39 protein-coding genes, 1 tRNA gene and 3 pseudogenes (2 of these 43 running past the window's edge) are annotated in these 57671 nt (G+C 33.9%); 24 read left to right on the plus strand and 19 right to left on the minus strand.

Annotation, left to right across the window (positions count from 1 at the left end):
- Positions 1 to 279: the 5' portion of a hydroxyacylglutathione hydrolase gene (gene gloB / locus QE177_RS03205; protein ID WP_280551302.1), read on the minus strand. Its footprint begins 474 nt before the window's first position; 279 of the gene's 753 nt are visible here — the first part of the coding sequence; the start codon lies at positions 277 to 279; its stop codon lies off the left edge, out of view.
- Between the two features lie 44 nt (positions 280 to 323).
- On the opposite strand from gloB, the gene QE177_RS03210 reads away from it, so the two are divergent.
- On the plus strand, positions 324 to 1040 hold the full coding sequence (locus QE177_RS03210; protein WP_280551303.1) for a methyltransferase domain-containing protein: 717 nt from the start codon (positions 324 to 326) through the stop codon (positions 1038 to 1040).
- Here the strand turns inward: QE177_RS03210 and rnhA are convergent.
- A complete protein-coding gene (gene rnhA / locus QE177_RS03215; protein ID WP_280551304.1) occupies positions 1037 to 1507 on the minus strand; it encodes a ribonuclease HI in 471 nt (156 codons plus the stop codon). The genes QE177_RS03210 and rnhA overlap by 4 nt on opposite strands.
- A 59-nt stretch (positions 1508 to 1566) precedes the next feature.
- On the opposite strand from rnhA, the gene dnaQ reads away from it, so the two are divergent.
- From dnaQ to fbaA, 6 genes are all read left to right on the plus strand, one after another.
- Complete coding sequence (gene dnaQ / locus QE177_RS03220) at positions 1567 to 2331, plus strand: DNA polymerase III subunit epsilon (RefSeq protein WP_280551305.1); 765 nt, start codon at positions 1567 to 1569, stop codon at positions 2329 to 2331.
- Positions 2332 to 2448: 117 nt separating this feature from the next.
- Positions 2449 to 2525 (plus strand) — tRNA-Asp (locus QE177_RS03225).
- Between the two features lie 328 nt (positions 2526 to 2853).
- Positions 2854 to 4848, plus strand: coding sequence for a transketolase (gene tkt / locus QE177_RS03230; protein ID WP_280551306.1), 1995 nt, complete (start codon positions 2854 to 2856; stop codon positions 4846 to 4848).
- 271 nt (positions 4849 to 5119) lie between these two features.
- Positions 5120 to 6151 (plus strand): erythrose-4-phosphate dehydrogenase, encoded by a 1032-nt coding sequence (gene epd / locus QE177_RS03235; protein ID WP_280551307.1) that lies wholly within the window; start codon positions 5120 to 5122, stop codon positions 6149 to 6151.
- 75 nt (positions 6152 to 6226) lie between these two features.
- Positions 6227 to 7390, plus strand: coding sequence for a phosphoglycerate kinase (gene pgk, locus QE177_RS03240; RefSeq protein WP_280551308.1), 1164 nt, complete (start codon positions 6227 to 6229; stop codon positions 7388 to 7390).
- Between the two features lie 61 nt (positions 7391 to 7451).
- The gene (gene fbaA, locus QE177_RS03245; protein WP_280551309.1) at positions 7452 to 8531 is read left to right on the plus strand and encodes a class II fructose-bisphosphate aldolase; all 1080 of its coding nucleotides are present in this window, start codon (positions 7452 to 7454) and stop codon (positions 8529 to 8531) included.
- Positions 8532 to 8842: 311 nt separating this feature from the next.
- Here the strand turns inward: fbaA and QE177_RS03250 are convergent.
- Positions 8843 to 8979, minus strand: a pseudogene (locus tag QE177_RS03250) (recombinase family protein); the annotation flags it as partial.
- A gap of 247 nt (positions 8980 to 9226) precedes the next feature.
- Between QE177_RS03250 and QE177_RS03255 the strand changes: the two are divergent.
- Complete coding sequence (locus tag QE177_RS03255; protein WP_280551310.1) at positions 9227 to 11143, plus strand: collagenase; 1917 nt, start codon at positions 9227 to 9229, stop codon at positions 11141 to 11143.
- A gap of 180 nt (positions 11144 to 11323) precedes the next feature.
- Here QE177_RS03255 and QE177_RS03260 read toward each other — a convergent pair.
- Positions 11324 to 11930 (minus strand): annotated as a pseudogene (locus tag QE177_RS03260) (DDE-type integrase/transposase/recombinase).
- 175 nt (positions 11931 to 12105) lie between these two features.
- Here QE177_RS03260 and QE177_RS03265 point away from each other — a divergent pair.
- Positions 12106 to 13896, plus strand: a complete 1791-nt coding sequence (locus QE177_RS03265; RefSeq protein ID WP_280551311.1) for a M10 family metallopeptidase C-terminal domain-containing protein — start codon at positions 12106 to 12108, stop codon at positions 13894 to 13896.
- A gap of 42 nt (positions 13897 to 13938) precedes the next feature.
- Here QE177_RS03265 and QE177_RS03270 read toward each other — a convergent pair whose 3' ends face one another.
- Positions 13939 to 14313 carry a helix-turn-helix domain-containing protein gene (locus QE177_RS03270; RefSeq protein ID WP_280551312.1) on the minus strand — a complete coding sequence of 125 codons (375 nt, stop codon included), beginning with the start codon at positions 14311 to 14313 and terminating at the stop codon, positions 13939 to 13941.
- A gap of 99 nt (positions 14314 to 14412) precedes the next feature.
- Between QE177_RS03270 and QE177_RS03275 the strand changes: the two are divergent.
- Positions 14413 to 14505, plus strand: a pseudogene (locus tag QE177_RS03275) (IS6 family transposase); the annotation flags it as partial.
- Positions 14506 to 14618: 113 nt separating this feature from the next.
- Here the strand turns inward: QE177_RS03275 and QE177_RS03280 are convergent.
- Complete coding sequence (locus tag QE177_RS03280; RefSeq protein WP_280551313.1) at positions 14619 to 15329, minus strand: hypothetical protein; 711 nt, start codon at positions 15327 to 15329, stop codon at positions 14619 to 14621.
- On the minus strand, positions 15323 to 17452 hold the full coding sequence (locus QE177_RS03285) for a hypothetical protein (RefSeq protein WP_280551314.1): 2130 nt from the start codon (positions 17450 to 17452) through the stop codon (positions 15323 to 15325). The genes QE177_RS03280 and QE177_RS03285 overlap by 7 nt, the downstream gene beginning before the upstream one ends.
- Positions 17453 to 18036: 584 nt before the next feature.
- Between QE177_RS03285 and ansB the strand changes: the two genes are divergently transcribed.
- The gene (gene ansB / locus QE177_RS03290; protein WP_280552200.1) at positions 18037 to 19077 is read left to right on the plus strand and encodes an L-asparaginase 2; all 1041 of its coding nucleotides are present in this window, start codon (positions 18037 to 18039) and stop codon (positions 19075 to 19077) included.
- Positions 19078 to 19258: 181 nt separating this feature from the next.
- Here the strand turns inward: ansB and QE177_RS03295 are convergent, their stop codons facing one another.
- The 3 genes from QE177_RS03295 to QE177_RS03305 form a co-directional block, all read right to left on the minus strand.
- A complete protein-coding gene (locus tag QE177_RS03295; RefSeq protein ID WP_280551315.1) occupies positions 19259 to 19804 on the minus strand; it encodes a disulfide bond formation protein B in 546 nt (181 codons plus the stop codon).
- A 10-nt stretch (positions 19805 to 19814) separates the two neighbouring features.
- Complete coding sequence (locus tag QE177_RS03300; protein ID WP_246067335.1) at positions 19815 to 19967, minus strand: DUF5993 family protein; 153 nt, start codon at positions 19965 to 19967, stop codon at positions 19815 to 19817.
- A gap of 366 nt (positions 19968 to 20333) precedes the next feature.
- A complete protein-coding gene (locus QE177_RS03305) occupies positions 20334 to 21806 on the minus strand; it encodes an NAD-dependent succinate-semialdehyde dehydrogenase (protein WP_280551316.1) in 1473 nt (490 codons plus the stop codon).
- A 1039-nt stretch (positions 21807 to 22845) separates the two neighbouring features.
- Between QE177_RS03305 and QE177_RS03310 the strand changes: the two genes are divergently transcribed.
- Complete coding sequence (locus QE177_RS03310; protein ID WP_280551317.1) at positions 22846 to 24948, plus strand: hypothetical protein; 2103 nt, start codon at positions 22846 to 22848, stop codon at positions 24946 to 24948.
- 743 nt (positions 24949 to 25691) lie between these two features.
- Here QE177_RS03310 and QE177_RS03315 read toward each other — a convergent pair.
- Complete coding sequence (locus QE177_RS03315; protein ID WP_280551318.1) at positions 25692 to 26711, minus strand: hypothetical protein; 1020 nt, start codon at positions 26709 to 26711, stop codon at positions 25692 to 25694.
- A 665-nt stretch (positions 26712 to 27376) separates the two neighbouring features.
- On the opposite strand from QE177_RS03315, the gene QE177_RS03320 reads away from it, so the two are divergent.
- The 3 genes from QE177_RS03320 to QE177_RS03330 all read left to right on the plus strand — a co-directional run bounded on the left by QE177_RS03320 (position 27377) and on the right by QE177_RS03330 (position 34658).
- The gene (locus QE177_RS03320; protein WP_280551319.1) at positions 27377 to 28594 is read left to right on the plus strand and encodes a hypothetical protein; all 1218 of its coding nucleotides are present in this window, start codon (positions 27377 to 27379) and stop codon (positions 28592 to 28594) included.
- Between the two features lie 29 nt (positions 28595 to 28623).
- Positions 28624 to 32124: a hypothetical protein gene (locus tag QE177_RS03325; RefSeq protein WP_280551320.1), complete on the plus strand. Its 3501-nt coding sequence runs from the start codon at positions 28624 to 28626 to the stop codon at positions 32122 to 32124.
- A gap of 407 nt (positions 32125 to 32531) precedes the next feature.
- On the plus strand, positions 32532 to 34658 hold the full coding sequence (locus QE177_RS03330) for a M10 family metallopeptidase C-terminal domain-containing protein (RefSeq protein ID WP_280551321.1): 2127 nt from the start codon (positions 32532 to 32534) through the stop codon (positions 34656 to 34658).
- 652 nt (positions 34659 to 35310) lie between these two features.
- On the opposite strand, the gene QE177_RS03335 is transcribed toward QE177_RS03330, so the two are convergent.
- The 5 genes from QE177_RS03335 to hcp form a co-directional block, all read right to left on the minus strand.
- Positions 35311 to 35835, minus strand: a complete 525-nt coding sequence (locus QE177_RS03335; RefSeq protein ID WP_280551322.1) for a hypothetical protein — start codon at positions 35833 to 35835, stop codon at positions 35311 to 35313.
- Positions 35836 to 36197: 362 nt separating this feature from the next.
- A complete protein-coding gene (locus QE177_RS03340) occupies positions 36198 to 37493 on the minus strand; it encodes a dicarboxylate/amino acid:cation symporter (protein ID WP_280551323.1) in 1296 nt (431 codons plus the stop codon).
- A 648-nt stretch (positions 37494 to 38141) separates the two neighbouring features.
- Positions 38142 to 39854: a phosphoethanolamine transferase CptA gene (cptA, locus tag QE177_RS03345; protein WP_280551324.1), complete on the minus strand. Its 1713-nt coding sequence runs from the start codon at positions 39852 to 39854 to the stop codon at positions 38142 to 38144.
- 449 nt (positions 39855 to 40303) lie between these two features.
- A complete protein-coding gene (locus QE177_RS03350; protein WP_280551325.1) occupies positions 40304 to 41020 on the minus strand; it encodes a hypothetical protein in 717 nt (238 codons plus the stop codon).
- An 852-nt stretch (positions 41021 to 41872) separates the two neighbouring features.
- A complete protein-coding gene (gene hcp / locus QE177_RS03355) occupies positions 41873 to 43525 on the minus strand; it encodes a hydroxylamine reductase (RefSeq protein ID WP_280551326.1) in 1653 nt (550 codons plus the stop codon).
- A gap of 144 nt (positions 43526 to 43669) precedes the next feature.
- Between hcp and QE177_RS03360 the strand changes: the two genes are divergently transcribed.
- Both QE177_RS03360 and crcB read left to right on the plus strand, forming a co-directional pair.
- The gene (locus QE177_RS03360; RefSeq protein ID WP_280551327.1) at positions 43670 to 43879 is read left to right on the plus strand and encodes a hypothetical protein; all 210 of its coding nucleotides are present in this window, start codon (positions 43670 to 43672) and stop codon (positions 43877 to 43879) included.
- Positions 43880 to 44209: 330 nt separating this feature from the next.
- Positions 44210 to 44593 (plus strand): fluoride efflux transporter CrcB, encoded by a 384-nt coding sequence (crcB, locus tag QE177_RS03365; protein ID WP_280551328.1) that lies wholly within the window; start codon positions 44210 to 44212, stop codon positions 44591 to 44593.
- 30 nt (positions 44594 to 44623) lie between these two features.
- On the opposite strand, the gene hemB is transcribed toward crcB, so the two are convergent.
- The 3 genes from hemB to QE177_RS03380 form a co-directional block, all read right to left on the minus strand.
- Positions 44624 to 45601 carry a porphobilinogen synthase gene (gene hemB, locus QE177_RS03370; RefSeq protein WP_280551329.1) on the minus strand — a complete coding sequence of 326 codons (978 nt, stop codon included), beginning with the start codon at positions 45599 to 45601 and terminating at the stop codon, positions 44624 to 44626.
- A 133-nt stretch (positions 45602 to 45734) separates the two neighbouring features.
- Positions 45735 to 47153 (minus strand): Na+/H+ antiporter NhaC family protein, encoded by a 1419-nt coding sequence (locus QE177_RS03375; RefSeq protein WP_280551330.1) that lies wholly within the window; start codon positions 47151 to 47153, stop codon positions 45735 to 45737.
- Between the two features lie 26 nt (positions 47154 to 47179).
- Positions 47180 to 48316 carry an aminotransferase class I/II-fold pyridoxal phosphate-dependent enzyme gene (locus tag QE177_RS03380; protein WP_348519925.1) on the minus strand — a complete coding sequence of 379 codons (1137 nt, stop codon included), beginning with the start codon at positions 48314 to 48316 and terminating at the stop codon, positions 47180 to 47182.
- 1647 nt (positions 48317 to 49963) lie between these two features.
- Here QE177_RS03380 and QE177_RS03385 point away from each other — a divergent pair.
- From QE177_RS03385 to sctN, 7 genes are all read left to right on the plus strand, one after another.
- Complete coding sequence (locus QE177_RS03385; protein ID WP_051296971.1) at positions 49964 to 50449, plus strand: winged helix-turn-helix domain-containing protein; 486 nt, start codon at positions 49964 to 49966, stop codon at positions 50447 to 50449.
- 101 nt (positions 50450 to 50550) lie between these two features.
- Positions 50551 to 51339: a helix-turn-helix domain-containing protein gene (locus tag QE177_RS03390; RefSeq protein ID WP_280551331.1), complete on the plus strand. Its 789-nt coding sequence runs from the start codon at positions 50551 to 50553 to the stop codon at positions 51337 to 51339.
- Positions 51311 to 52930, plus strand: coding sequence for a type III secretion system outer membrane ring subunit SctC (gene sctC, locus QE177_RS03395; protein WP_280551332.1), 1620 nt, complete (start codon positions 51311 to 51313; stop codon positions 52928 to 52930). The genes QE177_RS03390 and sctC overlap by 29 nt, the downstream gene beginning before the upstream one ends.
- 13 nt (positions 52931 to 52943) lie before the next feature.
- Positions 52944 to 54044, plus strand: coding sequence for a type III secretion system gatekeeper subunit SctW (gene sctW / locus QE177_RS03400; RefSeq protein WP_280551333.1), 1101 nt, complete (start codon positions 52944 to 52946; stop codon positions 54042 to 54044).
- A gap of 28 nt (positions 54045 to 54072) precedes the next feature.
- Complete coding sequence (locus tag QE177_RS03405; RefSeq protein ID WP_280551334.1) at positions 54073 to 56097, plus strand: EscV/YscV/HrcV family type III secretion system export apparatus protein; 2025 nt, start codon at positions 54073 to 54075, stop codon at positions 56095 to 56097.
- A gap of 17 nt (positions 56098 to 56114) precedes the next feature.
- The gene (gene spaK / locus QE177_RS03410) at positions 56115 to 56516 is read left to right on the plus strand and encodes an SPI-1 type III secretion system chaperone SpaK (protein ID WP_280551335.1); all 402 of its coding nucleotides are present in this window, start codon (positions 56115 to 56117) and stop codon (positions 56514 to 56516) included.
- A protein-coding gene (gene sctN / locus QE177_RS03415) for a type III secretion system ATPase SctN (RefSeq protein WP_280551336.1) crosses the window boundary here: on the plus strand, positions 56516 to 57671 show its 5' portion. 137 nt of this gene lie beyond the right edge of the window; the window shows 1156 of its 1293 coding nt (coding positions 1-1156); the start codon lies at positions 56516 to 56518; its stop codon lies beyond the right edge, outside the window. Before spaK ends, sctN begins: the two co-directional genes overlap by 1 nt.

The raw sequence follows: 57671 nt of genomic DNA on the forward strand, positions 1-57671 counted from the left end.
CTGTTCTCCGCCTTTTATGACACATGTTGTTCCCTTGCTACTGGTTTCCATTGGGCCATAAACGACTAATTCTGGATAATATCTTTTTAATTCTTTGACTCCATCGACGTGATCATGGTGGTGATGAGTGAGTAAAATAGCGATTGGGTTTATGGCATTTTGTTGTAAAAATTGCTGTACTGGCTTAGCGGTACCAGGATCAACAATAATACAATTACCTTGATGGATTAATAGCCATATATAATTATCAACGAGGGAAGGAATTCTGATAAGCTCCATAATATAATAATGCCTCATAGCTAATGGGTTAGAAGGATATTACAATGAAGTCAGCTCGTATTGCTCAACTATCTAAAATGCCTGACTCCTGGGAAGATATCCCATGGGGCAAGTATTATCGTATTGCATTAAACCAGCAGCTACAACCATGGTGGCCAAAAATATTTGGTTTCCATTTGTTAAAGATTGGTCAATTGAGTTTACAAATTGACACTCAATCATCGCTGATTACTCATCAATTTAGCATGAATATAGCTGGAAGTAACTTTCAATTATTAGGTGATCCTAATGAAATGCCTTTCGAGGACAAATCGATTGATGCCTGTCTCTTGATACAGCAATTATCTTACAGTACTAATCCACATTGGTTATTGCGTGAAGCCGATAGGATTTTGGTTGATGATGGTTGGCTAATTTTATCTAATTTTAATCCATTTAGTTGGTTAGGTATAGGGAAATGCATTCCTTTTTTACGTAAGCGGCAACCCTTTCCTAGTCATATGTTTTCAACCTGGCGTCAACTTGATTGGTTGAGCTTATTGAATTACGAAGTACTGCATCAGCAAAGTTTTCAAATTATACCTTGGATAAGTCCTGAGCATTTTATCAATAGAAATTTGCAATTTGCCGGTTGTCTCAATCTTATCATTGCCCGTAAAAGAACGTTACCGTTGACGCCAACACCAATAAAACTTATGCGAACCCGCATGAAAATAGGTAATACAGTCGGGGTTGCTAAGTGTTGGCGTAAACGTCATTAATTTTGTGCCGTCTGGTAGCCGCTATCCTCTTCTGTTGGTGAATTTGCCGCATTTTTTGCTAATTCATCGCATCGCTCATTTTCTGGATGTCCTGCATGGCCTTTGACCCAGTGCCATTCTACTTGGTGCCGCGAAATTGCTGCGTCTAATCGTTGCCATAGATCAACATTTAAGACAGGCGATTTATCTGCCCGTCGCCATTGGCGACTTTTCCAATTATGTATCCATTGGGTGATCCCTTGACGTACATATTGACTATCTGTGGTTAAAATAACCTGGCAGGGTTGTTTGAGCGTTTCCAAACCAATAATGGCAGCCATTAACTCCATACGATTATTGGTAGTACGAAAATAGCCTTTGCTTAATGTTTTTTCATGTTTATTATAACGGAGTAAAATACCATAACCGCCTGGGCCTGGATTACCTAAGCAAGAACCATCGGTGAAAATTTCTACCTGTTTCGTCATTTCTGATAAACTCATTTTATTCGTGATTTATAACCCTAAGTCTGACATAAAAAGGCACTATGAGCACAGTGATTACACGACAAATTGTTCTTGATACAGAAACTACTGGTATGAATAAGCTAGGGATCCATTATGAAGGACACAATATTATTGAAATAGGCGCGGTAGAAGTAATTAATCGCCGTCTTACTGGCCGTCATTTTCATGTTTATATAAAACCAGCACGCTTAGTTGATCCTGAAGCTTTCGAAGTTCATGGCATTAGTGATGAGTTTTTACAAGATAAACCAACTTTTGCCCAAATCGCGGATGAATTTTTAGACTTTATTCGCGGTGCTGAGTTAGTCATCCATAATGCCCCTTTTGATATTGGATTTATGGACTATGAATTTTCTAAACTAAATAGAGATATTCCTCCAACAGCCAACTTTTGTCAGATCACGGATAGTTTAGTGCTGGCCAGAAAGTTGTTTCCGGGAAAACGAAATAACCTTGATGCTTTATGTGATCGTTATCATATTGATAACTCAAAGCGCACATTACACGGTGCATTGCTCGATGCTGAGATCCTGGCTGAAGTTTATATGGCAATGACTGGAGGCCAAACCTCTTTAGCTTTTTCAGTTGATTCAGAGCCGGGTAGTGAGGTCTATATAGGTGACATTAAACGGATAGAGAGAGAGGCGACAGGATTAAGTGTAATTTATGCTAATCAGGAAGAAATTGCTGCCCATGAAGCAAGACTGGATTTGATTGAAAAGAAAAGTGGCAAGATTTCGCTTTGGCGGTTGAGTAATAGCGAAACAGATCAGGTTAAACATTAACCATTATTGCATTTTTAGCTGAAAAAATGTGCAAACAGTGATTTTTTTTCTAAAAGATATTGACGTATAGAGAGCCGATTCGTAATATCATGGCCGTTCTTAACTCGATTATACCGTGGTGCGGTAGTTCAGTTGGTTAGAATACCGGCCTGTCACGCCGGGGGTCGCGGGTTCGAGTCCCGTCCGCACCGCCAATATTATGAAACCCTGAGCAATAAGTCTCGGGGTTTTTTGTTTTTTTAAGATAATTGGCACCCTTTTTCCAGTAAAATCATATTCAATCTCACAGCCTTTTTGCTTAGAAAAAATTAGGATGTCAGTGTTTTGGTTTTCGATGTAGCACAAACTGTGTTGTTATTATTTTTTCATTGACTTATTTTTGATTCCTTTGTGATTAATGAATATTTTGTTACCGTTGGTTATTTAGGCTAGGTACCTAGATTAAATTTTAACTGTTAAAATGACAAAGTAGCATTGAAAAATCAGTGTGAAATTTGCTATTTATTCGAGATGGAGTAAACAATGATCACTCGTAAAATCCTTGCTAATGCTATTCGTTTCCTCAGTATGGATGCGGTACAGAAAGCAAAGTCAGGGCATCCAGGAGCGCCAATGGGAATGGCGGATATCGCTGAAGTACTCTGGCGTGACTATCTGGATCACAATCCTGCTGATCCTAGCTGGGTAGATCGTGACCGTTTTGTATTATCTAATGGCCATGGCTCTATGTTACTTTATAGTTTGCTACATCTTACTGGTTATGATTTACCAATCGAAGAGTTAAAAAATTTTCGCCAACTTCATTCCAAAACACCGGGACATCCAGAATATGGTTATACTCCAGGTGTTGAAACCACGACAGGCCCGCTCGGGCAAGGGATCGCAAATGCTGTTGGGTTTGCTATTGCCGAGCGAACGTTAGCCGCGCAATTTAATCGTCCAGACCATAATATTGTTGATCATTTTACTTATGTATTTATGGGAGATGGCTGCATGATGGAAGGAATATCACATGAAGCTTGCTCACTGGCCGGAACACTGAAATTAGGTAAACTGATTGCCTTTTATGATGATAACGGTATTTCAATCGATGGTGAGGTACAAGGTTGGTTTACGGATAATACTGCTGAACGTTTTGCCGCTTATCACTGGCATGTTATCAAGGGTATTGATGGACATGATCCAGAACAAATCAAGTCAGCGATAGAACAAGCCCGTAAAGTTACCGATAAACCCTCTCTATTAATCTGCAAAACAATAATTGGTTATGGCTCGCCACATAAGGCTGGTTCTGAAGAAGCGCACGGTTCGCCTTTGGGTGAAACGGAGATTGCTGAAACTCGAACGGCACTAAATTGGCCTTATCCAGCTTTTGAAATACCAGCAGATATTTATAAAGCCTGGGATGCTCGCGAAATAGGCCAGAAAAAAGAGACCGCTTGGCGTGAAAAATTTGCCGCTTATCAACAGGCTTTTCCGCAACTTGCCGATGAATTTATACGTCGTACCCAAGGTGAATTACCGGTTAATTGGCAAGCTATGGCAAATGATTTTGTCAGCGAATTGCAACGAAACCCTGCCAACATTGCCAGCCGTAAAGCTTCACAAAATACATTGGAAGTTTTCGGTAAGCAATTACCTGAACTTTTAGGCGGCTCTGCTGATTTAGCACCCAGTAATTTGACTATGTGGTCGGCTTCTAAATCAATAAAAGACTCTCCAGCAGGCAATTATATTCACTATGGTGTACGTGAATTTGGTATGTCGGCGATTATGAATGGCATCGCATTGCATGGTGGTTTTATACCCTATGGTGCAACCTTTTTAATGTTTGTTGAGTATGCCCGTAATGCAGTGCGTATGGCTGCGTTAATGAAAATTCGTAGTATTTTTGTTTATACTCATGATTCTATCGGTCTGGGTGAAGATGGCCCAACCCATCAACCTGTTGAGCAATTAGCCAGTTTGCGTATGACGCCTAATATGAGTACTTGGCGTCCTTGTGATCAGGTTGAATCGGCTATTGCTTGGCAGTATGCGATTGAGCGTAAACAGGGGCCAAGTGCGTTGATTTTTTCCCGGCAAAATCTTGAGCAACAGCCACGTGATGCTAAACAGTTAGCCAACATTATTAAAGGGGCTTATGTGCTGAAAGATAGTGAAACCACACCAGCGCTTATTTTGATTGCAACAGGCTCTGAAGTTGGATTAGCTGTTAAGGCTTACGAAAAGTTGACTGTGGAAGGTTATAAAGTACGGGTGGTTTCTATGCCATCAACGGATACTTTTGATAAGCAGGACGCCGCTTATCGTGAGTCTGTATTACCCTCTTCAGTGACTGCACGACTTGCAGTTGAGGCGGGCATTGCAGATTATTGGTACAAATATGTTGGCACAACCGGTGCGGTTGTTGGTATGCATACTTTTGGTGAATCAGCACCGGCAGAGATTTTATTTAAAGAATTTGGTTTTAGCGTGGAAAATGTGATTGCAAAGGCTAAATCTTTATTGACGTAAGTGACGAAAATAATGTGAGCGTATTGGTCAGATTTATATGATTAGGTACGCTCTTTTTATTTCAACTGATGATCCGAACCTATTGCGAACCTCTTTTTTATTGTCGTAACCTGTTTTTATTAAGCTGAAACGTTTCAGTTTTTTGAAGTTAATAGATTTATTGATCAAAAGCACACTTTTTATGATTAACAACAAAAATCCTCAGTACAAAAGCTGTAATTATCAGTATTCTTAGCCGTTAATACATTAGTTGTTAAATTGAAGGAATAGTATGGTAGTTAGAGTAGCAATTAATGGTTTTGGGCGAATAGGGCGTAGCGTATTGAGAGCGCTTTATGAATCAGATCACCGCGCTCAAATTGCTGTTATTGCGATTAATGAAATTGCTACTGCACAAGGGATAGCGCATTTATTGAAGTATGACTCTAGTCATGGTCGATTTGCCTGGGATGTGCGCCTGGATAATGATTTGTTAGTGGTAGGTAATGACAATATTCATCTCTTTCATCAACCGGAGATTGAAAAACTGCCATGGCGGGCATTGGATATTGATATAGTACTCGACTGCACCGGTGTTTATGGTTCAAAGGCCGATGGTAATGCGCACTTATTCAGTGGTGCAAAAAAGGTTCTATTTTCCCATCCGGGAAGTCCTGATCTGGATGCAACTATTGTCTACGGTGTTAATGAAACCAGTTTGAAAAATGGTGATCAATTGGTATCAAACGCATCATGTACCACAAATTGTATTATTCCTGTGATAAAAATATTAGATGATGCTTTGGATATTGAGTCTGGTACAGTGACAACGATTCACGCTGCAATGAATGATCAGCCGGTTATTGATGCTTATCACCCAGACTTACGTCGAACACGTGCGGCTAGCCAATCTATTATTCCTGTTGATACCAAATTGGCTGCGGGGATCACACGAGTATTTCCTAAATTCAAAGATCATTTTGAAGCAATATCGGTTCGCGTACCAACTATCAATGTAACGGCAATTGATCTGAGTGTGACGGTAAGATCTAAAGTAACGGTGACGAAAGTCAATCAGCTATTGCAACAGGCAGCAAAGGGCTCATTTCGTGGTATAGTTGATTATACAGAATTGCCGTTAGTATCAACCGATTTTAATCATGATCCACATAGTGCTATTGTAGATGGTACGCAAACACGTGTTAGTGGGCAACACCTGATTAAGATTTTAGTTTGGTGTGATAATGAGTGGGGTTTTGCCAATCGTATGCTTGATACGACATTAGCAATGGCTGCTACTGGTTTCAACAAATCTATCTGTTGACAGACAGTATGGGCATATTGTTCCCCATACACAGCAGAAGATTAATAATTTAGAGAATCAACGAGAGGATTCACCATGTCTGTAATTAAGATGACCGATTTAGATCTGGCGGGTAAAAAAATATTCATCCGGGCTGACCTAAACGTTCCTGTCAAAGATGGCAAAGTTACCTCTGATGCACGGATCCGTGCTTCTTTACCGACGATTGAAGCTGCTTTAAAACAAGGCGCAAAGGTAATGGTAACGTCTCATTTAGGTCGCCCCATTGAAGGTGAGTATAATGAGGAATTTTCATTGAAACCCGTTGTAGACTATTTAGCAGATAAGCTCGATTACCCTGTGCGTTTGGTAAAAGATTATTTAAATGGAGTTGAAGTTGCTAATGGCGAGCTAGTGGTGCTTGAGAATGTACGCTTTAATAGGGGTGAGAAAAAGGATGATGAAACTTTATCTAAGCAATATGCTGCACTTTGTGACATCTTTGTAATGGATGCATTTGGTACTGCCCATCGTGCTCAGGCATCAACCCATGGTGTGGCAAAATTTGCACCTATCGCATGTGCAGGGCCACTGTTATCTGCAGAGTTGGAGGCATTAGGTAAAGCATTAAAAGAGCCTGCTCGCCCAATGGTGGCAATTGTTGGAGGTTCAAAAGTTTCTACTAAATTAACTGTCTTGGATTCTTTAGCCAAAATTGCCGACCAAATTATTGTCGGAGGGGGTATTGCCAATACTTTTATTGCTGCTGAAGGACATAAAGTCGGCCGTTCTCTATATGAAGATGATTTGATCCCAGAAGCAGAAAAATTATTATCGACTTGCGATATTCCTGTTCCAACCGATGTTCGTGTGGCGACTGAATTTTCTGAAACGGCAGAAGCAGTGATGAAATCGGTCAATGATGTCAAAGATGATGAACAGATTTTGGACCTAGGTGATGAAACTGCTGAACGTTTGGCTGATATTCTTAAAAAGGCAAAAACGATTTTATGGAATGGCCCGGTTGGAGTTTTTGAATTCCCTAATTTTCGTCATGGCACTGCAGTGATTGCACAAGCGATTGCAGAGAGCAACGCTTTTTCTATTGCTGGTGGTGGTGATACGTTAGCCGCTATTGATCTGTTTGGTATTGCGGATAAAATCTCTTATATTTCTACTGGCGGTGGTGCTTTTCTTGAATTTGTGGAAGGTAAAAAATTACCTGCAGTCGTCGTGTTAGAAGAACGCGCAAAACAGTAATTATATCTGAAAAAAATGACAGGTAATATTGATCACCTGTCCAATAATAGGACTTTATCTCATGTCTAAGATTTTTGACTTTGTTAAACCAGGTGTTATTACCGGCGATGATGTGCAAAAAGTTTTTGCCATTGCGAAAGAGCATAAATTTGCGTTGCCAGCCGTTAATTGTGTAGGTACAGATTCGATTAATGCTGTTTTGGAAACTGCCGCTAAAGTTCGTTCTCCGGTCATTGTCCAATTTTCTAACGGTGGTGCCGCGTTTATCGCCGGTAAAGGTTTAAAAGCAGAAGGCCAGCAAGCTGCGATTTTAGGGGCAATTTCAGGTGCTCATCATGTACATCAAATGGCAAAACATTATGGTGTACCTGTGATCTTACACACTGATCATTGTGCACGTAAACTACTACCTTGGATTGACGGCTTACTCGATGCGGGTGAGGAATATTATAAAACCACCGGTAAACCTCTGTTTTCATCTCATATGATCGATTTGTCTGAAGAGTCATTGGCGGAAAATATTGCTATTTGCTCCCAATATTTGCAACGGATGAGCAAAATGGGCATGACGTTAGAAATTGAGTTAGGTTGTACCGGTGGTGAGGAAGATGGTGTCGATAACACCGGCTTAGATAGCTCATCACTTTATACCCAACCTGAAGATGTCGCCTATGCCTATGAGCAATTAAGTAAAATTAGTCATCGATTTACGATTGCGGCATCTTTCGGTAATGTACATGGTGTTTATAAGCCAGGTAATGTTCAATTAACACCAAAGATCCTTAAGAATTCACAAGAATACGTTGCGCAGAAATTTAATTTGCCAGCGGAAAATAATCTGAATTTTGTTTTCCATGGTGGTTCAGGCTCTACTGCTGAAGAGATTAAAGAAGCAGTCAGTTATGGTGTGGTAAAAATGAATATTGATACTGACACCCAGTGGGCCACTTGGGAAGGCATTTTGAATTATTATAAGAAAAATGAAGGTTATCTACAAAGCCAATTGGGTAATCCAGAAGGTGAAGATAAACCTAATAAAAAATATTATGACCCTCGTGTTTGGCTGCGTGCGGGTCAGACTTCTATGATTGCGCGTTTAGAACTTGCATATAAAGAGTTAAATTGTATCAATGTGCTGTAACTAATCGCTATTTTATTCCCTGGTTCTCAACCCTGTGGTTCATCATAGGGTTTTTTTTACCTAACGTAAGCTCATTTTTTATCTGCTGTTTATTTCGCTAGGAAAAAGCACTTTTGCAAATAGCAGATCGTTGATAATTGTCCCTAACGATTAACCAATGGTGCCCAGAATGGCCGTAGCTTAACCCTCTATAGAACGCTGGTAATGCAAAAATGGCATTCATTATCGCCATTGCAGATCGAATTTAGATGAGTGCCGAACTTACAACCCTTTATCGTTGATTTCAGCGTGGAAAAGCGGTAGTGGTAGTATTCTTGTTTAGTGAGACTACCTGATGTCTTATCAGTAAAAAGTCGATTTGTTCTTACAGCGGCTTCTTTAAGGGCATTAATTTGAATATCGAGCGATTGTTGACGGGGTAAACTCTGGCATAACCAAAAAGCCATATTAATTTTCTTCTTAATCGATTTAAACTCAGCGAATCTCTTTTATTTTTTATAGAATGATTTAATAAACATTTTAAAGCCAAAGTTTTTAACTATCTAAAAATCTATATCTTAATTTATATTATAGTATCCTTGCCGGAAAATTAAAAATAAGTGAAGTGTCTTTTAAAATTTGGTATGTTATGTAACTTATCAATGATAATTTTGTTATTTTATTTAAATTTTGAAAGTAAATGGAATTAACCTATTATGACAATAAACTTAAACGCTGTTAATGTTAATTATAAATCTAATCTTTATTATGAAAATGTAAATAACGTTAAAGATGTTAATATTTTGGAAGGGCAATCAACGAAAGAAAAACATTTAAATGAGGTTAATAACTATGAACAAAAAAATCTCCCAAGATATTTAACACATATGCCATCCAATATAGAGCTTACCTCTATGGAAAAGAGGTTAATGGAAGATCTTTATGATGAAAAAGAATTATTTTTAAAGACAAGTTACCCGCATAGCCAAAAAACATTAATTGCAGCAATTAATGTAATCGATAAGCTAATTGATAATCCAGGAAAAAATATAAAAAATCTTAGTTTGTTGTCAAAATATATTGAAAGTTTATATCATAGAATTAATACAGCAGATCCATCTTGGCGCGCAGAAAATAATATTGCCTCAAAATCATTACAAAAAATAGGAAACTATCTATCTCAAACTTATAAGACTTTGTCACTATTATCATCAGAACCAAATAAGGATTTATTAACATTAACAGAATGTTGGGTTGCAGCAACAACCGAGATGAGTCGAAAGAATGTAACAGGAAATAATTTAGTTATAAATTATTCTGATATTGATACGATATTACGGTATTATGTTTTAAATCAAGAAAAACTATTAAAAAATTACGCTTTTTCAGTAAATTTAGGTAGGATTCTAAATCTACTTTGTTACATAAGACCAGGAACACTAGATAGCCAACTATTATCTAAAAATAAGGAAATAATAGAATCCACTTTATTTAAAACAATTAGCCAATCTTTAGAAATTGTTGATGTAAAAAAAGATACTTTCCCCCTTTATCATTTACGTTGTAGTATGAATACATTAGCTCATATTATCAACGTTGAGAAAATTAATAATCCTAATACTTGGACTCTAACACGCGATAAGATTGATTCCAATCTGCAATCTATATTAAAAAACTATAAAGATCTGCCGGCTAAAAATGATTTACGTGAAGAAATTAGTGTAGTTCTTGCTAAATATTTAGAAGATACTGGAAGGAGTATTGAAAAAAATAACGGATCGAACTTTTATAACTTTCTTAAACCTATTAGAGAAGAAGAAATTATTCCTCATAGTTTTAAACTTAATAGTGAGCATAAAGTAATATCTTCTTATAATTTTAATAATGAAGAAAGAAATAAACTTAATATTATAGCTGATAAAGTTTTAAATAATTTTCATAATATTTTTGGGAAAAAACAAATAAAAGATGATTATTCCAAACCATTAGAAATTATAATCATGAAGAACAAAGAACTTTATAACCGTTATGGTAATTATCCTTTTCGTATAGATACTAACAATGGAGGTATTTATATTGAAGGAAATCCTAAAGATCCTAATAATCAGCCTCGCATCTTTATTTATATGAAAGGAAATGATGTCCATAACTTTGGGCACGAAATTGTCCATTATCTTGATGGTAAATATAATAAGTATGGTGATGCAGCAGAATTTTCCTCTGAAGAAATTTCATGGTGGAGTGAAGGACTTGCTGAATATATATCTCACGGTGAAAAAAATAAATATGCAACCCAAACTTTAATGTATTGTTCGGTTAATAGGCGACCTACTTTAGATCAAATTATAGATATTGATAGTTTTTCTGCTAATGGTCACAGTGAAAGATTATACGTTTGGCCATATTTTGTGCATAAATTTCTTGATAGTTCCCCACAACTTCGTTCTGTTCGTAGTGAATTAGTACGCGCACTTAGACAACCAATTCAATTAGAAAGTAATAACTTATCCTATTCAAAATTATTAAATAAGTTTGGACATCAGTATAAGGAAGAATTTAATCATTGGTTAGATCAACAAGTAAATTATTTAAGAAGTATAAATAGAAATTCTCATTTTAGAAGATATGGTTAAATTCACCATTAAATAATAAAAACTATCATTCGTGCTAATCTCGATCATGATGATATTGATTTTTTGATTGAAATTCATGGAATAGTTAATTAACAGACAGAAATTAAGATATAAACAATATCAGTTTTTGCTATTGCTGAAAATATGAGTATGGAGAGAGTTTCGGTGCAGTAACTGAGATTACATTTCCAAAACGCTGTTCATTAAGCTTATTTCATCCAGGGGATTGTCGTAGTAAAATGGTTCTGTCTGTAGCAGAGCCCGCATCACTTCAATCCCCTTTATAGTAGCTTACGCGGTCTTCATCGATTTGAAGCCCAGAGTGGTATTAATTATCCGTTTCAGCTTGCTATGATCGCATTTGATAACTTTGTTGCTATATTTTATCTGGCTGGTATTTTCCCACCCGATTCAGTAATGCCAGAGTATGACCATATTTAGGCGCATTGTCAGTATTAATAAAGCGTGGGATCTGCCGCTTTTTCATGTTATCGGGAATCTTACCGAGAAAACGATAAGTTGCTTTGTTATTGTGGTGTATGGAAGGATAAAATCTTGGGTATTGACGACCCGTTAAAGATATGCCAACCGGTTATTAATTTTCACATAGATTTCATCGCGCTACATAACGCTAAACTCAACGGAAAAGGGTAGTGTGATTGACTCTGATTCCAGGTTTGTCCTGCATGTTTGTAATTAGCGATAATTAATGCCATGTTTACAGAATTCGCGAACTGCCCACAAAATGATTATTTTCTTAAAAATACCTAACCTTGAATGGATTCACGCGTTATTCCTTTGGTAAAAAATAGCCAGCCCACCATTGTTAAATTTTTGTAATATTATTTTTAAATAAAATTGGCCAACATGATTGCCGCACACTATATTAAATTTTTCATTAGATAGGTGAATGTTGAAGTAAATAGCGGATCAAAATTAATAATCAAGTTAGGTACAAAAAAATGAAGGCAATGCTCAATAGTCAATATTATCATCTTAAGTTACAGAAAAAATTAACAAAATTTACCCGTGGTATCGAATGGGACCAGGTACCAATATTTGATAAAAATGATAACGATGTAATAACTGGTGGGGCAAACGACGATACCATAAATGGTGGTGAAGACGACAATACAATAAATGGCATGGAAGGCAACGATATAATATTTGGTAATGGTGGCAACGATATAATATATGGTGGAGCGGGCGACGATATAATATATGGTGGAGCAGGCGACGATATAATAAACAGTGAGGAAGATGACGATACAATAGATGGTGGGGATGGCAAAGATACAATAGTTGGTGGGGAAGGCAACGATACGATAAATGGTGGTGAAGACGACGATATAATAGATGGTGGAGCAGGCAATGATAAAATAGATGGCGGGGCAGGCAACGATAGCATAAATGGTGGTGAAGGCAACGATATAATAGATGGCGGGACAGGCAAAGATATAATAGATGGTGGGGAAGGAAACGATAGCATAAATGGTGGTGAAGACGACGATATAATAGATGGCGGGGCAGGCAACGATACCATCAACGGTGGTAAAGCTGATAATACAATAGATGGCGGAGCAGGCAAGGATATAATCGATGGCGGGGAAGGAAACGATACTATTAATGGTGGTAAAGACGACGATACAATAGATGGCGGAGCAGGCAAGGATATAATCGATGGCGGGGAAGGCAATGATAGCATATATGGTGGTGAAGACGATGATGTAATAAATGGCGGTGCAGGTAACGATACGATCAATGGTGGTAATGGTGACGATTTTATATTTGGCTATGGAGGCAACGATATAATAGATGGTGGGGCAGGCAACGATAAACTATATGGTAGGGACGGCAACGATATAATAAATGGTGGTAAAGACGACGATATAATAGATGGCGAGGATGGTAACGATAAACTAGATGGCGGGGATGGCAACGATATTATAGATGGCGGGTATGGCAACGATACGATAGTTGGCGGGACAGGTAACGATTTAATAGGAGGTGGGGCAGGCGACGATATAATAAACAGTGGGGAAGACGACGATACAATAGATGGTGGGGATGGCAACGATAAAATAGAGGGTGGGGATGGCAACGATAAAATAGAAGGTGGCAATGGCGACGATTTAATATTTGGCAAGGAAGGCAACGATATAATAGATGGCGGGACAGGAGACGATAAAATAAATGGTGGAAAAGGCAATGATACAATAAATGGCGGGGATGGTAACGATTTAATAACTGGAGGGAAAAGCGATGATATAATAATGGGCAGTAGAGGCAATGATATTTTAGATGGCGGCGATGGCAACGATACTATAGATGGAGGCGATGGCAACGATTTAATTATTGGCGGGGATGGCAACGATACAATTAATGGAGGGAAGGACAACGATACAATAGAGGGCGGGGCAGGTAGTGATAAACTCTATGGTGGTTCAGGAAAAGATATTTTTAACTACGAGACAATTAATGATTCATTATTCACATCAGCAGATACAATAAGGGATTTTGAATCTGGTATTGATAAAATAGATATTTCTTTATTGAGTAAAATTAGCGATAGTTTTTTTCATATTAACTATGTAAATAGTTTTTCTGATAAAAAAAATGAAATGCTTATCAATTATGATAAAACACAAAATTTAACAAAATTAATGCTGGATCATGATGGTGATGGGCAGGCAGAATTTCAAATTCAAATAATTGGTTCAATCAATCCTATCGAAGATGTTTTAATTTTTTAAATAAATGGGGTTCTGTAGCATTAAGGCAAGCGGATCAGCAAGTTATGTAATTGTTTTTAGCAGTGAACAAATAAAATTTTGGGCAGCCAGTGATAAGTCATCCCTTGCTGAATATTTGAAACTTTTCCTTTTTAATATAGTAAAAGGGCACCAATATCGCAGCATTAAGTACTCTAAACTCAGATAAAGGATCTTTTCCTCAATCACGAAAGCTACCCGAATAGAGGGGTTTTCGGGACAGGGTTTACTGTTAATCAGTCCTACTTCTCCCTGTGTTTTATATTCTTTTTTCCAGCGATAAAAAGTGTCACGAGAGATCCCCCAGTAACGGCATGTTTTGCTTACATTTTTGGTTTCATCTACATGAGCCAGTATCCTAAGTTTTCTTCTTACTTCCTGTTCATCATTCTTGTTCATATTTAAACCTCAACTCATATCCTGTTAATATATACAAAATATGTCAGCCAAGGTCTAAAAATTCACACGTAAATAATTCTCCATTCGGATAAAATAGAACATCGACACATCAAACGACGAGTACCCGCGATGCTAGTTTTCAAATCCTTCCGCGGGTGTCAAACCTTGTTTGCAGCTATCGAATTGATACACATATTAAGCGAAGAATAGCCTCACATCCGAAAAAGAACATCTTGTTACTGGCAAGCCAACTTTATTTGTTAGCTCGCTAGCAACAACAGCGTAATTTTTTACGGATTTGCTGGCTAGTCAGCTAAAAAACTTTCTCCCTTAAACGTGAGGATGCCATTTTCAAATATATAATTTTTTAACGTTTTCAAATTCACTCTATATTGTTTACTGAGCCCTCTCAGTCCACCGGACTTTGCGATCTCTTTTGCACCTAATGACACTATCTCTGTTAACAACTCAGAGGTTATTTTATTGGATTTGTCACCTAAAAAACGTTTTCCCCTAAATTTGAGCGTGCCATTTTTATCAAGGTAACTCTTTAACGTATTCAAATGCACGTTATATTTTTCACTAAGTCCTTGCAGTCCACCGGCCTTTTTAATCCCTTCAGCGCCTAATAACATAATGTTGGTTAATATCTCAGGGGTTAATTTATTGGGTTTAATACCTAAAAAACTTTTTCCATTAACCGTAAGCGTGCCATCTTTCTTAAGATAACTCTTTAACGAACTCAAATTCACCTTATATTCTTCACTGAGTCCTTTCCGCCCACCGGCCTTTTTAATCTCTTTTGCACCTAATGATATAATCTCTGTTAACATTTCAGGGGTGATTTTATTGCATTCAACGCCTAAAAAAGCTTTCCCCATAACGGAGAGCCTGCCATTTTTGTCAATGTAATAATTTAAGGTTGCCAAATGCACCTTATATTGTTTACTAAGCCCTTTTAGTCCACCGGCCTTAGCAATCCTTTCTGCACCTAATGACATAATTTCCGTTAACATCTCAGGGGTTTGTTTACTTTTTTATTAAGGTCATTCTTTAAGCCAGCTTCCCGACTAACCTTTTGTGTACCTTTTTTATTAAGGTCATTCTTTAACGTACCCAATCTCACATTATATTGTTCACTGACTCCTTTGAGTCCACCGGCTTTTGCGATCCTGTCTTCACCTGATGACATAATCTCTGTTAGCATCACAGGGCTTACTTTATTGGGTTTGCCGCCTAAAATAGCTTCCCGACTAACCTTTTGTGTACCTTTTTTATTAAGGTCATTCTTTAACGTACCCAATCTCACATTATATTGTTCACTGACTCCTTTGAGTCCACCGGCTTTTGCGATCCCGTCTTCACCTGATGACATAATCTCTGTTAGCATCACAGGGCTTACTTTATTGGGTTTGCCGCCTAAGATAGCTTCCCCTCTAACCGTTAGTCTGCCTTTTTTATTAAGGTAACTCTTTAACATACCCAATCTCACATTATATTGTTCACTGACTCCTTTGAGTCCACCGGCTTTTGCGATCCCGTCTTCACCTAATGACATAATTTCTGTTAGAATTTTAGGGGTTATTTTATTGGGTTTGCCGCCTAAGATAGCTTCCCCTCTAGCCGTTAGTGTGCCTTTTTTATTAAGGTAACTCTTTAACATACCCAATCTCACATTATATTGTTCACTGACTCCTTTGAGTCCACCGGCTTTTGCGATCCCGTCTTCACCTAATGACATAATTTCTGTTAGAATTTCAGGGGTTATTTTATTGGGTTTGCTGCCTAAGATAGCTTCCCCTCTAACCGTTAGTGTGCCTTTTTTATTAAGGTAATTCTTTAACGTACCCAATCTCACATTATATTGTTCACTGACTCCTTTGAATCCACCGGCTTTTGCGATCCCTTCTTCACCTAATGACATAATTTCTGTTAGAATTTCAGGGGTTATTTTATTGGGTTTGTCACCTAAAAAACTTTTACCCCCAACTGTGAGCGTGCCATTTTTATTAAGGTAATTGTTTAACGTACCTAATCTCACATTATATTGTTCACTGACTCCTTTGAGTCCACCGGCTTTTGCGATCCCGTCTTCACCTAATGACATAATTGCTTTTAACATCACAGGGGTTATTTCATTGGATTTGCCAGCTAAAAAAAATTTTCCCTTTAGCGAAGGAGTGCTATTTGTTTGGGGATAATCTTTTAGGGTAGTCAAATCGACGCTATATTTTTCACTAAGTCCTTTTAGTCCTCTGGCCTTTGTAAACTCTCCTGGGTTTAATAATACCCTCTCTGTTGACATTTTAGGGGTGACTAATTTTACTGTTTCTTTTTCTGCCAAAGTGTCAGTTTGACTAGTACTTTGAGTGAGTAAATGATGAGGAATATTATTGTACTCTACTTTCCTTTCTAAATTAGCATTATTCATCTGCTGTTGGGTAAGTTCATTAGCTATGGGATGAGAGGGTAAAGCTTCATCTTGAGGATAGATGCTGAACCAGATATCAAAGGTACTGTGGTGACAAGAGTTGATATATTGATTCACAACTTGCTCGTAAGTTTGTGAAAGTTTTTCAACTACCTCTGGTTGTAGTGTATTAAGATCACTATAGGCGGTATGCAATAGAACCACTCGCTCTGGATCAACCGGGCCTAAAATATGTGTTTCATCAAAGTTTGTTGCTCTTTCTAAACTGCCTGTTTTAGAAAATAGCAATGCTATCGCGCTAGTTTCAGGATCGTCAAAATTTTGTTTCAATGAGACGGCAGGTAAGCCAAATGCGGCAATAGCAAAAATCGCATAGGCTTTATTGTGAGAGACAAATCGCACTATTTCATCATAATTTCCAGCAACAATGGTTGTTTCTCCTTGCTTGCCAATCATAGGGTATAAGGTTTCAAAGTCATCTGACGGCAAAAAACCATTTATTTCGGGTTGTTCATTGATTGGATCAAGGACAATTTGAAATAACAATGGGAAATTATCACGAGCCGTTAATCCATTAGGCAGCAAGCGATTTTCTCCCTGAATATGGGTCGAAGATGAGATTAATCGCTGTAGTAACATGTTGGGTGGATCATATTCGTTGTGAAAAGCAGCAGGAACAACTGTTGATAAATTACTTATTGGAAACACATCTAGACCTCATAAAAAGAGAATATAAATAAAGAATCAAGCATAGAAGAAAAATAATTATTGTCGTAATTCTAGTATGATTAGATAGTTACTCACTTTATTAACGCAGGATCCCCAATTGCCATTGCCATTAGCAATTGGGCCTAAGTCGTTATCAGCCAGATGGGAAGAGCACATGCAAGTTTCATTAACGGTGCCTCTGGTACGTTTATTCAGTGTTTTTTATACAATCTATCGTTTCTAACCAAGCAAGATTTTTTTATTTAGGCTAGGCTAAATTATTAACTGACAGGTTTTATGCATCCAGATGAAGTCCTGACAACAAAACACTCCACCAAGATAGGGAAGACCTGACCCTACAGCAATAATCATAAAATAGACTTGAATCACACCATGATCATAAGGAAGATCCACTAAGTACGAGAAATAACTAACTAAGTAAAACTACCTGTCAATACCCACTTCTCAGTATTTTTGCCACTTTCTCTTCTTTGTTTGATCGCAAACAGCATTGCTAGTGTTTCTACCCTTGTATGATGGAGCGGCAATTTCATTGTTTAAGGAATAGTAAAATGAAAACGAAAATGAAAATGAGCTTTCTGGTACTAGCCTTCGGCGTTTCCTTCTCTTGTGCGGCGCTCGCACTACCTAATATTACTGTCCTGGCAACCGGCGGCACTATCGCAGGCAGCGGTGAGTCACCAGTTAAAGCCAGTTATACACCGGGGACAATCAAAGTCGATCAGCTAGTGTCGCTAGTGCCGCAAATAAAGCAGATCGCCAATGTTAAAGGTGAACAGGTGGTTACTGTTCGTTCGCAGGATATGGATACGACGGTATGGCTCAAGTTGGCGCAAAAAATAAACGCACAGTGTTCTGGCACCGACGGTTTTGTTATTACCCACGGTACCGATACTATTGAGGAAACTGCCTATTTTCTAAACCTGACAGTGAAATGTGAGAAACCTGTAGTGCTGGTGGGTGCGATGCGTCCGGTGACTGCACTTAGCTCTGACGCGCCGGCAAATTTGTACGATGCAATCGTGACGGCAGCTTCACCGGACAGCGCCGGGCGGGGGGTGATGCTAGTGATGAATGGCAAGGTACTTGATGCACGGGATGTGACGAAATTAAATACTGAGAATTTAGGGGCCTTCCAGTCAATCAATTATGGCGCTTTGGGGTCTGTCTCCGACAGCAAAGTCACCTATACCCGGACGCCTGTGCAAAAGCACACTAGACAAACACCGTTTGATGTCAGCAAGCTGACCCAACTGCCAGAGGTGGGTATTGTCTACAATTACGCTAATGCGTCTGATATTCCTGCCAAGGCTTTTATTGATAACGGCTATCAAGGTATTGTTAGCGCGGGTGTAGGTAATGGCAATATCTCCCATGCTATATTAAATACGTTATCCGATGCTGCTAAAAAAGGGCTGGTGGTGGTGCGTTCCTCACGGGTTTCTTCCGGGCCAACCACACGTAACGGTGAAATTGATGATGACAAACACGGTTTCATCGCGTCTGGAACGCTTAGCCCCTATAAATCCCGAGTACTACTTATGTTGGCACTGACCCAAACAAAAGATCCGAAGAAAATCCAGCAATATTTCACGCAGTATTAATGACCAACTGGGGCGCATAGCCCCATTTTAGTTGCTGTCGCTGTATTAGTTGTTTATTGTTAAACTGTTATTACAAAAAATTTCTTACTTTTCCTAAAAACTTATTCTTTTAAAACCTTACCTGTAGTTTTTTGGCTGAGTTAAAAAGTCGAGAATTTTCAATAGATAATAAATTAAATTTTTAATTTAATAATTTATAAAACGTGGGGTTATCAACGCATTGCGTTAGCCCACACTCCAATATGGTGGATATAAGGTTAGCGAATATTAAAAACATAAATAGATAAATTGCTATTTCTCTAGCAGGAGATTTTGCGACTTGTATTTCAGCGGCATTGAATAACATTAATACTGAAATGAACAGAATAATAGCTAAAGAGAAAAGTAACGACCAAGTATAAAGATGCAAACCGAAAACGGTGGAATAATATCCAGGATCACCTGGCAGAATATGAATTAACACTTGTCGGGTTGCCGTCATACATGTGGCGATTGAACTAAAAATAATTATACTATAATGGCGCTGATTAATGCCAAGGATAAGATTAAATAGAAAACCGATGCCTATCATTATAATGCCTACTCGTTGTAATAAGCATAGTGGACATGGTATTTCATGTAATATAATTTGATAATAGAACGCAACAATTAATATTGCACATATTCCTAATAATCCTAGGATATTTAGATTAGGAATGATTTTTGTTGAAGATAGTGTTTTCATCATAATTCTCTAACTAAAAAGATAAATTAATATTGTCGGTTGCATGATATTTAAATAATAAAATAGTTATAATAAACAGCATTAATAAAAGTAGATAACTTAGTTTTCTCTGTTTGAAAATAAGTGAAATAGTGACTAGAAAAGCGATGAGGAAAGGTAAAAACATTATAAGATCCTATTAATATAAAATTAACTATTCGATTTTATATACTCGATAATATTATCAAAACATATGATATATTTTATGATGTTATATCAGATATTATCTTTAATTATAAATTATAGATGTTAACTAAACGATGTCAAAAATGGTTAATAATCTTTATTTATTGGAAAAAATAAACTACTCAAAATTATTCTTTTATCAAACTAAAGTTTAATATAATGAATAATTATAAAGTTGTATGACTAGTGATATAAGAAGTAAATGGAACATTAACATTAAAGAGGGCAATGAAACGAATTTTATTAGTTAACATTACCCTCAAATTTTTATTCTTTATAAAAACTATTAATATTTTATTACGTTAAATTATACAGTCGCTTTAATATTACCAAAACAGAGATATTTTATTTCTAAAAATTCATCGATGCCATAGTGGGAACCTTCGCGCCCAAGTCCTGATTGTTTAATACCACCAAAAGGCGCCATTTCGTGAGAGATAAGTCCTTCATTGATACCAATCATACCTGTCTCCAATGCTTCAGCAACGCGATAGATGCGGCTAATATCGCGTGAATAAAAATAGGCAGCTAAGCCAAATTCGGTTTCATTGGCTAACTGAATGGCTTCTGATTCATCAGTAAATTTAAATAGTGGTGCTAATGGACCAAATGTCTCTTCTTTAGCGACTTTCATTTGGTTATTTACATTAATCAATACTGTTGGTTCAAAAAATAACTTTCCTTGTGAAGCAACATTGCCACCGGTTAATAGCTGTGCACCTTGCTCGATAGCATCTGTGATATGTTGTTTTACTTTATCGATTGCTTGCTGATTAATTAACGGGCCGAGTTGAGCATCTTTTTGACTTGCCGGCCCGATGCGCAGAGTTTTTACTGCTGCACTAAGCCGTTTTGCGAACTCATCATAAATACTAGCTTGAACCAGGATACGATTAGCGCAAACGCAAGTCTGTCCACTATTGCGAAATTTTGCTGCTAATACACCTTGAACCGCGGCTTCTAAATCCGCATCATCAAAAACAATAAAAGGTGCATTACCGCCTAACTCTAATGAGAGCTTTTTGACGGTAGTAGCACACTGCGCCATTAATAATTTACCCACTTGTGTTGAGCCAGTGAAAGTTAATTTGCGGACAATGGGGCTTTCTGTCATAACCGAACCAATCGTTTTTGCATCGGTACTGGGTATAATATTTAAAACACCGGCTGGAATACCTGCTTTTTCAGCAAGTACGGCTAATGCTAAAGCCGACAGCGGTGTTTCAGCGGCGGGTTTTAGAATAACGGTACAGCCGGCCGCAAGGGCAGGTGCAACTTTTCTGGTGATCATGGCATTGGGAAAATTCCACGGCGTAATGGCAGCTACAACTCCAACAGCTTGTTTGATGGTCATTATTCGGCAATCAGCGACAGGAGAAGGGATTGTTTCACCATAGGTTCGCTTTCCTTCTTCCGCAAACCATTGGATAAAACTAGCGCCATAAGTTATTTCACCTATTGCCTCGCTATGGCATTTACCTTGTTCCAGACTCAATATTTCTGCTAAGGCTGACTGATTCTCCATAATCAAATAAAACCATTTATTTAAAATTTGACTGCGTTGTTTTGCGCTCATCGCTCGCCAGGCGGGTAATGCCTTGTCAGCGGCAGCGATTGCTTTTTGTGTTTCGTTTTTGCCTAAATCACTAACTTTAGCAATTACATCACCATTAGCGGGATTAATAACATTAAATGTTAAATGCTTGTCAGCATCGACCCATTGACCGTTAATATAGGCTTGTTGACGGAAAAGGGGAGAATTAATGAGATTATTTTCCATTGATTTATCTCCAGAATTTAGGGGTGGTATACCATTAGATATTTTATCTTTAATTTTATTTTCAATTGTGGCTAAGAACTGCAAAATAGAACATGCAACAATTGCTAACTGATTTAAAACTAGGTTAATGATAGTATCATCATTGCTAGGTTAGGTTTTTATTCTAATTTAGAAAAATACAATAATAACCCAAGCACAAATAACACCAATTTTATTGCACTAACGATGATCACGGGTTAATAATTTTGCATTAGGCGACCATTTTGTCGTGTTAGTATCATAATGCTATGTGGGATACCTTGTTCATCATAAATATCACCAATTATATTATAGCGAAGGAAGTAATAAAATTTGCGGCACTACATTGGAGTGTTAAAATAATAGTTACTATCATTGCTGACGAACATACTTGTATTTTCAAAAAGGCAGGATTTGCTACTGGCAGCCCAATTTTATCTGTTAACTACCATAAAAAAACAGCAGGGTAACCTTTGCTGGTTTACTGATTTTAATGAAAAATAATAAATTTATCATTCTCTATTAAAACAATATAATAACGAAACTAAATTAAGTGGAATAAAAATAAACGCTACGATATCTTAATATTATTCATGTTTATTAAATAATATTTTCGCAGAAAATAAATTATGGTTGTTATTACTATCCTATTCAACATTATTATTGTGGTTATTCATAAAATGGTCCTTAATATTATTCATTTTTTATCGTTAATGAAGTAAATAATAATTCAATTCGAATAATTATTATTCATCCATGGCCATGGAATTAAAGGTATAATAAAAGTAGAACAAATTATTATTTTATCTATTAAGGTATTTTTTTGTTATTTTATATTGCTAAAAAATTCTTTTATGCTTTTGTTGTCTAAAAAATCATTCTATTCTAGCTAAATTAAATTTTTTATAATTAATGTGATAAAACCAAAAGTTACCAATAAAAAGCTACCACTAGGATAAAAAAAATTGATATGATAAATGATATTGGTAATCAGTATCATCTACATTGATGGGACATTAATATGCTTTCTACCTCTACTGTGTTTTTTGCAAATTCGATTAACCCTACTCATTCTTTGGAAAAGATTTCAGAAGCTAAATATAATATAGAACAATCAACTTTTTCTTCTATGATAAATAATGTTAGTAATTCTAATCAAAATATAGATAACGAATCTACACCTTCTATCTTAGTACAGCCAAATGCAGTCGATAAACAAAAAAATATATTAAATTGTGTAAAAACCTCTTGTAAAAAAATAGCAAGTTCAGCATATCATTATTTGCGTTCCATTGATGGTATTGATGAATTTACTGGGGCGACAGGACAAATTTTACCACAATTTCAACAAGCATTATTATCGTTAGGTATCTTACTACCCGCTATTCCTTTGGTTGGAATAGGTGCTAAAGGCGCTATCGATGAATCAATAGAAAATTTTCAGGATATTTATCCCTCATTTATAAAAGAAATTAAGCAAAAAAAACAGGAAATATTAAAAGCATTACAACAAAATAATGCTGCAAATGATGTCGACAAGAAACTTATTAAAAAAGATATTGAACAATACTTCGATGCTTGGATTGATTGGTTACAAGGTGAAAATCAACAAGAAAATAGCGAACATTTCCAGCAACTGTGTGCTGTCTGGAAAGACTTGCAAGAACAAGGTCATTGTTCAGCAAAGATTCCTTATATGGCTAAGGAATATCAACGTATTAAACAAGAATTTCCTGCTGTAAAAATTGAACGCAATTCTTCTCCATTACAAGCCGCAGCGATGAGTTTGATGACGGCAGGAATGGTTGGCTTGTCTGCAAAATCAATTGCAGATCTATTGTTATCGCAAGGGATCCAGGCAGCAGAAGTAGCTAGTAATTCGGCAGGGTTGGTAAGCAATATTCTACTTTTGCCAGCCCAAATAATGATGACATCCTATGGAATTGCTCAAACCATTGCTGGATATAAACGGGATAAGTTACTGCAAGAAAATCGTACTTTATTAAAAAATAACCAACAACAAGAGATTATTAAAGAAAATATTGCCCAATTAAAAGAGATAGCAGATCGCAAAATACATTATAATTCGAAGCAAAGATTGGAGTATGGGGTTGTAACTGCTTTAGGACAGTCAGCTATGGCATTAAGTTCTTTAAGTGCAATCACTGGCGTTGGCGCAGCAGTAGGTTTTGTACCTGCCTTAGTTGGGGCTCCAGCGACTATCTATGGAGCCTTTATTCGCATAAGAAGTAAGGTGCAAGAAGTAAAATTTTTAGGTGCTAAAGAAGCTAAAAATTTATCTGATAAATGTTTAAATTTTGATGAGCTAACGAAAAATATAGCTAAAAAAACCGCTCCAGTCATTGAGCAAGCATCACCATCAACGATAACAACGGCTGATACACATAATACTGTTATTAAAACAGCCACTAATACTATGCTACAACAACAAAAAATCTTAGCAGAAGCAAAATTACTCTCAATAATTCTAGGGATTCTTGATAAAGCATATCAGAATAAAATTCTACTAACGGCACAAACATTACATAAAATGGTTGTCGATAAAGTAAATCAATTATTTGATAGCGTAGATAAGAGTCAAAAACCATTTATGGAACAACCAAATAAACATTTTATCCGCCAACCTACTAGTTTATTATTAGATGATCTAAAAATAATAAAAGATATGCTTACCATTGGTGAATATAGGGTTAACTGTCTTGAAATTAAATTAATAAATCAACAAGGATACTATGATTTAATGTCTAGGTTAGAGCAGATACAAAAAGAGCATAAAATATTACTATCAACAACTAGCCAAGAAAAAATATTAAAATCTTGTGTGCACGATTTTTTACAGCTAACAACAGAAAACAAAACAATCAAAGAAGCTTTACAACATCAAGATGGTACTTCTGATAAATTATTTAGTTGGAATGACTTGCAACAATTAATCCAGCTTGATAAACAAGCAAAAGTTATTTATACCCAACATTATAACCATTATGTAATTAAGCAAATAAAAAATGAAGCTAAATTTCTAAGGGATAATGCTTATGAGCATATAATCAATGGATTAGCAACTGAATCAACGCTTGAACAAAATACGAATAAATCTGTATAATAAGACACAATGAGTTATATTTATTTTAGATATATATTTTTTGAATTTGAAAAATAATATCATATTTAATAGCAACAAATTAAATAATCAACTTAATGTTAATATAACACTATGCTATAAAAAATTAAGTTAATTTAAGTGATGTAATTTTTGCAAATTTTAACTAGCTGCTATTATAAGAATTAGTTAAATAATTGCGAATGAAAATGTGCATTACACTCCTATCTTATCATCAAATGGTGAATTTTACTTGATTGTCGTTATGGCTATAGATTGCACTTATTTTAAAAAGATCCTATTTAGGAAATTTAATAAAGGAAAAGAGTAAAATAGTGTTAGAAATCTTATTTAATCGTATCATCATACGCTATATTGTGTTAGTCAGTAACAAAAAATAAATGGCAAAAAATAGCGGCACTAAAGATAAATAATGTTTCGTCGAGTGCCGTAAATTATTTACTTTATTAAATACCAGGGATAACTTTTAGATAATCGGCATTGGTTTGAAAGTACTTGTCGTTAAAAAATGTTAAAAATGAAATTTATGAAAAATATTTTTTTATGTAACCATACAGGTTTAACAAAAAGTATCGTAAAGCTGTCTGATAAAAAATTATCAAAATATTTGGCAGAGATGGTATATAAACTCAATTATTTTTTAAACAAAAAAACATTTTGTTAATATGTTCGCGGTTGGAGGTGAGCTGCTCTCTTCTTAATTTACGCTAAAGGATGAATAGCTATTATTGATATTGTATATATAAAGGTTTTGGTTCTAAATTAAGAATTTCTTGCTTAGAAAGCAGTCTGTGAGGAGGAGAGATTAAATCATTTTTATAAAATATTTTTATCCCGGTATAAATAGCATTCGGTTCTGAAGATATTACTTGGCTATACTTGGTTTTTTTTACAACAGGAGCGCCAAAACCATCCATATTTAACACCACTTGCACATTTTTCGATTTTTTCACATTGTCAAAATCAATTACCATTCTCTTTGTGAATCGATGAATGATTAAAACTTTAGGTGGTAGATTAAACTCTTCAACCAAGTTTGATAAATAATCAATAATATAATTGATATCTACAGAAGATATAGAACCTATTACCTTCCCAGGTATATTACCATTGTGCATCATAAACTCAGGATCTATCCCTAAATGAACATTTGGCATTTTTAAATAAGAATGTAGTCTTGTCACCTCGTATCTTAAATCACTCAATCCAGGTTGAATGTCTAAAAATAAAATGGTGTCTTTTTCCATACCAGCGATTGATATTGCATTTTGTATTTGGTATTTGTTCATTCTATTAATGTATTGACCATCGTTACCTGGATAATTACTTGCAACGATGGCGACATAGTGCAAAGCCATTATCGCTGGGGTTGTTGGATCTGCTGCATTCCACTGTGCAGCCTCAGCTTTTAATTTATTCCACATCTGTAAGGGTGAATATTCGCCTAATACGCCCATTTTTCTTGAGTCAAAATTACCATAATAAGCAACGATTCTTCGCTCTGGAAGTATATATTTATCTGAGTCATTAACATTTTCATTTAATTTATTTTTAGGAAAAGGAACCTCATTTGTATTTTCTAAACAATAGCTTTTTGTGTTCGCTTCATAATAGAATAGAGCGACAAATACAATAATATTATACAAACATGTTCTAATCCCCATATTCTTTTTCTTCTCTTTGATAGTGCAAGTGTTCACTGTATTATTGCCAAATCGTTTACTCTCATTATTAATCTTATCCATTGACAGGTTATTTTCGAGTGATAAACGCTTTTCCTCTGTTGCAATAATTTTTTCATTAGTGGCTACATTAAGTGGTTACCTATATTCATCTTTGAGCACTGATTGGTGGATGTCAAGATTTAACGCTTTAATGATATTAATGGAAATGATTTTTTTATTGATAAGGTCAATTTATTGTGCTTTTTTGCTTAATGATTAATTTCATTCTCAAAAACCTAAGTAGATTGTTTTTGGTAGGGAATTTTGTAACTAATTAACCTGAAGGGTTTTTGCTCTTTTTGGTTTTTCTACATAATGCTCTATTTACCATCATTTACTTTTCGACATATCGCGTTGTTAAAATTGATAAAGGGTTGCTGAATTTTATAGCGCAGATACAAGATGATGGAAGCGCTATGGTTATATTTCTCAAGTTAATTAGCCAATGAATAGAACTTTATATAAAAATATTCTCTATATATTAAAAAATTTAAAAATAATAAGCTATTAATTCTTGATGAATAGGATTAACTGCTTAATGTAGCTGTTGATGAAAAATTATGCCAATACTTTAATTTTGCACAAGAAAATAAATATTTCATACAACAGCATTAAATTTGTTGCGCAGTTGTTAAAGTTTTCTATATTTAAAACTTTAAATACAAATTATTTTTTAGGAAATAGTGATGATAAATAAACCTGCTGATCTTTGTTACTCTTATAACAATCAGACCTACAAAGAAGAAAATAAACTACTGCAACAGGAAGATATTAAAATAAAAGATCAATTATTGACTTTAAATAATTTAATAGACATGAATGATGAAATTAAAAACAATAACCTCACAAAAAAGAGAAATATCAGAGATGTGACTTTAGCGAGAAATAAAGCAGATGTAACTGTTAATATGCTAATTGACCTTATGGACACTTCAATTAATAATATAAAACAATTCTATGATATCAAAAAAAGTATCCATTATATTGAATTAAAAGATAAAATAAATGAAATTAACTTTGATATAAAAAAGGATAAGGATTTATATTCAGCTTTATCTAAAATAAGTAACGAATTTGAATTTTTAAAAAAAGATATTCTTAACCAAGAAAAAGATATTGAGATTTATCGCAGCATATTACTGTTAGCTGAGAAGTGTACTAATATTTATCATATTTATATTACAGGTTTTAGTATAGAATCAAACACATTAGAAGAAGTCGTTGATAAAATTAATTCTTTTAAAAATAATATAAATAATTCAATGAGTGAAAAAGAAAAATTATTGTCTGAAATTAATGATTTTATTTCATTAATAGATAAGGAATTTAAAAAAGTTGAAGAACATTATTTGATTCTTGTGGAAAATTATATTGATAAAAAATTATCTAATATAAAAAATCCAAATTTACATTTTAAAAAAGAAGAAATTTATCAAGAGCTAATCGATTCTTTATTAAATCAGAATTTAAGCAATGAAAATGAAGGAAAGACATTGGAAGTTATTAATTTAATTAATAATATCACAAAGTTATTTTATCAAGAAAATAAATTAACTTATAATGGAGTAAATGATCTAATAAATATTTACGTAATATATAATATAATTAAATCTATAAATGATACCGATAAACATGCCTTTGGTGATTTATCAATAAATGATATTATTGATACCGAGTTGATTTATAGTTACATAGATGAAAATGATAAAATAAAATATGATACAACAACTATTTTTGATTGCTTAACAAGATATATTAAAGAAAGCCAATCACCTTTATCAATAAGAAATAAAGTTAATATAAAATACCCAAAAGAATATAAAGTTGAGTTAATTCGCTATTTAGATGAAGAAGCAAAACAATTAAAAAAAGATTTTGACTTAATAAAAACATTGATTTATTAAAAGAAAAAATAGATGCATTAAGAGATGAAATGCCAGACATAGAAAAATATTTAACAATATTTTTATTAAATTTAAGCGAAAAAAATAACATGGCTAATATTGATTTAAAGGATAAAGTAATCTTTATATACAACTCTGATTCTTTTGATCCTGAAGTTAATTCGGCTAGTAAACATTATTATCCTCCAATTGAGATGAAATATACAATAAGGGATATCTTATTAGGAAAAGAAAGAAAGTGGTTATCTGAAAACATACAATATAAGCGTGATGGTAATTATAAAAATGGAATTTTCCCTTTTCAATATACAGAAAAAATAAAAAGTGAAATAAATAATCCTGATATTCAAAATATCTACATCTCCAAAATAGAAAGTTTAAAAAATAATAATGAAATGAAAGAAAAATTTTATATTTTTTTAAAAGATTTATTAACAACTTATAACAAAGAAGAAAAATCTTATTACTTACTCGAAACTAGCCCATTGTTGCTTTTTTTTGCAGATAAAAATAGAGGACCTAGAACAGGAAATGATATTGTTAATGACAAAATTAATCCTAAGGATACACCGATTGACGTCGTTTCAATTTTAACGGGTGAGCGTCTTAAATTTGCTTCTTTTCGTGATATGAAAATGAAAATTGATAATAATACAATGTTAAAAGTATGGTTTAAAAATCATTTTAATAATTACAGCGATCCCAATTTTTCTACTATGAAATTAATTAAAAAAGAACGGGATTACTCTTATTTATATGAAAATATTCTTCAATTTAATATTGAAAAAGCAGATGTATTAGTACGCTCTCCTAATGAGGCATTATTATTTGAATTATTTGAATTATTTGAACGATTCAAAGATATTGCGGTTTATTTTTCTCCGCCAAACATTTTAATTGGGTCAATCACAGGGGTAGCATATCAAAGTATTTTGGCTGCATCGCCTTCTTTTTTTCAGGCAGCTATTAGTGATACATCAGACGAATATTATATTTATTTAAAAGAGGGGATCATTAATATTGTCGCAGAATTACTTGGTGAAGCTCTTTCTGAAGTTACAAGTAAAACATTAGCAAAATCAATAAAACTTTACCTAAAGAATAAATTTATAAAAAAAAGCCTGCATATTAGTGATTCAATAAAAAATTTTTCAAAAAATAATCAATTGCAGCAAAACAGCAAAATATTAAAACTTGAACCTAATGAACTTGAAAATCGTTTTGAGATACAAATGCTGTCTAGGATTAACTCCGATAATCTAACAAATGACATTCCATCATTGGAATATCTTACTCAACTAAAAACTGATGAGACGATTAATAAAAAAATCACAAGTCCGATCGGACAATGCGAATCATTAATGGAACCTGTAGCAAATTTTATGATTAATCACGATATGACAAACATTAAATACCGAGGGATTTATATTTGGGATGATGCAACTGATGAAATGCCGTTAAATCATTTTGTTGTTTTAGGCAAAAAAAACGATAAAAACTATGTATTTGATTTGACTGCCCATCAGTTTTCAAATGAGGGAATGCCTAGTCTAAATGCACCTCTTATTTTAGAGGAAACCGAATGGGAAAAAAGATACGTCTCTGCAGCAACCAATAGATTAATTAAATACAAAGATTTTAACAATGCAAGTAGAGCTTCAGATGTCTATAACGCCTATCCAGGGCATGCTCCTAATGAGATTATTGATGGTGAAAAAATACTAATCACCCCACCTTGGTATAGGATGATAGTAAAAAAAGATATTAATCAAAATGATTTAATAGAATTACCAGACAATGATTCAAATACTACCCCGACAATACGCGATCAAATATTTCAAATAGCAACAACAGATTTGCAAATTAAGGATAATTTTACTTTTACTGCTGAAATATTACAGCATAGCGGCCTAATTAATGAGGCGCAAAAAACAAAATTAATTGATAGATTAAAGAATATATCTCAACAAGCAGGATCAAGCAGATATGAACAACTCAATGAACTAATTGAACAAGCTCATCAAATTACAACAATCGATCAACTTTTACAGCTTAAAAAAGGAGAATTGGTTGTTTTTAGCGATAATGATCCTGAATTAGTCGTTAAAAATAAACCACTGGTGCATACAATGGTTAGCCTTGGTAATGGTCGTTTTGCCACTATGGCAAGTAATGAGTTAGATCCTAGTTTAGATGATGGAATGCAATTTCTTATGGCGGAGCAACTCATTCCTCTTATTACAGGAAAAACATTAAAATTATTAAATTCATTAACTATACCAAAATTTTTTGTCTACGCCGGTTATCCAAAAAATTCATCAGAACAATATCCCTCGTTATTAACGACTGTTTATAAATTTTTAGCAGAAGGGGAAAAAATAAAAAACTCATCTACCTTTATTTCGCTTATTTTACAAAAATCTGGCGAGTTATCCCCTGAACAAGCTGTAATTTTTAGTGACACAATCCAAACATTGCGCCACTCTGACAGTTCTAAAATAACATTGAATGATGTTATTACAAATGAAGAAAAAATTAGTGATGTTAATCAATTGACTGCATTATCATCAGGTACTTTGGTTATTTTTCACAAAACAGATTATCAAGTTAGCGATATAATGATGAGTATTGGAAAAAAAGGTTTCATTACGCTATTTTCTGAACGTTTGGAAAAAACGTCTAAATATAATAATGAACTGATTTCTCCCAGCCAATTTAATAATGTTTTTAATAACAAATCTGATGATCAGCAGGTAACTGTTGGACAAATCAATCTAAAATCGATGCGGCAAAGCGCTTTATTAGGTAAAGGTTCTGTGTTTACGGTAGATGGCAATAAATTACTTATTAAGGCGCAAGGTGCACCATCGATCGTTAATGATATAGATGCATTAGAGCTGGCCAATGTTATTAAAGGATTATCAATGCAGGAAACGAACCCGATTGATTTACAAAAAATAGATACGATAGAGTTACAATCTTGTTTTAGTGCCTTTGGTAGCCAGTCTTTAGGACAAAAATTAGCTAATATATTCGACAAAAAAGTAATCGCTTATCCTTTTTCAATGATCAAAACGTTTGAGGATCCTAAACAAGAATGGATGACAAAACCTAAAATATATGAACCGAATAAGTTAGTTTTAACTGATGAACAGCATATAAAAAATAATAAATTTTACAATGATTTAGCAGGATTATATCAAAACCAAAAAATCATTTCTATCAAAGCAGAAAGGCAACTAAATTTACCTAAACCTGAATATTTGTTAATACAATTGATCTATGACTCGGCGAGATTGATATTAAAGAAAATCAATGAAGAGGATTTTTTAGAATTACATCCAGAATATATTTCTCATGATGGAAGAATATATCCTCAAGCACTTATGGAGCTAAAATCTTTAATAAGGTCATTTACTTCCCAAGAGATGACTCAACAAAATTTTATTGAGTTAATAATAGAAATTCTTTCATTAAGTCATTCTTCGTTTGATTTATTAAATCAACTACTGTCAAAAGAGGAACATTAGTAAAAACAAGGATAATTTACTGATTGTATACATAGTTAAATGTGCTGGTAACAGGACTAATTAAAATGATAACTCAGACTTTATTTATTTCGTTATATCAAATAATAGTCTGAGTTTTTTATATTCGATAAGTAGAGGTGGCTTTTCAATAGCTATTCTTGCTAATTTTATTTTGTTGGTATTTTTTCAATAACTTAATAGTTTGATAATTGAATGCTGAAAACAATTTTGACGCTATTAAAAATATTTTAACCCCTAATATGAAAATTACTTAATTTTTCTATTTTTGGCGAATTGAGTGATATTTAAAAATAAGCATGAATGTGGTGGTGAATTTGTAAAAATAAAGTAATGTTATAAACTCTTATAGTTTGTTAAAGAAATTAACATATAAAATAGGAGGGGGTATGGGGGGAAGTTATACGCATATTAGGATAAATTACAATAATTCCAATCAATCGGTTACTCGGCATACATTACCTACTTCAGACCAAGTCTCTACCGTTAATTTTTCTGATAGGTCAACCCCATTACCCGCTACAGAGACTACAACAACATTGCCGACTTCGCATAACACAACCACATCGCTGACTTCGCATAGCACAACGACGTTACCAACTTCCCATGTAACGATTAAGAGGCCTGGCGTAGATTTAAATTATGAGGTAATACATACGACACCGACATCATCGCAGCCAGCTGTGACCTCAACGATGTCACCAACTACGCAGCCTGTAACGACGTCGCCAACTACGCAGCCTGCAATGACAACGCCAACTTCACATGTAAAAATTAAGATACCGGGTTCAAATGTCGATTTAGACTATACGTTAATAATAGATAGAACACCGACTTCATCGCAGCCAGTAGTAACGCCACACGAAGCATCATTTATACCTCGTTCACAAGCATCAAAGCAAATTGTCGAGCTAATGAATGATTATGCCAGAGGAGGTTATAGTTATGGGGTTAACAATAAACCTTCTTATGATATTACTAAAGCCGCAGAACAAATATCTCGAGCAAATTCAACCTGGAATGGTAAAAATATTCTTGGTCGACCTGCTGACATAACTTATACTTTTTATGATTGGTCGCAAGCGAATTCGCCTGGTTCCAATCAGATGGTTGGCCTTAGTGAACAACAACAGCAGCATATATTGCTGGCATTAGATTCTTGGGCTGATGTCGCTAATATCACTTTTAACCTTAAATCATCACTTAATGGCCGAGCAGATCTTGATTTTGGTAATTTTAACAGACCGAAAGGTCAAGCTTTTGCTTATTTACCCAATTCTGGCGCTCTGTCTGGTGAATGCTGGTTTAATGTTCAGAATCATTCAGAAAATTTATATCCAACGAATGGCAATTATGGCCGGCATACTTATGTTCATGAGATTGGTCATGCATTAGGTTTATCTCATCCTGGTGAATATAATGCACAGGAGGGTGTTAGATTAGATTATTTGTTTGATGCGCGTTATAAGGAAGATTCTCGCCAATTTAGTGTAATGAGTTATTGGCGTGAAGATGTTACCGGTGCCTATTTTCAAGGGTTTTATGCAGCGGCTCCATTGCTAGATGATATCAGTGCTATACAACGGTTGTATGGGCCGAATATGAATACTCGCACTGGAGATACAACTTATGGTTTTAATTCTAATACGGGCAAAGATTACTATTTAACCGATGATGCCCGTATTGAGCTGATATGCTGCATATGGGATGCGGGAGGTAATGATACTTTAGATCTTTCCGGCTATTTTCAAAGGCAACGAATAAATTTGAACGAGGGTGCATTTTCTGATGTTGGTGGTTTAAAGGCTAATGTTTCAATCGCTAAGGGAACCGTTATTGAAAATGTTATCGGCGGTTATGGCAATGATACTATTGTCGGTAATGATGCAGCTAATAATATTAAAGGCGGAGCGGGCAATGATACTATTTATGGGGGACTTGGTGCAGATAGACTTTGGGGTGATGGCGTAAATCCGCAATCGATTCGGTTTACTCAGGCCATGCAAAGTATTGGCGCAGAGAAGTTTGATTTTGATACTTTAAGTCCAGAACAGTGGCAATCTATTGAACAGGAGATAACTGCATTTGATTCAGCCACTGCCGATGGAATAATAGAATTAGAAGCTGACCAATCAGCCACTCAACAACAAGCAACTAGGCAGCAAATAACCGATTGGAAAACCGCTGTTGCCTATCATGAAATTATTGAAGAAGATCGCTTTATTTATTTTTCTGCTAAAGAATCAACACCTTCAGCTTGTGACATGATTATAGGATTTCAGGCTGGAATTGATAAAATAGATCTCTCTGCTATGAAAATTAGCAATAAGGCACAAAATACAAATAAAGACTATGTTGTTGAACAGTTCAGTCATAAGATTGGAAAAGTTGAGGTAAAGCATTATTCTGATAATGGACATCGTATTCTTATCAGAGGGGATAGTTATTCGGAAGGGGATTTTATGCTAGACATTTTTGGTTCTTTTAATCCAGATACCGATATTATTTTATGGTAGTTATATTAGCTGTCTATAATCTGGCAAGTTAAAAAAGATTTTTAAATTAATAATATTACTATTATTAACAAGATTAAATGATTAGTATGAATTTTATGTTTGTAAATCGGTGATATTGAATGCATCTATTTTGCTCATGAGATTAATTTATTTCTGCTTAAGAGGCATTAAGTTAGTAAAATCGAATAGATTTTTATTTGCTTTGTTATTACTTATATAAAAAAAGTAAAATAAATTTTCTAATAACTCTTTGTTTTAAAAAGTATAAATCTGAATTTTTATTTCTCTGTTAATTCAATATTTATCTAATAATTTATCATTATTGATGAGAATATTATAAATATAATGCTATTTATGTCGCGTCTAATCCCAACTTTGGCTCTTGGTAAAGATATTGTCGAATAGACTATTTTGTAAATTATTTTTGATGTAACAAATCTAGAACCTATTTTAATAATCATGTCACGGTATTAATTTCAAATTATGATAAATTTCAGGTGATCAATCTAACTAGGTTAAAAAAAGAGGCCAGATGTACTGGCCTTATCAGGTTAGAAGGAAGTGTAAAAACAATATTATTTTTATTTTTAATGGTTCTGGTTACAATTAATTTTTAACAATATTTCTTTTATTGCATCAAACTAATTAAATTTTATTGTTTTGGTGGTTGGGTATTTTGTTGCATGCTAGCTGCTTTTTCTTTCGCGCTTTCGCTTAGTGCGTTTGCTTTATTTGTTATATCCTCTTTAGCCGCTGCTGCTTTATTTGTTATATCCTCTTTCGCTGCTGCTGCTTTATCAGATAATGTCTGTACTTCAGAATTAAACCCTTCTTTAACTTGAGTTGCTTTCTCTTTTGCTTGATTTGTGACTTCAGTCGCTTTATCTGAAATATTTTGTTGTAACTCTGATGTTTTTTGTTGAGTTGTTTCTTTTAATTGATCCGCTTTTGTCGATAGTTTATCAGCTTCTTCAGCAGCTTTATTTTTTATATCGGTCGCAGCTTCTTTTGCATCATCAACCACTTGTTTCGCTTTTTCTGTACCAGCCTGTTTTATTTGTTCAGCGCTCTCCTTGGTTTGTTGGATGGCATCGTCAACTTTAGGCGATTCATCACAACCAGTAACAACAGTTATTATACCCGCCAAGATGAGCATACTTAGAATTTTTTTGTTCATTAATAGGTTCCTTTCTCTATATTCATGGAAGATCATAAATAAGTCTATAATCAATAAAAAACTTTAACATTATAGATACATCTATTGGATAAAGACATAAGACAGGGTATGAGATTTTAACAATATAACAACTTGATGGGTATAACTCTGTAGCTTATGTCCATTATTCATTAAGCATAGATGAGAATTAAAGGAATGAAAAAAAATTAGCATAAGTAATTGTGCTAAAAATGATAATGGATAACCCTTTCTCGAGTGGGATCATTTAATATTTAAAATCAATAAATTGGATTGTATCTTAAATCAATAAGGCGCGCCGATCGGCGCACCTTGGTTCTATTTAGTTGGAATATTATCTGCTATTAAGATTTCATACTGATTTTATCCGTAAAAAAATTGTCAGATTTTTCTTTTGGTGTGCCTCGGCAACCGTCACCATAGTGTTCACCTTCCCAACGACCAACAAGCGCTGCTCCCATGGCATTACTCATGACATTGGTTGCTGAACGTCCCATATCTAAGAAAGGATCAATACCCATTAATAAAATTAAGCCAGCTTCTGGAATATTAAATTGGGTTAGTGTCGCTGCAATAACGACCAACGATGCTCGTGGTATACCGGCCATACCTTTAGATGTCAGCATTAAAATCAACAACATTGTGATTTGTTCACCCATACTTAAATGAATATTACATGCTTGACCGATAAAGATAACTGCAAATGAGCAATAAGCCATTGAACCAACAAGGTTAAATGAATAACCAATGGGTAAAACAAAGCTAGCAATCTTATTAGAAATACCAAACTCTTCCAGTTTTTCTAAAGTGCCAGGGAAAGCGGCTTCAGAGCTTGAAGTAGTAAAAGCGAGTAAGGCGGGTTGCATGATGTTTTTGACTAAGCGTAAAATACATGGGCCAACGATTAACACTGATACCCCAATTAAGATCAACCAGAGTAACGCTAAAGTAAAGTAAAATTCTCCCATAAAAATGCTAGTACTGATCAGTACACCTAATCCGCGTTCAGCAATCATGGCTGAGATAGCGGCAAAAACGGTAATGGGGGCAAAAAGCATAACGTAGCTTGTTAGTTTTAACATTACGTAAACCAGTGAATCTAGAATTTTAATAATTGGTTCACCTTTTTTACCTATAGCAGATAAGCTACATCCCATAAAAATTGAGAAAATTACAATCTGTAAAATCTCATTACGCGACATTGCATCAATGATGCTGGTAGGTATAGCATGGGCAATAAAATTGTGGAAAGAAAAGCTCGTGGGTTCGATATTTGTCACCGCTGAACTAGTATTTGCCACGAAATTAATACCTACCCCTGGTGAGAGAATATTAACAATAACCAGACCAACGGTAATTGAAATGAAAGAGGCAACCATGAACAGTAACAACGTTTTTGAGAAAACACGCCCCAACGTTTTGGCATCACCCATTTTGGCGATCCCGACGATCAGTGTTGAAATAATCAAGGGTGCAATGATCATTTTTATCAAACGCAAAAAAATATCTGTAATGATTGAAATATTTTTAGCGTAGCTCGTTGTTACTTCTGTACTGGTAAGTGAATTTAATGCAAATCCAACTATTATCCCGGTGATCAGGCCTATAATAATCCAAGTAGTTAAACTTTTCGATTTCATAATGATTCCGTTTTGTCAGGCTGGTATTAGATCTCATATTATTTAACAAGCCCTGAATTAGTATTTCAGTGTAATTATCTAAGCCATCCTTTATTTTGTTAAATAAATGTATTTAAAATGAGAAATAATATCGATTTATTTTTATCGAAATTGATACAATATCCTGGTATAGATACATGGTCAGTATCAAGTTAAGTGAATGTTTATATTGATTATTTGTTATTTAATTAAGTGTTAAATTACATGTCCAAAAATAATTCATACCATTGAGCACTAAATACATTAGTATTTCATTTGGTATGCAATCCTACTGTGTAGAATGATAACCATAACAGCATTAAAGTGAACAAACCATATAATTTAATGAATAATTTTAAATTTTGTGACTTAACGAGCTGATATTATTAGTTTATTTAATTAATAAAATGTTCTAGTAATAGTAGATATTCGGCTATTTTTGCCATTATTAACTAATAATTTAGCATTTTAGTTATTAATTAATTGATATCTTAAATAAAAGTACGCCACTATAATATTGTTTGAAAATTAGACAGTTTAAATTTGTTTATGGGAGATGATTTTTGTTTTTAAATCTTAAGATTAGTGCTTTAATCCCCTGAGAATTAACCAGGGGAATAAATGAAAGGACTATTTTTTTAGTTGATCATAAGTTTTTAGTGGTTGTTGTTTATTATAAGGATTGCCAATGTAACGGAGAGTAGGCTGAAAATCTTTATTAATGACGCTTTTGCTGGCATCAAATCCATCATACTTAAGTCCGGCTAAATCTGACCAAGTGTGAATCAAATGCATAATACTATAGGGCCTATTTACCATGTTATCTAAATGGTGGTGGTGAGTATTAATCCATTGCGGTGATTGCCAGATAATAAAAGGGATCTCATACATAGGGCGCGTTGGAGCTGCTTCATTACGACCTAATATATCATGTGGCGGTGTGTCAAAAACTTCTTCTCCATGATCAGAAAAATAGACTAAAAAACCGTTTTCGTTAGATGCAGCAAAATCTTTAATTAGCGTTGCCACTACCTTATCGTTGAAGTGTTGTGCACTATCATAGTCGTTATAATCGGCTTGTTTACTTTTGCTAAGATTAGGCGGCATAGTATCTGTTTTATTATCAAATATCCCCTCATTTTTAGGATAGCGATAGGCATATTTCATATGAGTGCCAAGTAAATGGACAACAATAAATTTTTTCTCTGCGGGATCTTTTAATACCTCTTGGAATGGAGTTAGCACCGCTGTGTCATATTGCCGTGAACTTTGCGCCATATCGTTGTTCAGATAATATTGTTTATCGGTCTGGCGTGAAAACGCAGTTAACATCGTATTACGCTGAGTTATAGTCTGTTGATTGGTGATCCAGAAAGTTTTATAACCCGCTTGCTTCATCATATTCATTAACGAGGGATGCGTTTTATAAAGTTCGGGTTGTAATTGATCGGCGAAAGTTAATGCTTGTTGTAACACTTCGATAGTGTAAGGGCGTGAAGTAACCACGTCGGTGAATACTTTTAAATTATTAGGGTATTGTTCTGCTAACGCGTCTAGTTGTGGTGTTGTTTTACGGCCATAGCCATATAAACTCATGCGGCCTCGGCTGGTTGACTCACCAATGATCAACACTAATGTTCTTGGCGTAGAACCATTGTTATCAATCAAATTTTTTAATGGAGGAATTTTAGCATTGTTGGTTAAAATAGCCTCCATATTCGTAAGCTGATTCTGATAGAGAAAATAACCACTAATAAATTGCCAAGGAGCAGCATAAGCCATCCTTGCATTTAGATATGGCATTAGATCATCGAGATCACCGTTTGATTTAATAACTTTTTTGTAAAAAGGGGCGCCAAAAAGAATACCAATAATAATCGTTGACAATAAAAGTTTAGCAGAAACGGATATATGAACAGGTTTTATGCGTGTCCATAAAAAAATAGCGATTAGCGTATAAACCAATAGGGTTGCGATAACTTTAATACTTAAATATTGTGTTAAGAATTCACTAGCTTCATGTGTGTTTGTTTCAAACATGATAAACATGACACTTTGTGAAAATTGTTGGCCATAAACAATATAATAGGCCAAGGCGATCGCAGAGGATAGCCAGAGAATAATGCCTATAATAGCGGTAACCAATTTAATATGGCGAGAAAAAAACAGGGCTGGAATAAGCCAAACAGTACTGTATAAAAGAGAATCTCTTAGCCCAATAGTATTACTTTGACCGGTTGTTACTACAATGATCTGAATAACTGTAGAAAAATAGAGAAAAAAGACAAGTAACCAGATAAAGGCTACCAAGTTATTTTTTTTACTTGGTGAAGAATTAAACATATAATTTATGCTCATCAATTTTGTTTTTCAAACGTCAGGTGTTGTGTATTATTTTCATTATCAGATTTTCGGGTGACTGATAATTTTTGAACATTAAACGAAATACAGATAATTGCAACAAAAATATTATTGCCCTTAAGTGATTGTTGAAAATATGTTGCCAGATTTACACTAATAAAGAAGTCTTATTAAATGACATTTTATTTTGACTAACAAGATAGCCAATTATTTTGGGCTTGAATAATAAAGAAAAAGAGTACAGTAATAATAACAGTAGCCAGTGCTTTGATTCGAGAAAAATATATAAAGTAATCTGTAATAGCAGTGGAGTTATAGTGAAAACTCCACTAAAAATTATTTTATAAAAATAGTATTTTTTATACGTATAAAGTTTATTGATTATTTATGTATTATTTTTTATTAAATAGTTTTTATCATTATTTTATTTATTAATGAGTCGGCCAAATGTTGCTGTTATTGGTATTACTATTGTTGTTGTTATTGTTATTTGGATTATTATCTCTTTGTCCGCCATTGTTCGTGCCACCATTGTTGCTATTACCGCCTTGTCCGCCATTGTTCGAACCACTATTATTATCTTGCTCGACTTTCATTGTTAATCGGCCAACAAATTTTAAGGTAGTCATCAGACGGCTTGGCCCGCTATTAAGACAGCGTAAGTAAAATTTTGCCAGATTAATATTTGTAATGGTGGCATCCGGTTGAATATCACCGGTTTTATAAAAACTAACTCCTGCATAGGCACCCATTTGGCCAGCTACAAATTCAGTGTTATTTCTGACCATTCCCCACATAAACCAACGATCGCGATCAGCTGTATTTAGTTGATAATCGTTTATTGCATAACCAATTCCTGGCGTTCCAGTAGCATAAACTTTGTTACCATTATAAGTATCGACATAGCTATTATAATCACTTGTTCTTACTAATATACGAATATTGTTTCTTGGGCAGCTGCCATGAACTTTAGTGCTCATCTGTCCTTCAAGAGGACCGATAATTCTGGTACCGATAGGCATATTTGATTTTATCGTCGCTGCACCAGCGAAATGGACATAATTGTCTCCAATATGGTCGGGTATTATATCATTAGCCCATGCTATGTTTACCATAAGCAAAGGTATTAGTTTATATATTAATTTCATTGGTTTTATCCTCAAAAAAAGTTTTGGTGTATTAATTTTATATTTATGTTGTGTAGTAACTTATTAATAGTTTGCTGATATTCTGTTGTAAAAAGCTTGAATAGATTATTAATAGAGAAAAATTAATAGATAGAGTTTTTACCTAATTTGATTATTTATTTTAAAGTATTGCTATTTTTGCATTGTTTTAATTAAATGTTTTTTGTTATATCCGTTTCCACCTTATCATCATTTATCTGCTTTGACGAGGTCATTAAATACATGCTTTATTGAATTAATTTAGTGAACTAAATATATTAATAGCTTAAATTTAATATTGATAACTTTAATTGATTTTTTTAGAAAATTTATATTTAAATAGAGGAGGGTAATAAAAATCAAACAGAAAGAATAGAATATTATACATAATAATAGTTATTTGAATAAAATAGGATTATTAATAAAAAGGGCACTGTTGCAAACATGAATATAGCAAAGCTTCTGTGCAATAACAGAGGATTACATATTTAAAAATGCTGTTCATCAGACCTACTTTATTTAAGGAATGGTCATAGTAAATTCGTTCTGTAAAAGTTTTACGCAGCGCCTGCAACTTCGACAATTCGTGATAGAGGATGCTATATTGACAGTTCCAGCGTACCGCTCAAAGAATGATGTTGCCAGTAAAGTATCGATCTCTAAAACAAATATGCTCAGTACCATTGATTAAATCGTAAGGAAGATTATCTGCGACCTAATCTTGCAACAGTGCCAATAAAAGTAGTAGCTCCCAGCCACATCTGACATTTCTTAAGTTATGGGCTGGAGCATCTATCAACCACATGTTAATATTGCTATTGAGATCTTTTATTCTTAAGCACACAGTAATTGCTGCATATCCTGTTCCACATTAGTGATTTTTCTTAAACCAAATTTTTCCTGCAAGAGAGCGAGCAAATCTGGCGTCAAAAAAGCGGGTGTCGTTGGGCCAAGGACGATATTCGTTATACCAAGTGATAGCAAGGTGAGTAGAATAGCAATCGCTTTTTGTTCAAACCAGGAAAAAACTAGTGATAGCGGCAGTTCATTCACGCTACAGGCTAATTTTTCCGCCAGCTTAGTGGCTAGGACAATTGCGGAATAAGCATCATTACATTGACCTACATCTATTAAGCGTGGTAAGTCTGCTATTTTACCAAAATCCAATTTATTAAAACGATATTTACCACAAGCTAAAGTTAAAATTAGACAATCATTTGGGATATGAGTGGCAAAATTGGTGAAATAGCTACGTTCATTGCGTGCCCCATCACAACCACCTACTAGAAAGATATGGCGCAATTTTTTACTGTTGATGAGATCAATAAGTGTATCTGTTGCATCCAGCAGGGTGCGGCGACCAAAACCAACAGTAATCAAATGTTCAATTTCATTATATGGGAACCCTGCCATCTGCTGCGCTTTAGCAATCACCAGGCTAAAATCGTTACCTTCCAAATGGTTTACCCCTGTCCAGCCAACAATACTACGGGTCCAAATACGATCGGCATAGTTACCAACAAAAGGATCGATAATACAATTTGACGTCATGATAATTGGGCCGGGGAACTGAGCAAATTCAATTTGTTGATTCTGCCAGCCGCTACCATAGTTACCGACTAAATGTTTGAACTTACGTATTTCTGGGTAGCCGTGTGCCGGTAACATTTCACCATGGGTGAAAATATTAATACCTGTGCCTTCAGTCTGTTGCAATAAGTTGTGTAGATCTTTCAGATCATGGCCAGAAACAAGAATACATTTACCCGCAACGGGTTTTACGTTAACTTGAGTGGGCAATGGGTGGCCATAAGCACCAGTTTCACTAGCATCTAAAATACCCATTACATTAAAATTCATCTGACCTATTTCCATTGCGGATTGCAATAAAGCATCCATATCAGAGGGTTGACTACCTAACCATGCCATAATTTTATGATACTGATGATAGATATCGTTATTGTATTGACCGAGAACGCTGGTATGCTCCATATAAGCTGCGGCACCTTTCAAACCGTACAGACAAAGCAAACGTAAGCCAAGAATGTTTTCACCGATCACCGCTTTATCTTTATTTAGGGCAAATTCTGCTGCCTGATGCTGTAACTTGCTGAGATCATTACTGGATAACTGTAGCTCTGCCATTGGGTGATTTAACATAATCGTTGGATCTTTCGCTAAAGATTGGCTTTTCAGTGCCTCGCGTTTGGTTATTGCCTCACGTGCATAGGCGATGATCCGCGAAGAGTCAAAATTGACATTAGTTAATGTAGCGAAAAGGGTACGTGGTGAGAAGAGGTTAACTTGATGATCAATAATACCGTATTGGTAAGCTTTAATTGTCCATGCCGATAGTCCCTGTAGTGCAGCGATCAGTAGATCTTGTAAATCTGATGTTTCAGCTGTTTTACCACACACTCCGCGGGTATATGTACAACCATTGCCGGCTGGGTTACATATCGTTTGCTCACATTGTACACAAAACATGATAACTCCATTAAAATTGTATTTTATATGCATGTTTATGCTATACTTTAGCCTAACGGGTTGAAAATATATTTTTAATACAACTTAATAGGAAATTGATTTAGTACAATTTTGGCGTTCAAACGAAAGCATCTAGCCGTCATAATGGGAAAACAACCAAGTCTCTTTTCTCTTTTACTATCATTAAGCATCACCGATCTTCCATTAGTTAAGTTAGCCGCAGCCTTAATATCTAGTGTAGTGACGGGTACAGAATTTATGATTGCCTCACTATTAACTAAAAAACTCCTCAGTTTATCACTATACTGCCATCCTCCATCGATACCCATTAATTCAGCAGAAATGGTATGTTAACGCTTAAGTTAATGACTCCATTTTCAATCATTCGGTTTTATGCTTAAGCGCTAATTGACCACGGTTACTAAGTGGGTAGGGAAAAGTCATGGTGGCAAATAAAAACAATATTAAGGTAAACGCATTAAGTCACTCTAACTTATCATGATTAATGTGACCAAAGAGGTGAACTTTGGCAGTAGGGTAGGCATAATTTCCAGCTTGGGTATGATTACAAATTATTATTGTATTATTTAATATTAATTATTTCTTATATCAATGCGGTTGCTGCTGTAGCAAAAATAGCACAAAATATTGATGATGAAGTTTTCTGTTGGATGAAAATAATTTATGATTAAAATCTTTTTGGCGATCTCAATAGGCTCTGCCCTTGGTGGTATCTCACGCTGGCTTTTGTCAACGAAATTAAATCCATTAATTGCACTTTTACCATTAGGGACTTATCTCTCAAATGTGATTGCTAGTTTCATATTAGGTATTGCTTTTGCTTATTTTGCTAACCATTATACGCTATCTCCTGAATGGCGATTGATGGTAATGACTGGTTTTTGTGGCGGGTTGTCAACTTTTTCTACCTTTTCATTGGAGGTTATGCTCTCCTTTCAGCAACAGCGCTACTATCACGGATTTTTGGAAATCTTAATTCATGTGGTAAGTACACTACTCGTAACTTATTTTGGTATGTTGGTTTACCAATTGATCCAGAATCGCTAGCGTCTAACTTTTTTTGCCAACCTAGATTGCTTAAAGGTGTTTTTTTTCTGCTAACTCTAACGCAAAATAGCTCAAAATCAGATTAGCGCCGGCACGCTTGATGCCACCTAATGTTTCTAGCGCAACATCGATTTCATTAATCGCGCCCGCTTTAGCTGCAAATTTAATTTGAGCAAATTCGCCACTGACTTGATAAGCCGCTAGTGGTAATTCAGTTCGTTCACGAATATCGCGAATAATATCCAGATAAGCGCCAGCCGGTTTTATCATTAAAACATCAGCGCCTTCTTGTTCGTCTATCAATGATTCTCTAATCGCTTCATGACGGTTCATGGGATCCATTTGGTAACTTTTACGATCCCCAATTAAGCAAGAGCCTGCAGCTTCACGAAAAGGGCCATAAAGGGTGGAAGCAAATTTGGTTGAATAGGACATAATACCGGTGTCAGTAAAACCTGCTTTATCCAATGCATCACGAATGGCGATGACTTGCCCGTCCATCGCGGCAGAAGGTGCAATAAAATCAGCACCAGCATTGGCCGCAGTGACTGCTTGTCTGCCGAGATTTAGTAATGTTGCATCATTATCCACGCCATTTCTACCTAGAACTCCGCAATGGCCGTGAGAGGTATATTCACAGAAACAGGTATCTGACATAACTAGCATATCGGGTACAGTATTCTTACAGGCCTTTGACATACGAGCAACTAAACCTTTTTCTTGCCAGGTATCGCTACCTATTTCGTCAAGATGATGGGAAATACCAAATAACATTACTGACTTGAGCCCAGCTTTAGCAATCCGTTCGATTTCATAGGGTAACTTGTGTTCTGGGATACGAAAAATCCCAGGCATACTTGCAATCGGCTGATAATCGTTAATTTCTTCTTCAACAAAAATCGGCAAAATAAGATCATTTAGCGTTAAAGTGGTTTCTTTAAATAAAGTGCGAACTGTTTCTGTTTGACGTAATCGCCTTAACCGACGAATAGTTTGCTGATGTTGCACACATTCTCCTTGCTACTGCTACAGAAATTATAATTAATCGTATTATTTTAATATTTGCTGCGTATTATAAATGTTATTAATTCATCTTACATCTTTATTGAGAGCGCTTTTTTTCTACACATGCCATTTTATTTTATTGGCTGAATCCTAAATAAAGATAAATAATTAATACGATTATTGCGGTAACAATGGCATAAGGCATTTGCGTTCTGATGTGTTCAATATGATCACAATCGGTTGCCATTGAAGCAACAATGGCGTCGCTAGAGATTGGTGAAGTCATATCACCAAAAATCGAACCGGTAATCGCTGCGCCGATCATTAATTCGGTAGGCATGTTGACGGAAAGCGCTAATTGCACCCCAATAGGGATCATGATAGCAAAAGTTCCCCATGAAGTGCCGGTTGCTAATGACATAATGGCACTGATTAAAAAAATAAAAGCTACCGAAAACCCTGCCGGCAATAAGCCACTGGAAATTTGTGCAATGTAAGCACCAGTATTTAGATCGGCAGAAACATTGCCCATTAAAAAAGCTAAAATCATGATTGAGCTAATTTTGATCATACTAGCGTAGCCGATATAAACTTCCTTAAAGAAACTTTCGATCGTTAAAATGCGGCGGGCTAAAAACCAGATAAAGGAGACTAAAGTACCAAACATCACTGCCCAGTAAACAGAGGTCGAACCACTGCCTTTAGTAAACTCGCCATGACCGGTAATATAAAGAGCGATAGGTACCATTAAAACCGTTGCCAGAATAGGAATAAAAAAGTTCAATACAGTGTTAGTTGCTGGATGATCAATGACGTCTTCATCAGAAATGGCAGATGGCTGATGCGTTCCATGTTGATTGGCAATAGCTTTTTGTTCAGCTATTTTCATCGGACCCCAGGAGTAATCGGTAAGGATATAAAATAGTACTGAGGCTAATGATAACCAAGCCATAATATTATATGGCATAGCGGTAGCCAGGATTTCAAATGGTTCGCCTGAAATAAAACCTTTAGAGATTTGTACGCCAATAACCCCCATCATAGCAGCTCCCCAACCATTGATCATAACAGAAGAACATACAGAGACACCTGACGTTTGAATAATATAGGCCATTTTCTCTGCGGAAACCCCATAATAGCGGGCAATATTTTTAGTAGAAGCGCCAGCGACTAATTGATTAATCGAACTTTCAATAAAAATGATTATTGAAATAAACATGGCTAGTAGTTGGATTGCTTTTTTATTTTTTATTAAACGCGTTTTATTGGTTAGCAAGTGCACTAAACTTCTCACCCCACCGGTCACGCTAATTAACCGCATAATTCCGCCAATCAATAAAATAAAAATAATCGTTTGTGTATTACCGGGGGAGGCAAAAGTAGCAATGATTCCGGTCAGTGTCGCTTGAATGCCTAACAAAATATTGTGATCGTTAATCACGGTATAACCAACTAAAATACCTATCAGTAACGATAAGATAACTTGGCGTGTCATTATCGCGAGTATAATAGTGATAAGTGGCGTAATTACTGTCCAGATCCCGTAGTCATTCATTGCGATACCTTGTCTCTAGCTGTGTATTAAAAATTAAGTGCTTGCTCTAAATCGTTAAGTAGATCATCAATATCTTCTATCCCTACAGATAAACGTAAGGTTGTATCGTAAATGCCCATTTTGACTCTTTCTTCTTCCGTCATAGCGGAGTGGGACATAGTTGCTGAATGATTTACCATGCTTTCTACCCCACCTAATGATTCGGCCAAAACAAAATATTGCAATTTATCGATAATATTTTTTACATTTTCTCGATTACCATTAATGTTAATTGTAACAACAGCGCCACCAGTTTTCATTTGTGTCTGACAAATAGGATACTGCGGATTATCTGGCAGCCCTGGATAGTATATATTTTTGATATTACGATGATTATTTAAAAATTCGGCTATTGCCAGTGCATTAGCGCATTGTCTTGTCATGCGAAGATCTAAAGTTTTTAATCCCCTTAATGCTAGATAAGCATCGAAAGGAGAAGCAATAGCACCGATGGTTGTTTTAAGAACATCAATTTTATTGGCGATGGTGGATTGATTAGTGATGACAGCACCACCGATTAAGTCTGAGTGTCCGCCTATGTATTTACTGGTAGACAACATGACGATATCAGCGCCTAATACAAGGGGTTTTTGATTCCAGGCGGTGGCAAAGGTATTATCGACACAAGTTAAGATGCTATTTTCTTTTGCCAACTGACAAATTTTACCGATATCAACAAGTTCTAATAGCGGATTAGTTGGGCTTTCTATCCAAATCATACGGGTATTATTGCGTAAATGGTTTTTAACTAGTTGGAGATTATTGAGATCAATATAATCGACTTTATGACCACTTGTTTCTTTTATTAGTTGTTCGAATATACGGTAAGTGCCACCATAAACCCCTCGCATGGCAATAATATGCGAGTTTTTTGGTAGTAAATTTAATACTAGTAATGTTGCCGCGACACCAGAAGCGGTTGCGGTGGCATAAATACCCTTTTCAATATCGGAAAGTAATGTTTCGTATGCATAACGCGTTGGATTTTTAATTCGTGAATAGCTATATTCACCATTTATATCAACATTTTGTTGAATAAAACTACTTACTGTGGTGATAGCGGGGAAAATAGCATTATTTGTTTTATCAAGCTGCTTCCTCCATGAATTAAAATAGTGGAAAATTTTGCCATTATAATCCTTATATTTTTTCTAATCAGTGTTAATTCATTATATGACAATAAGTATAGTTGTATAAATGGATAGAATAACAATAAATTCGTGACAAATGAAAGGAACTACTTGATATATTTATTTACAGTATATAACAATATACTAAATATAATGCTTGCATTTGATCAAAAACAAATGGTTTATAATTATTATTTTTTTGCTATTTTGTGACATTAAGTGACTGAAGATGTAATGTTTATAATAATATAGTTGAAAATAAGAAATATTATAGTTTAAAGATAAATAAAGTTTAGTAATATTTATGTTAATTATTTATGTTTTTAAAAATAATTTTTTCTTTTCTTTTGTTTTATTAAATTTTGCTATTAATTTTTATATAAAAAATAATTAAATATTTTTAACAAAAATAAAATATTGTTAGATTAATATTTATATGATATAGAATCATAATGTCAGTTTAGTTTTACAGTATAAAGTTTTTGTCGATAATATTAAATTATTTACCATTTATTGTATTAGATAAAATAGTCAAGTTTTAGCATTATTTTAGTATTAAAATCTATCAATTATAATTGGTAAAGATAAGTATCATAATTAATAAGTGCTTAAAGAAAATTAAAAAAATCTTCAAAAGTTAAATTATAAGTCTCACTAGTAGGAAAGTAGTTGTTTGTTAGATAGTCGAAAATAGTAAAGAGTGTCTGATCCATATATAGGGCTCGAAATATTAGTTATTAAAATTTAGTTTAGTTTTTTACTAAAGAAAAAATAATTGATAACGAGAATTAGCATATTAAAAGATATTGAATTAATTAGTCGCAAACAAAAATCTGCGGCATATATCAGATATAAAATTATTGCTATAATTTTGTATTGGAATGGATTAAAGCATCTTATATTCATTTTGTCTAAAAAATAAACATAAATAGATTGAAATATCATTAAAAATATTTAATAAATTACTGTATTAGTCATTAGATTAATGTTGAGTGTAAATAATAAATTTATAACAATAGATATAATTTGATAAAAATATTTAGAACAAAATAAATTTATTATCAAATTAAATATCAAAAAAGAATATTTTATTGTAAAGCTGCAAAAAAATTTATTATTAGATAATAAAATGTTTAGTTTTAGTTAAATCAAGGAATAAAATATTGATTTAAAATTAAATAAATATTATTTATGTTTATTTTTTGATAATTAAATGAGGTGTTAAATAATATTTTGCGTTATCAATTAGTTATCAATATGTTTGTTTTTTGATAGTTTTAGGCTATCAATAATGCGGAAACGGATCGATAAAAACAAATTGCATAATTGAGCTAATATGACTTTAATCTTTTCTTGTAATAGAGAACTATTATAATATATTATTATACTTCTTATATATTTTATTATTTAAAAATCATACTGATGCTTGTTTCATCAGCGGAGTTAAGTAATGGAATTAAAAAATTTAAATTTATTCATATTAGTGGTAAGAGTTGTTTAACCTTCAATCATTTTATTTAATGTAAATAATAAAAAATCTGTAGAATAATAGATAGTATAGTGCAATTTTATTATGGATACCATTTTCAAGGATGGCTATTAATTAGACTATTAAATAGAGTCGTAGAGAGGATGCTTATTATGATACATCGAGATTTAGTTTTTCAATTTTTAGATTATCGATTACATTGCAATGAAATGCTGATGAAAAATGGAGAGATTATTGCAATTCCACCCAAAGAATTAAGGGCATTGAGTTGTTTAGTAGCTAATAGTAAAAAGATTATAAAGAAAGATGATATCGTTGCTTATGTTTGGCAAGGTGGAGAAGTAAAAGATGAATCTGTTGTTCGTTGCATATATTCCTTACGAAAATTATTTAAACAGGAAAATTTGATTATAACTATTTATGGTAGAGGATATTGCTTTAATGGTGATGTAAAACTTATTGATTCAGGTGCAAGGAATGATTATCTGTACGAAATTCCTAACCACGATAAGCGGCAAAGTGGGCATTATATGCAAAGTATTGGCAGAATATTACCTGTATTTAAAGAGGGTATTTGTTCTTCAAATTCAATAAAGGATAGTTTTCAGCGCTTAACATTGAACATTAAATGTAAATAGTCATGATTTCGTCATAATTTGGTTGTGATCTTTGTCTTATTTTAAGGTTTAATGGGAACGTGTTTTTTGCTAGAAGCTGGTTTCATGTTAAGGAGCAAGTTTTGCGGCAGAGTGAATCTATGTGGTTAAAATATGACGAAATTTTATTAGAAAATCCAGTTCTTTATTATATTACTGCAGTAACTAAAACAGAACTTCGCATTAGTTCAAAAAAAAATCAAGAAATTTGCTGTTTTGATATTGGAGAGAGTGGGATCATGATGATTTTACCTTCAAAGATAGATGTTTTATCAGGTGAAATCAGGTTAAAAAAAGAAAATATCTTACATTTAGCTAAAATGCAGGCTTTTATTGATAAAGCAAATAATCAAATTCATAATTTTAAAAATAATTATCTTTCTGCTTTTATTAATTTTAATTTTGATACTTATAAAAAACAAAAAAATCTTGAATATTGGTTTTTGAGTCAACAAATTAATAAAGAGAAAAAGGCAGAAAGGTTTTCTTCTTTATTACGCCAAAATGAAGAATATCGTATAGTCCGTTTTCTGCTCGAAGAATCGATGTTGGAAGGAAACCAAAAATTACAGAAAATGAGTATAAAATATGGATTATCTGTATCTTATTTTAGGAAACTAGCAGGCAATGCATTAGGTAATTCTCCTAAAACTGAGTTAAAAAAATGGCGGTTGGTTAATGCGTTATTAGATTTGAATGATAAAAATCATAATATCACACAAATAGCTTTTAAATATGGTTATTCCAATTTGTCTCATTTTTCTGATGAAGTGAAGAGTTTTTTGGGGATAAGTCCAAGCCGGTTAAAAAGATACTATCAAAAGAAAGGGGCTAGTGTCATCAATGAAGAGATTACAGATAAAAAAAGATAGCAGTATATTAATTTTTTTTATGTTTTTAAATTTCATATTATTGTCAAGTTCTGAAGCTGTATCAGAGCAAAGTATTGAATCAGGTTATATTGCTAAAAATGAAACCATAAGTGGTGTTTTTGATGCTCTATCTTCGGTTATTAATAAACCAATCGTCGTTAGTCAGCTTGCAATAAAAAAGAAAATAACAGGCGATTTTGATCTTAAATATCCCCTTGATACTTTAAAAGATATTACTCAGCAACTTAACTTGATGTGGTATGATAATGGCCAAGTAATATATATTTGTGATGCGATTGAAATGCGTAATACGGTTATTACTTTACATAATACAACAATTCAAGAGTTAAAAAATTTTTTAAAAGATTCAGGTTTATATGATAAACGTTACCCATTACGTTCTGGGAGTAACAATCGTTTATTTTATATATCTGGACCACCAGTCTATATTGAAACAATAATTAATACTACACAGTTTTTGGATGAAACTACTACAGGATTTGATGGCCGAGAAAAAATAGCAATTGTGCCATTATATAATACATTTGTAGAAGATCGTCATTATCAATATAGGTTTAATGATATTATTATTCCAGGAATGGCATCAATAATAAATAAATTGATGGATGCATCAAGTAACAATATTTCAAAATTAAAAAATCATACGCAAAAAAAAAATCAAGATGAATTAGTTAATCAGAACAATAATTCATATCTAATAGATGATTTACCGTTAAATAAAGGCACAGTTTCTATTATATCTAATCCTGGAAATAATAGCTTATTAATAAAAGGTAATAAAGAGCAAGTAAATTATCTACGAAAAATTGTAGAACAGTTAGATATAATCAAGAGGCATATAGAACTATCGGTATGGATTATTGATATAGAAAAAAAAGCACTTGATCAGCTCGGTATAAAATGGAGTGGTGGCGCTAAAATTGGGCAAAAATTAGGTATATCACTAAATGCAGGAACAAGCACTATTGATGGAGCCAGTTTTATGGCAGCTATATTTGCATTAACAAGGAATGATAAAGCAAATATTGTTTCTAGACCAATGGTGCTAACACAAGAAAATATTCCAGCAATATTTGATAATAATCGAACTTTTTATACCAAATTGATTGGTGAAAGAGCGACAGATTTAAAAAATGTTACTTATGGTACCGCGATTAGTGTATTACCTAGGTTTACTATTAATAATCAAATAGAAATGATGATTACTGTTGAAGATGGTAGCCGCGGAGGGCAAATAACCGATCATTTACCAGAAATAGGTCGAACAAATATTAGTACTATAGCTAGAGTTCCTCAAAATAAAAGTCTGTTAATTGGTGGTTATACGCGTGACGAACATAGAAATATAGAAGAAAAAATACCATTACTTGGTGATATCCCTTATTTAGGTAGTCTATTTCGTTATAATATTGAAAAAAAAGATAGTTTAGTTAGAGTGTTTCTTATACAGCCTAGAGAGATTATTAATCCTTTAAGTACTAGTGCGGAAAATATTGCTAAAAAAGTCAAAGAAGATAAATTTGATAACAAATTAGAAGATTGGATGTCAAATTTTCTGAGTAATCATTGATGAGTAATCATTGATGAATAATAACATAAATAATTCTTATAATATGGTGCAGCATATGCAGCGCCATAGACAAAAATTAATTATGGAAAAAGTGAATGAGCAGGAAAAAGTGGATCGGCAGGAAGCATTCGATGCTGAAAGCGAGAGTGAAGTCGAAGAAAGATATCAATATAATCAAAAAAGAAAAAAATTAGGTAATGAACAAGGGAAAGTACTATTACTATCGCAAATTAGACAGCGAAGAGAATTAATTAGAAAAACTGAAACAGAAAATTATAATGAATTTGACAATGTTTTAGATGATGAAATCGATCAAAAAATAGATAAAGTAGTAAATATTTTATCTAGGGTCGATCTTATTACAAAACAATTAGTAGGACAGCTTAGAAAGTTAATAACTGATGATAGTGATTTAGTGATTGTATTACGGACGTTAATTAGGCGTAATCGGCTGCATGAAAAAAATAGAAAAAAAATTATAGATGTATTAAGTTATGTAGAACAAACCACCAATAAAAAACGATTAAAATCAGGAATTAATGCTGCACTTAAAGCACGTATATTTAGTTCTAAAATAGATGTTAAACCTTATTTATTGCGTGAAAGTTATAGACAATTTATTGAAACAGATTTGCCTGAGATACAAATTTATGGTAGCTGGATTTCAACTTATGGAACACAAAATCGAAAAATAATTTTACAGTTCATCGAAAATGCAACTATTACTGATATTAATTCCAATGATCCCAGTTGTAGTCGAATTGAATTTGGTAATCTATTGTCAAGATTAAATCAGATAAAGACAATAAAATCATGTGATGAATTCTTTGTTGAATCTTTAATTAACTACTATAAAAGTAAAGCAATTCTCTTTCAGGAGTTGAATATAGCATTATTTTTTATTGGCGCACTTGAGGAACCTAATGCAACAGGGGATTTACTAGATTTATTATTAAAAGTAGATAGTAGCAATGAAGATAAAGGAAAAATAACTCAATTAATATATAATTTAGTGAAAAAATTACCACTATATATTTTCATTAATGAAAATGATAAAGAAATAATAAAAGATCAGTTGATAGATAAATTAAATACTTTTTTTCATATAAGATAGTATAAATCACTATAATAATTGAGTAAATATGAATAATTTTCTAAATGAAATAAAAAGACATTCAGAACTGTTTGTATTAATTTTAGTTTTTATCATCATTTCAATGTTGGTAATTCCTTTACCTACCTATTTAGTTGATTTTTTAATCGCATTAAATATTATTTTATCTGCACTAGTATTTTTATCTTCCTTTTATGTAAATAGAATACTAAATTTTTCATCATTTCCTGCTATTTTATTGATAACAACGTTATTTAGATTATCGTTAACCGTCAGTACAAGCCGATTAATATTAAGTGAAGCTGATGCAGGGGAGATTGTCGCTGTATTTGGACAATTTGTTATTGCTGATAATTTAGTTGTAGGGTTTGTCATTTTTGCCATAGTGACTATTGTACAGTTTATGGTTATTACTAAGGGTTCAGAACGTGTTGCCGAAGTTGCTGCTCGATTTTCTCTTGATGGTATGCCAGGCAAACAAATGAGTATCGATGCTGATCTACGCTCTAGTATTATTGATGCGGAAGAAGCTAAACGTCGCCGTAGTGTGGTCGAACGGGAAAGTCAGCTTTATGGATCCTTTGATGGTGCAATGAAATTTATCAAAGGTGATGCAATTGCTAGTATTATTATTATCTTCATAAATTTTATCGGTGGTATTAGTGTTGGTATTAGTCAGCATCATATGGATTTTTCGCATGCTTTGGCTACATATACGATTTTGACGGTAGGTGATGGATTAGTTGCACAGATACCTGCTTTATTAATAGCGATTGCGGCAGGTTTTGTGGTTACCAGAGTTAATGGTGATAATGAGAACTTAGGCAGAACGATAATTAACCAATTATTGACTAATCCCTTAATTTTGATTATTTCAGCAATTATTGCACTGAGCATTGGTAGTTTACCTGGTTTTCCTTTTATTGTTTTTTTATTGATTTCGGCAATATTGGCTAGTATCTATTATCTTCAATTTAAAAAAAATAAACCAAAGAAAGAAGATACAACATTAATTGCAAAGAATGAAATAACGGATTTGGAAATAGATAATCAAGGGGTAATCAATAAAAAAACAAATGAAACAATCCCTTTAATTTTGGTTGTTAATAAAAGCGTCTTTGAAAAATTAAAGAAAGAAAATATTTCTGTCAAATTAAAGAATAATTTTTATTTAGAATATGGAATAAATTTACCTGATATAATAATAAGTGATTCTGATGATTTAGAAGAAAATACCATATTATTATTGATTAATGAAATAAAAGCAGATCAATTCTATGTTAGATGTGATGGATATCGTCTTATTAATAAAACAGATGAAATTGAACATCTTGGGATCGAAAAGATTACTATTAATAATGATTTTTGGATAAATGAAACGGATTATGAAAAAATAAAAGAAATAGGTTATTTATGCCGTCATTATATAGATGAAATTTATTTTAACATAGCCAATATACTGACTCGTTATGTACACGAATATTTTGGTATACAAGAAGCTAAGCAAGAAATTGATAATTTAGAAGAAAGATATCCAGATCTTATTAAAGAAGTCGTAAGACATGCAACTATTCAAAGAATAGCTGAGATATTACAACGGCTAATTAATGAAAAAATATCAATAAAAAATATGAAGTTAATTATGGAAACTATTGCACAATGGGCACCAAAAGAGAAAGATGTTATTTTACTTGTTGAACATATCCGTAGTGCATTGGGAAGATATATTTGTCATAAATTTTCGCGAGGAAATAATTTAAACGTTATTTTATTATCAAATGAAAATGAAGAGGTTATTCGAGGTAATATTAGGAATACCTCGGCCGGTGCATTTTTGAATTTAGAACCTAAAGAGTCTGAATATTTATTAGATAAAATCTCAATAGCATTAGATAGTCTGCCTTTATCTTATAATGATTTCGTAATTTTATGTTCAGTTGATATTAGAAGATTTTTAAAAAAATTTGTTGAAAACAAATTTAACAATGTAGATGTTATTTCTTTTGGTGAATTAACAGAAACGGTTTCCGTAAATGTATTAAGAACGATTTAAAGCTAAATGGAGAGAGTATGCATATTGATATTGCCTTATTAGTTCGTGATGCACTGGTACATAGTGGTTGTGATAAAAATTTAATTTCTGATTTTGATGGACATTCCACGATTACATTAGAATTTAGTAATTCATTAGATATCAATATAAGTATTGATGATAATTATGTATGGTTGTGGAGTCCTCTTTGCGAAGAGGAAAGTAATGTGATTTATCAATTAAGCGAAAAAATATTAAAAAAATTAATGGAAGAATGTCAATTTACCGTGACTAAACAGTTACAATTAATTTCTCGTAATAGATATATTAATTTGGCTGGCGTTGTATCACCAACATATTTAGCCGATGGAGCAGGCTTTTCTGCCGCATTGGAGGAATTTTTTCATTTAATAAATAATTATTCAGAGATGCTTCATTAATGAATCAAATCACTTTAAGCCATAGAATATATAAGATTCAGTCTCTATTAGGAACAATGATTGAGGCCAATATTGCTGATTGTGAAATTGGTGAAATTTGCCATATTCATAAAAATTGGCGCGATACAAAAATTATTGCTAAGGCACAAGTTCTTGGTTTTCGAAAAGAGACTGTAATACTAGGGCTAATAGGTGAATCGATAGGGATCTCAAAAGAGAGTGTCATTATTCCATCAAAAGAACATTTTAGCATAAAACTTTCATCAAATTTATTAGGTTGTGTCATTGATTCAATGGGACGCATTGTTGAACGTTTTAAAGAAAACAGTGACTTATTAACTAATGAAAAGCGTGGTATCAACCAAAGTCCACCAAATTATTTGCAAAGAAAACCAATACAACATCCCTTTGTAACGGGTATTAAAGCGATTGATGGGCTAATCACCTGTGGCATTGGTCAACGATTAGGTATTTTTGCTTCTGCTGGATGTGGAAAAACTTCACTGATACATATGATGATACAGCATGCTAGCGCAGATATTTTTATTATCGCATTAATAGGTGAGCGGGGTCGTGAGCTGACTGAATTTGTTGATACGTTGAAACAAACTGGTTATATCGATAAATGCGTCATTGTTTACGCGACTTCTGATTACTCTTCAATCGATCGGGTAAATGCTGCGCTGGTTGCCACAACAATTGCTGAATATTTTCGCGATGCTGGAAGTAACGTAGTACTATTTTTAGATTCAATAACCCGTTATTCAAGAGCATTACGCGACGTAGCATTAGCTGCGGGAGAACCACCCGCCAGACGAGGGTATCCTGCATCTGTATTTGAAGCCTTACCAAAATTATTGGAGCGGCCGGGGCTTACGCAAAAAGGGGGAATAACAGCGTTTTATACTATATTATTAGAAAATGATGACGAGCCAGATCCGATTGCAGAAGAGATCCGTTCTATTCTTGATGGACATATTTATCTAAATCGTAAGTTGGCAGAAAAGAGTCATTATCCTGCTATTAGTATTTTACAAAGTATAAGTCGTGTAGCTTCTCAAATATGTGATCAGCAACATTTGAGTCATGTCGCTCAAGTAAAAAAAATCTTAAGTAAAATTGAAGAATTGAAAATATTTATCGATTTAGGCGAAT

It is taken from the genome of Arsenophonus sp. aPb, assembly GCF_029873475.1.
In the GTDB taxonomy this organism is placed as follows: Bacteria; Pseudomonadota; Gammaproteobacteria; order Enterobacterales; family Enterobacteriaceae; genus Arsenophonus.

Coding starts and splice junctions, on each gene's coding strand:
- QE177_RS03210 (WP_280551303.1), top strand. CDS start 324: ATGAAGTCAGCTCGTATTGCTCAACTATCTAAAATGCCTGACTCCTGG.
- rnhA (WP_280551304.1), bottom strand. CDS start 1,507: ATGACGAAACAGGTAGAAATTTTCACCGATGGTTCTTGCTTAGGTAAT.
- dnaQ (WP_280551305.1), top strand. CDS start 1,567: ATGAGCACAGTGATTACACGACAAATTGTTCTTGATACAGAAACTACT.
- tkt (WP_280551306.1), top strand. CDS start 2,854: ATGATCACTCGTAAAATCCTTGCTAATGCTATTCGTTTCCTCAGTATG.
- epd (WP_280551307.1), top strand. CDS start 5,120: ATGGTAGTTAGAGTAGCAATTAATGGTTTTGGGCGAATAGGGCGTAGC.
- pgk (WP_280551308.1), top strand. CDS start 6,227: ATGTCTGTAATTAAGATGACCGATTTAGATCTGGCGGGTAAAAAAATA.
- fbaA (WP_280551309.1), top strand. CDS start 7,452: ATGTCTAAGATTTTTGACTTTGTTAAACCAGGTGTTATTACCGGCGAT.
- QE177_RS03255 (WP_280551310.1), top strand. CDS start 9,227: ATGACAATAAACTTAAACGCTGTTAATGTTAATTATAAATCTAATCTT.
- QE177_RS03265 (WP_280551311.1), top strand. CDS start 12,106: ATGAAGGCAATGCTCAATAGTCAATATTATCATCTTAAGTTACAGAAA.
- QE177_RS03270 (WP_280551312.1), bottom strand. CDS start 14,313: ATGAACAAGAATGATGAACAGGAAGTAAGAAGAAAACTTAGGATACTG.
- QE177_RS03280 (WP_280551313.1), bottom strand. CDS start 15,329: ATGTTAACGGAAATTATGTCATTAGGTGCAGAAAGGATTGCTAAGGCC.
- ansB (WP_280552200.1), top strand. CDS start 18,037: ATGAAAATGAGCTTTCTGGTACTAGCCTTCGGCGTTTCCTTCTCTTGT.
- QE177_RS03295 (WP_280551315.1), bottom strand. CDS start 19,804: ATGATGAAAACACTATCTTCAACAAAAATCATTCCTAATCTAAATATC.
- QE177_RS03300 (WP_246067335.1), bottom strand. CDS start 19,967: ATGTTTTTACCTTTCCTCATCGCTTTTCTAGTCACTATTTCACTTATT.
- QE177_RS03305 (WP_280551316.1), bottom strand. CDS start 21,806: ATGGAAAATAATCTCATTAATTCTCCCCTTTTCCGTCAACAAGCCTAT.
- QE177_RS03310 (WP_280551317.1), top strand. CDS start 22,846: ATGCTTTCTACCTCTACTGTGTTTTTTGCAAATTCGATTAACCCTACT.
- QE177_RS03315 (WP_280551318.1), bottom strand. CDS start 26,711: ATGGATAAGATTAATAATGAGAGTAAACGATTTGGCAATAATACAGTG.
- QE177_RS03320 (WP_280551319.1), top strand. CDS start 27,377: ATGATAAATAAACCTGCTGATCTTTGTTACTCTTATAACAATCAGACC.
- QE177_RS03325 (WP_280551320.1), top strand. CDS start 28,624: ATGCCAGACATAGAAAAATATTTAACAATATTTTTATTAAATTTAAGC.
- QE177_RS03330 (WP_280551321.1), top strand. CDS start 32,532: ATGGGGGGAAGTTATACGCATATTAGGATAAATTACAATAATTCCAAT.
- QE177_RS03335 (WP_280551322.1), bottom strand. CDS start 35,835: ATGAACAAAAAAATTCTAAGTATGCTCATCTTGGCGGGTATAATAACT.
- QE177_RS03340 (WP_280551323.1), bottom strand. CDS start 37,493: ATGAAATCGAAAAGTTTAACTACTTGGATTATTATAGGCCTGATCACC.
- cptA (WP_280551324.1), bottom strand. CDS start 39,854: ATGTTTAATTCTTCACCAAGTAAAAAAAATAACTTGGTAGCCTTTATC.
- QE177_RS03350 (WP_280551325.1), bottom strand. CDS start 41,020: ATGAAATTAATATATAAACTAATACCTTTGCTTATGGTAAACATAGCA.
- hcp (WP_280551326.1), bottom strand. CDS start 43,525: ATGTTTTGTGTACAATGTGAGCAAACGATATGTAACCCAGCCGGCAAT.
- QE177_RS03360 (WP_280551327.1), top strand. CDS start 43,670: ATGGGAAAACAACCAAGTCTCTTTTCTCTTTTACTATCATTAAGCATC.
- crcB (WP_280551328.1), top strand. CDS start 44,210: ATGATTAAAATCTTTTTGGCGATCTCAATAGGCTCTGCCCTTGGTGGT.
- QE177_RS03375 (WP_280551330.1), bottom strand. CDS start 47,153: ATGAATGACTACGGGATCTGGACAGTAATTACGCCACTTATCACTATT.
- QE177_RS03385 (WP_051296971.1), top strand. CDS start 49,964: ATGATACATCGAGATTTAGTTTTTCAATTTTTAGATTATCGATTACAT.
- sctC (WP_280551332.1), top strand. CDS start 51,311: ATGAAGAGATTACAGATAAAAAAAGATAGCAGTATATTAATTTTTTTT.
- sctW (WP_280551333.1), top strand. CDS start 52,944: ATGAATAATAACATAAATAATTCTTATAATATGGTGCAGCATATGCAG.
- QE177_RS03405 (WP_280551334.1), top strand. CDS start 54,073: ATGAATAATTTTCTAAATGAAATAAAAAGACATTCAGAACTGTTTGTA.
- spaK (WP_280551335.1), top strand. CDS start 56,115: ATGCATATTGATATTGCCTTATTAGTTCGTGATGCACTGGTACATAGT.